Source organism: Celeribacter baekdonensis (assembly GCF_003047105.1).
Classification (GTDB): domain Bacteria; phylum Pseudomonadota; class Alphaproteobacteria; order Rhodobacterales; family Rhodobacteraceae; genus Celeribacter; species Celeribacter baekdonensis_B.
The window spans coordinates 1,014,769-1,070,257 of sequence record NZ_CP028475.1; the positions used below are offsets into that span (position 1 = coordinate 1,014,769).

Here is a 55,489-nt window from a genome sequence, read left to right on the forward strand (position 1 = left end):
TCAAATTGCACCAACTTGACACCCGCGTCGGCACCAAAATCGCCAAAGGCTGCCCCAAACTCTGGCCCTACATCCGCAGCCAATGCGAACCTTGGTTCGTGGCGCGAGGCGCGCTTTGAGGGGCATAACTGAGGGATTTCGCGTTGCGGGATTGGCTGCTGTGCGGGACGAAGCCGACACATGCTCAATTACACAAACGGCGCCCAGAGAGAATTTCGGTGATTTCCCTCGCACGTTCCCACTCAAGCCCCGCGAGTGCTAACCCTCCGCCGTAAATCGGGGAGAGAACTGTCGAACGACTAATAACTTCTCCACAGACACTTATGGCAATCTGGTTTCCAACGTTTTCTGAAGTCAGTTTTGAAAATGCCGTTGCCATTGGCTCGCCAACTTGAAAAGAAATCTGATTGAATTCAGCATTATCAGCTAGGGTGTGGACTCAATTCAGCCAACATCTGATTGCAAAGATATGGACCATCGACAGGAAGTTGCGTTTCAACTTTTCGTATCTCGTTGTTAGCCTTCGCATGTCTTTCATGCGGCAGAAGAACCGCTCTACAAGGTTTCGCTGGGCGTAGATGTCGGGGTCATGTGGGATGTGGATGCGGGCGTTTGACTTGGATGGGATCACTGCCAATGCGCCTTCGTCAGCGATGGTTTGGCGGATGGCTTTTGAGCCATAGGCTTTGTCTGCGACGATAGCTGTCGGCTGTTTTTGCCAGCCGACAAATGAACCAAATACCTTGCTATCATGCCTTTGTGCGCCTGTAATCGCGAACCGTAGAGGCAGGCCGCGATGGTCTACGGCGACGTGAACCTTGCTGCCGCGACCGCCGCGTGAGCGTCCAATACCTTGCGCCAACTCCCCCCTTTTGAGCCTGCTGCCGCCCGGTGTGCCTTGACGATTGAACTATCAATGAAGATCAGCGCGTCCTCACATTCCGTCGCCAGCACATCAAATATCCCTTGCCAAATCCCGCGCTCACCCCAGCGGACATAGCGGTTGTAAACAGTCGTGCGCGGGCCATACCGGTCCGGCAGATCGCGCCACGGCGCCCCCGTGCGCAGAACATAGAAAATGCCATTCAAGACTGTTCTGTCATCCTTGCGCTGCGGACCGCGCCCTTGTTTGGGTAAATGAGGCCGGATTGCAGCCCATTCTTCGTCGCTCAGATCAAATCTCGCCATCATGCACCTGTTTTCCGCAGATGAATCATGAAGAGCCCATTTCAGCAAGACAAGGAATTGGGTTCACACCCTAGTCGCACGTTCGAGATAACGTTGCTTCCGAAGACAAGATCTCTACCGTTTTTCGCCGTAATCTTAACAACTCGTGGATTCACATCTTCTGCTCGAACCACAGAAGCAGCTCCCAATAGAGTTAATACTAGAGCGAGTATTTTGATCATGCATGTCCCTCTGTTCTTCCCATTCTTCCACCAGACATTGGATGCATTACAGAAAACTTACAAGATGGGCTCAAACCGGACATTCTGCCCTCCAGAAACCAATCCCTCGCACCCAACTCCACCTCACGCCCTCTTCGGCGGGATCGCATAGGTCAGCGAGGCCTGTGCCAAGACCGCGTCCGAACCGGGGTTGCGGATTGCCACCTGTCCCACGGCCAAGGTCCTGCCGAGTTTCAACAGCCGTGCTTCGCCTAAAAGCGGCAGATCAGCCGCGGGTTTGCGCATGAAATCAATGTGGGCGTTTGTGGTCACGGCCAAGGCGACCGGGCCGATTTTGGCGAGGATCGCAAAGTAGAGCGCCACGTCGGCCAAGAGGAACATCGTCGGCCCGGAGAGCGTTCCGCCGGGCCGGACATGACGCGCGTCGGGGGTCAGCCGCAGGGTCACGGCGTCCTCTGTGACCACCTCCACGCTCAACACATCGCCGACCTCGGCAAACTCCCGCGCCAGAAAGTCTTCCAGCGCGGGCTTGTCCAACACGTTCGCCATCAAAAGCCGTAAATCCCGGCGAATTTCGCCTCAAGATAGTCCAAAAGCGGTGCCTCGGTCGGCTCAAAGCCACAGGCCTGCACGATGGTGTCGCGCGGTTCCCGCAGCCCCCCGAATTGTTGCAAATGTTCGGCCAACCATGCAGTCGCGGGCGCGGTGTCGCCTTTGACCAGAGCGCTGTCCAAATCCGGCACATCGGCGCGCAGGGCTTGGTGCAAACAGCCCGCGTAGACATTGCCCAAAGAATAGGTCGGGAAATAGCCAAACAGGCCCACCGGCCAATGCACATCCTGAAGACAGCCATTTGATATTTTGTCGACTTTGACGCCAAAATCCGCTTCAAACCGCGCATCCCATGCCGCGGGCAGGTCGGCAATCTCCAAATCGCCACCAATGATCTGACGCTCCAAATCAAAGCGCAACAGCACATGCAGGTTATATTGCACCTCATCGGATTCGGTGCGGATATAGCCCGGCAGGACGCGATTGACGGCGGCATAGAACCCTTCGGCGCTGTCGATGCCAATGTCGCCAAAGCTGTCGCGCATCTGACCATAGAGGTACTCGGTAAAGGCGCGCGAACGGCCGAGTTGGTTCTCGTAAATCCGCGACTGGCTTTCGTGCACGCCCATCGACACACCCTCGCCCAAAGGCGTCAAAAGATAGTCGGCGTTGATGTTTTGCTCATAGCAGGCGTGGCCGACCTCATGGATCGTCGAGTAGATCGAATTGAACGGATCTTCGGGGTTGGTGCGGGTGGTGATACGCACGTCTTGACCGGAGCCAGATGAGAACGGATGCACCGCCTTATCAATGCGCCCACGTGCGAAATCATAGCCAAAATTCGCCGCCAGCGCCGTGGTCAGCGCCATTTGTTTGGCCTCGTCAAAAGTGCCGGTCAGGCCCTTGGGCTGATCCGCGCCCATGATTTTGTCGCGCAGCGCCACCAACCGGGGCCGCAACGCGCCGAACATGGCGTCCAATTGCGCCCCCGTTGAGCCCGGTTCGTAATCTTGGTGCAGCGCGTCCCACAGGTCATGATCGGTGCCCTGTTGTAACGCCGCCGCCTCTTCGCGGCGCAGGGACACAACCTGTTCAAACATCGGGGCGAAATGGGCGAAATCATCGCGGGCACGGGCCTCGGCCCAGACCCCTTGAGCCATGGAGGTGACCTTGGCCAATTCCGCCGCCAAACGGGCCGGAATTTTGACGGTGCGCTCATAGGAGCGGCGGATGTGGTGCACCTGCGCCTGAGACACCGCGTCCAATGTGCTTGGGTCAATCGAGGACAGCCAATCCCCCAGACGGGGATCGGATTTGCGCATATGAAGCACGGTCTCTAACGCTTCGAACTCCTCACCACGTTGCGCGCTCGCCCCTTTGGGCATCATGGTTTCCTGGTCCCAATTCAATCGGCCCATAATGGCGCCAAGCGCACGGGTTTCACGGGTAAAACCCATCAGATCATCAAATGCGGACATGATTAAAGGCCCTCCCGGACCGATTGAGGTTTGGGATAAAAGCTTAGGAACCGGGCACGCGAAATGGCGACAAACAGCGCCACGGCACCGATTTGATGCGCGATGCCAAGATGCAAAGGCGCGCCGTTGAGAACCGTCACGATGCCCAAGACCAATTGTAAAAACAGCACCGCCGCCATCAGGTTAAACGCCCCTGCCGTGGTGCGATTGGCGGATTTGCGGCCCCTGGACCACAAGACGATGCCGTAGATCACCAAAAGATAGCCCATGACGCGATGCACAAATTGCACCAAGGCCGGGTTTTCAAAGAAATTGCGCCAGATCGGCGTGATGTCAAACGGGTCCGGCGGCAAGACCTGCCCGCCCATCAGCGGCCAATCAGTATAGCCCCGCCCGGCGTCAATCCCGGCGACCAAAGCCCCCAGAATGATCTGAAGAAAGGCGAAATGCAGCATGCCGGTGGACATGCCAAACAGCTTTTTGTCCGTGGCGCGCCGGGCCTGCATCAATTCGGGCTCAGTGCGCCCCAGCAAAAAGACATACCACGCGATAAAACCCAAGATGATGAACGCCAGCCCCAGATGGGTGGCGAGGCGGTAAGAGGCGACATCAAGCCGCGTGCCCTCAAGCCCAGATGAGACCATCCACCAGCCGATCGCACCCTGAAGCCCGCCCAAAGCGCCGATGAAAATCAAACGTTTGTGCCAGCCGGTTGGCACTTTGCGCGCCAAGGCAAAGCCTGCGTAGCCCAGGAACCAAACCATGCCGATCACCCGGCCAAGCTGACGGTGGCCCCATTCCCACCAATAGATGCTCTTAAATTCGGACAGGCTCATGCCCTCGTTTTGCAACTGATATTCGGGGATTTTTTGGTATTTTTCGAACTCGGCGGTCCAGGCGGCATCCCCCATTGGCGGCACAGCCCCGGTCACGGGTTTCCATTCGGTGATCGAGAGACCGGAATCGGTCAGCCGGGTCAGCCCGCCGACTGCGATCATCATCATCACCAGCGCGAAAATCACCATCAACCACGCCCGGATGCCCTTGCGTGCGCCCCGGCCCCGTTTTTCGATCAGACCGGTTTTCGGGGCGGCTTTTGGTGTATCACCTGCGGCCACCTCTTCGAAAATGCTGCGTTTTTGCGCCATGGTTTTCCCTTATCTTTGCGTGCAGGAAACCTAGGAGCGTGGAACACGAAGGGCAAGCGGTCTTGGCGATGAAAATCGCATCGGATTGGGGTTTTTCACCGGATGCCACGACGGAAAAACCGGGGGGTATCGTATCATGATCAGATGCCCAAACGGCGAGACACTCCGGCGGGCATGATAGGAGGATCCGATGAAACACGGTCGCCATATTTTTTCAACATCCCTTTTGATCGCCGCCTTGGCCGCAGCCCCCATGGTCGCGCCCTTTGCCGCAATGGCCCAAAGCGCGCCGCGTCCGATGCAGCAACAGCAGCAGTTGAAGGTTCACGTGCAAGATCAGATTTATGTCCGCAAGGGCGTGACCCTGAACGGGCGCGCAGGACCGGGCACGCAGTATCACAAACTCTTTGCCCTGCAATCTGGCACACAGCTCAAATTGCTCAATCAACAAGGCGGCTGGGCTGAGGTCCAAACCCCTCAAGGTCAAAAGGCTTGGGTGTCGAGCCGGTATTTGATGTGTGACGGCACATGCGGGCTGCACCTTGGGATGCAAACAGGCCCACAAACCGGCATGGGTCTGGGGGCCAACCGCTAAACCTGCCTCACAGCCCGTAAAACACCAAAGGCCCCCAATTTGGGGGCCTTTTTGTCGTACCGTCTTTGGTGCTCAGCCGCGCTCTTTCCACCGCTTCATCTGCCGCATCACCCCGTGCAACATCTGTACATCGGCGCGCGTCATCGGCATCCGTGACCACAGATTGCGCAGGTTGAGCTTCATGCTATGCGCCTTGTCTTCGGGGAAAAAGAACCCCGAGGTCTCAAGAATTTCCTCATAATGGTCGCCGAGCTTTTCGACCTCAAGATGACCTGCCCAGACGGTTTTGGCCAAATCAACCACTTCGGGGGCGACCTCTGTGGTCTGGCGGCCCCATTCATAGGCATTGAGCAACACCGCCTGTGCGAGGTTGATCGAGGGGAACTCCGGGTTCACTGGCACGGTGATGATGGCATTGGCCTCCACCACGTCCTCATTTTCCAATCCCGCGCGCTCTGGCCCAAACATCACCCCGACCTTGCCGCCAGATGCGGTGATGGCGCGGGCGTGTTCCATCGCACGTTCGGGCGTCATGACGGGTTTGGTGATGCCGCGCATCCGGGCTGTGGTGGCAAAGACATAGTCGCAATCGGCCAGCGCTTCGCGCACCGTACCAAACAGGTCCGCCTCATCCAAAAGCCGCCCCGCACCCGAGGCCATGGCGACGGCATTCGGGTTGGGCCAGCCATCACGCGGAGCAACGATGCGCATCCGGTCGAGCCCGAAATTCCACATCGCACGGGCCGCCGCACCAATGTTTTCCCCCATCTGTGGACGCACTAGGACGAAGGCGGGGGTCGGCCCGCTTTGGGTGACGTTCGGCGCGTCTGACATGAAGGACCTCTAAATCTTGGATTTGGCGCGTGATAAGCGCATTTGCCCCCGCTCGCAAGACTTCCGCCCGCGCAAAGCTTGCGCTATAGGAGGCGAAACCCATTTTCGGAGACCAATATGTCCGACCCCATTCAAGAGCGCCCGCAAATCTACCTGTTGACCCCGCCCGCCTTTGATCTTGACAGTTTCCCGGCGCGTTTGGCCGAGGTGTTGGATGCCCATGCGGTGGCCTGTGTGCGTTTGGCGTTGGCGTCCAAGGACGAGGATGTGTTGGGCCGGGCCGCAGATGCCTGCCGCGAGGTTTGCCATGCCCGCGATGTGGCGATTGTGATTGAGGCGCATGTCGCCTTGGCCGAACGTCACGGTCTGGACGGCGTGCATTTGACCGACGGGTCGCGTTCCGTGCGCAAGGTGCGCAAACTGTTGGGCGACGATGCTATTGTCGGCGCCTTCTGTGGCGCCTCGCGTCATGACGGTTTGAATGCAGGCGAAAGTGGCGCCGATTACATCGCCTTTGGCCCGGTTGGCGACACCGATCTTGGCGACGGCACCCAAGCCGAAAAAGACACGTTCCAGTGGTGGTCCGAAGTCGTCGAAGTGCCGGTGGTGGCCGAGGGCGCATTGACGGTTGAGATCGTCAAAGAGTTTGCCAAAATCACTGATTTCTTTGCCATTGGCGACGAGATTTGGAACACCGAAGACCCGGCCAAAAGCTTGGGCGCCTTCATCGCTGCGATGGACGCTGGGCTGAGCGCCTAAACGTCCAAATAGGCCGCAGGAACAGGCGGGAGCGCCGAACGCACCGCCTCTTCACACATACGCGCCATCTCTTTGCGGTCTTTCACGTCTTTGACCGCAATCGGCGCGTGGAAAATGACCTCGACCCGCCCCTGCGGCGCGGCTTTGAGCACCTGCACCAGCGAGGGGCCAAATTCCATATCGCCCCACCAGCCATAAAACCGCACATCCTGGCCCTCGGGCGCAATATAGCGCGCGGTGACGGGCTGAATCCAAACCTCATCACGCAGTTCGGGCGTAAAAAACGCCGCAAACAACGTCGGTTTGAATGGCAGGACCCGTAGGCTGTCGCTCGATGTGCCTTCGGGGAAAAACAACAGCTTATGCCCCATATGCAGCCGCTCTTCGAAAACCTGTTTTTGCAGTGCCGCCTCTGCGCGGTCGCGGTTGATAAACACCGTCCCTGTGGCCTTGGCCATCGTGCCGATGCCGGGCCAATGGGCGACCTCGGCTTTTGAGACAAAGAAAATCCGCTGCACCGCGTTGAGCACAAAAATATCAAGCCATGTCGAATGATTGGCCACCACAGCGCCGTGGTGGCGCATCGGTGTGCCGCGCACTGTCAATGCGATGCCCATCAGGCGCAGCGCCATGCGTGACACGAACCGGGGGAATTGCGACGACCACGGGCGGCGTTTGCCCTTGATCAGGCGCTCGACGCCGCGTGTGGCCAACATCAGGACCATGCAGATCGCAATCAGGCCAATCACCGGCACGCCGCGCCGCACCATCCGCCATGTGCCGCCCAAAGCCCCGCCTTTAACAGGGGCCGGTTCCGCAGGCGGAATGCGGCTTTCCCATAGCGGCGCACTCACCCGTTGAGACCCTTGGTGTACATCTCGCGTTGGCGCGGAGAAATTTCGGCAACATCCAGGATCAACAACACATCCACCGTGTCAAAGGCCTGATCGACATAGGCCCCTTCGCCAACTTTGCCGCCCATGCGCAGATAGGCTTTGATCAGCGGCGGGATCGCCAACATGGCGCGTTTGCGGTCGATTTGATCTTCGGGCACCAAATCCATCGTCTGGAAATGGGCATCCACCGTGCGCGCGCGCAACTCAGGCGGAGCCAGATGTCGATGGTGCAAAAGTGACAGAGATTCGGCATGGCGCGCGACATCCGCATCAAAGAAAGAGGCGGTGCCAAACAACACATCAAACCCTTCTTCGATCACATATTTCGCCAAACCAGCCCACATGTGGAACAAAGCCGTGCCGCCACGATATTCCTTGGCCACACAAGAGCGCCCCAGCTCCAAAAGTCGCTTTCCCGTGGCTTTCAATGGTGTCAGATCATATTCATCTTCGGAGTAAAACCGGCCCAAAAGCGCCGCCTTTTCCCCGGATAACAGTCGGTACACCGCCACACATTGCTCCAACGGGTCGTCAGAGCGGGTCACGTCGATCAACATCAAGTGGTCATAATCAGGATCAAACCGGTCGGCCTCAAGCATGGCCACATGGTCCACCATCGGCCCGTTTGAGCCAAGTTCCTCAACAAATACCCGATAGCGCAGGCGTTGCGCCGCGCGTAGATCCGCCTCATCTTGGGCAAATCTCAATTTAAATCGCGGCTCTTGGGCGCTCATACGGGGGGGTGATCCTGCTCTCATCGGTGGACGGGTTTTAGGGTTTTGTTGGTTTCAATGCAACAGACGAGCGAAACAGGTGAAAAATCACTATCGCTAAGGTTGATTAAACATGAAGTCTCAGCGACCATAGCGCGAACAAACCGCCAAATAAAGGCGGGCAAATCGCACTTATTCACCCATACACAGGGGAAAGCACCACATGTCGGCTGTCGATCACAATCTTACCTGCATGTTGAAACATCACGGTCACCTTGCCACCGATGTTCGATTGGACTTGACCGATGCCCCAATCCTCTTGCGACGGATGTCGCACCATTTGACCCGGTTCCAACATCGCATTGAGATCTTCCATCGCTGATGCGCTCCTCACACAGACTGTCCCTAAAGGATAAAACATGACCCAAGACCTCGCCCGCGACATTGCCGCCATGATCGGTTCCCGCATTTGTCACGATATGATCAGCCCGGTGGGCGCGATCTCAAATGGGGTGGAACTTTTGAACATGTCGGGCGTCAGCGCAGGGCCTGAACTCAGCCTTATCTCCGAAAGCGTGGAAAATGCAAATGCTCGGGTGAAATTCTTTCGCGTGGCCTTTGGCATGGCCTCTCCCGGTCAAATGTCTTCGCGCGCCGAAATGGTCACCATCCTCAAAGGCATTTCCACCGCCCGCCTCACCTATCATTGGGACGCCACAGAGGACATGCCGCGCGAGGAGGTCAAACTCGCCTGCTTGATGATGATGTGTCTGGAAACCGCCCTGCCCCGTGGCGGCGAAATCCGCCTGTCCTGTTCCGGCGGGCAATGGAGCGTGCGGGCGCGTGCCGATCGTCTTGAGCCCTCGCCCGACCTGTGGGCCCGCCTTGGCGCGCTGTCCAAAGCCGAGGGGCTCAAACCCTCCGATGTTCAATTCCTTTTGGCACCGATGCAGGCCGCCGCTCTTGGACGCCGCATCACCCATTCTTCCGGCGACGGGGTGATCACCCTGAACGCCTAACTCACTCCCAGCCGCCCCATGTGATCCTGAGGGCGGCACCTTGAAGGCGCGGGGCCCCTCTGACCCGCGCCTTCCTTTTGTCTTCTCAGCCTCTCAATGCAAGACGCGCGAAAGGCCCCCCTTCCGCGCGTCTTTACCGTGATAAAATAGTCAAATATCCGCGCGGTTACGCCCGCACTGACCCCTCAGAGCTCACCAGATATTTGAACGAGGTCAATTGCTCTGCCCCCACGGGCCCACGCGCGTGCATTTTGCCCGTGGCGATGCCAATCTCGGCACCCATGCCAAATTCACCGCCATCGGCAAATTGGGTCGAGCTGTTGTGCATCAAGATCGCGCTGTCAATCTCGGCAAAGAACCGCGCCACATGTTCGGGTGTCTCGGACAGGATGCAATCGGTGTGGTTCGACGAATACTGATGAATGTGATCAATCGCGCCGTCGATCCCGTCCACCACTTTGGCGGCGACGATGCTATCGAGGTATTCGTGGCCCCAATCGTCTTCGGCGGCCGGGATCACCGCGCTGTTCATCGCCTGAACGGCCGCATCTCCACGCACTTCAACGCCTTTGCCGATCAGTGCCGCAATCACATCTGCGCCCAAGCTGTCGGCCACCTGACGGTCAATCAACAGGCATTCCACCGAACCACAAATCCCGGTGCGCCGGGTTTTGGCGTTGATCACCACATTCATCGCTTTGACCGGATCGGCAGAGGCGTCGATGAAGATATGCACGATGCCTTCGAGATGGGCAAAGACCGGCACCCGCGCTTCGCGTTGCACCAGCCCAACCAAGCCCTTGCCACCACGCGGCACGATTACGTCGATGTAATCGGTCATGGTCAACATCTCAGAGACCGCCGCCCGGTCCCGCGTCGGCACACGCTGGATCGCATCTTCGGGCAAGCCAGCGGCCTTGAGCCCATCGACCAAACAGGCGTGGATCGCGCCGGAGCTGTGAAAACTCTCCGAGCCACCGCGCAGGATCACCGCATTGCCCGCCTTAAGGCACAACGCACCGGCATCCGCAGTTACATTCGGGCGGCTTTCATAGATCACGCCAATGACGCCCAAAGGCGTGCGCACCCGTTTGATATGCAGGCCGGTGGGCTGGTCCCATTCGGCCATCACATCGCCAACCGGGTCTTTTTGCCCAGCGACCGCGCGCAAGCCGTCAACCATGCCCTGAATGCGCGCCTCATCCAACATCAGCCGGTCCATCATCGCATCCGTGAGGCCCTTATCACGGCCAAAAGCCATGTCTTGCACGTTTGCCGCAATGATCTCCGCGCGCCGGGCCCAAATGGCATCGGCGGCGGCGTTCAATGCGGCCTGCTTTTGCGCGGATGTGGCCACGGCCAGCTTGGCACTCGCGGCTTTCGCGCGGGCGCCCAAATCCTGCATCATCGTTTTTACGTCTAACTCTGTCATAGCACCAAATCATCTCTGTGGATCAAAGCGGCCCGACCGGAATAGCCGAGGATCGCCTGTATATCTTCGGAATGCGCGCCTTTGATTGCCTCGGATTCTTGCGAGGTATAGCGGGTCAGGCCCAACCCAATGCGCGCGCCATTGGGTCCAAGGACCACCACTGGTTCGCCGCGGCCAAAATGGCCAACAACCTCCGAGACGCCGACGGGCAACAGGGAATTTCCATGCGCGAGCGCACGCGCAGCGCCCGCATCAATGATAATCTCGCCTTTCGGCTTCATCGCGCCGATCCAGCGTTTGCGGGCGCGTTCCGGGTCTTCGTGGGCGATGAACCATGTGGCGCGTGCGCCCTCTTCCAACGCCTGAATCGGCCGGTCTTTAAAGCCTTCGGTGATGGCCATGGTGCAGCCGCCCGCAATGGCGGTTTTGGCCGCCATGATTTTGGTTTTCATCCCGCCCTTGGACAGGCCCGACACCGGATCACCAGCCATGGCTTCGATCTCCGGTGTGATATGTTCGACCGTGGCGATATGGCGGGCGGAGGCGTCAATATTGGGGTTTGCGGTGTAAAGCCCGTCAATATCGGAGAGCAACACCAACCGATCCGCGCCGACGGTGACCGCGATTTGCGCCGCCAGACGGTCGTTGTCGCCATAGCGGATTTCATCGGTGGCCACCGTGTCGTTTTCATTGACGATGGGCACCGCGCCAAGGCTCAACAGCGCATCCAATGTGGCGCGCGAATTGAGATACCGGCGGCGATCGGCGCTGTCTTCCAGCGTCAATAAGATTTGCGATGTGGTGATGCCAAGTGGCTCCAACACCTCTTGATAGGCCCGCGCCAAACGGATTTGCCCGACCGAGGCCGCCGCTTGCGAATGCTCAAGTGGCAGTTCGCCTGAGGGCAGGTGCAAAATTCCCCGCCCCAGTGCGATAGAGCCCGACGAGACCAAAATCACCGCCGCACCACGCGCTTTGAGCATCGCGACATCTTCGGCCAGGCCCTTGAGCCAAGCCGCGCGCAAGTCCCCGCGCTCGACCAAAAGCGCCGAGCCGATTTTGATCACAACACGTTTTGCGCCGCTTAGGGTTGCCAATTCTGGTCTTCCTCTTCGTCCGACGCTTCGGCCTGTTTGGTCCGCAAACGGTCCATCGAAATCTCGGCCTTGAGCGCGCGCAGCACGGTCTCAACCCCGGCTTTGGTCGCGCCAGACATGGTGTACACCCGTCCGCCGGAGGCCTCCTGCAGCGCCGCCAGTTTCTCATCAATCTCCTCGTCCATCAGGCTGTCGACCTTGTTGAGGACCGTGATCCGGGGCTTATCGCCCAATACATCGGAATAGTTTTCGATCTCGGTGATGATGGTCTGATAATCCGTCACCACATCCTCGGCAGTGCCATCGACCAGATGCAACAACACCGCACAGCGTTCGACGTGCCCCAAGAACAAATCGCCCAAGCCCCGGCCCTCAGACGCGCCTTCGATCAGGCCCGGAATATCGGCGACAACAAATTCGGCACCATCAATGCCCACCACCCCAAGGTTCGGGTGCAACGTGGTAAACGGATAGTCCGCGATTTTAGGCCGCGCATTCGAGGTCACGCTCAAAAACGTTGATTTCCCGGCATTGGGCAGGCCCAAAAGCCCGGCATCGGCGATCAATTTCAACCGCAGCCAAATCGTGCGATCAATCCCCGGCTGACCCGGATTGGCCGACCGCGGTGCTTGGTTGGTCGAACTTTTAAACCGCAGGTTGCCCCAGCCGCCATTGCCGCCCTTGGCCAACACAAACCGCTGTCCGACCTCGGTCAGATCGGCGATCACCGTTTCTTCGTCTTCGTCCAGAATTTCAGTGCCCGCAGGCACGCGCAGCACAATATCCTCGCCATCCTTGCCGGTGCGATTGTTGCCCATGCCGCCTTGGCCGTTTTGGGCGAAAAAGTGCTGTTGATAGCGAAAATCAATCAGCGTGTTGAGCCCATCCACCGTCTCGATGATCACAGAGCCGCCGCGCCCACCGTCGCCGCCGTTGGGGCCGCCGTATTCGATAAACTTTTCGCGCCGAAACGACACACAGCCGTTCCCGCCGGAGCCCGATCGAATGTAAACTTTGGTCAGATCGAGAAATTTCATGTCTTTGTCCTTCTGTGCCCCATGATCCTAGGGCTTTGGGCAGATGTATCGCGGCTCGCCGCCAAACTCAATGTGCGTTGTCATATGCAGTGTTGTGAGGCACCGTGTCAGGGGATTGGCGCGAAGACCACGTCTCACGCGTCAAGATCATGCATTGTGCCTCACGCGGTTCACCGCGCGCCACACAGTTCTGTCGCATTCTCTGCGTGTCCTCAAACCCCAGCCTTTTGAGAATGGCCCGAGATTTGGCATTCTCAACAAAGTGGTAGGAGGCAAGGCTCAGGCCATCATGGGCGAACCAATGATCGACCACCGCCTGCGCCGCCTCCAACATATAGCCATGCCGCCAATGGGGTTGGCCAAGCCAATAGCCAAGATGTTCGGCAATGCCGATCACCCCCATGATGCGGCCCGTGCCTTTATGAACAATCCCAAAGCGATAGGGGCTGTTGAGCCGGGCAATGAACCATTGCATCTCGATGACGCCATAGGGGTATGGAATCCGGCTGAGCCATTTCGACACCTCAAAATCATTCAACAACCGCGTCAAAGGGGCCGCGTCCGTTTGGGTCAGCGGGCGCAGGATCAAACGGTCTGTTTCAAGGGAGAAGCTGTGGGGGTCTGGGGTCATCGGGGTCTGTCCTAGAATGGGCGACCCCGATGTCCGGGGTCAGTCGAGTTTGCGCAGATAGGTCCAGGTTGGGACCAAGGTGTTGCGCGCGACAGAAAAGGTTTCCGCATCGCCGATATATGCAAAGCCAGCGGCGGTCACGACCCGAGCCGAGGCTGGGTTGTCCTGAAAAATCTCGGCAAACATGGTTTTGGAGCCGAGCGGGTTGGCCGCCACCAGTGCGCCCAAGGCCATGCGCGCCAATCCAGTGCCCCAAAAGGACGGTGCGACCCAAAAGGCCACTTCGGATTGATCGCGTCCGAGCGGCTTGAGGGAAATCACCCCCAAAACTTCGGACAACTCATGGTCGGAGCCATCAAGCACCCACACTTTTTCCTCAGTGCCCGGTTTGAGCGCACGGGCCACGAAGGCCTCTGTGGCGCCGGGCGGCAAAGGATGTGGCAACGAGCGGGAATTGCGCGCCACGCGCACGTCCCCTGCATACATCGACAAAAGCCCCGCATCCGAGCGGCGCGGCGGGCGCAAGACAAACCGCTCCGTTTCAATCACTGCCTGTGTATCAGCCTCAACCGCGTTTTTCACGATCTCCATATTCATCTCTCTTCCTCCTGAAAGAGCTGGATTCTTATTAATCCGATATAAGCACCTTTTCCTCCCCGAAAAGGCCCCTTTGAAAACCCCCATCCCGGGGAAGCGGCAAGGTACACAGCACATACGACAGCAATATTAACGCTGACTTAGCCAAACTGGCCCTACACCGCTTTTTGCGCTGATCCCGCCAAATCACGCGGCATCATGCAAAAGGGGACCGGCTGCGCCGATCCCCTTGATTTTTTCAAATCCGTATCGGACGGCTTATTCAGCGGCCTCCGCCACTGGAAGAACCGATACAAAAGTGCGTTTTTTCAGGCCTTTGTGAAAGGTCACTTTGCCATCAGTCGTCGCAAAGATGGTGTGATCTTTGCCAAGACCCACGCCTTCGCCCGGCCAAAATTTGGTGCCGCGCTGACGCACGATGATGTTGCCCGAAATGGCCTCTTGGCCACCGTAAAGTTTGACGCCGAGACGGCGGCCAGCTGAGTCGCGACCGTTACGGGACGAACCGCCTGCTTTTTTATGTGCCATGGTGTTCTCTCCTTAACTACGCTTACTTCGCCAGTTCTTTGGCTTGTTCAACCCACTCGGGTTTGACTTTGACGGCGTCGAAGGTTTCGACGTCTACAGAAGCCAACTGAGCGAAAGTGGTGATGCCTGCTTCGACCAATTTCTTGGCTGCAGCGGGGCCGACACCGGTGATGGTGGTCAGATCGTCAGCGCCTGCAGCGGGAGCAGCAGCTTTCGCGGCTTTCTTCGGAGCAGCCGCTTCGACAGCGGTTTTCGGAGCAGAACCTGCGCCGATCGCCGCTTTGACGCCCGTTGCATCCGCACCAGCTTCCAAAATGTCGGTGATGCGCAGCAGGGTCAGTTGCTGACGGTGGCCTTTTTTACGCTGCGACGAGTGCTTACGACGACGCTTGACGTAGTGGATGAGTTTCTCACCCTTGATTTGGTCGATGACTTCGGCTTGCACGCCGGCGCCTGCCACGAGGGGCGCGCCGATGGTGGAGCCAACCATCAAAATCTCGTTGAACTGGATTTTTTCACCAGCTGCGGCCGCAAGTTTCTCAACGCGCAAAACGTCACCGCTTTGCACTTTGTATTGCTTGCCACCAGTCTTCAGAACCGCAAACATGCAGTTATCCTTTCGATATACCCGCGTTTTGTGGCCCCGAGGCAAATCCCCGACGTTCATGCCGTCAAACAGCGCGCCCCTTGTTGGGGTCGAGATTGTCATTTTGCCAATTTGAACCTGATTTCACATCGTTTTAAAAAGACGTGAGGCCCAAAAGACATCACCCGGTCGCACCTTGTGGTCCGCCGGGTGGCGCGTGTATCGGGAATCGTGGCTCAAAAGTCAAGGCCGGATTAGCGGCATCGTCGCCCACACCGGCCTTGCGCGCGCTTAACCTTAAAGTTGCTCACCATCATACATTTGCATCAGCATCGAGGTCCCTGCCCCAAGCCCACGCGACAGGTCCGCATAAACCGCATCAAAGGCCGCGAACAGGGCAAAGTTCAACTGCCGCCCTGCCTCACTGCGCGAAAACTCGACATAGCGCGCAAACTCTTCGTCACTCAAGGAATCATAGGCCAGCGTCGAAAACCCATAGACCCATTCGGACACGTCGGCCCGCACTTCGGGCTCCGTCGACCAAATCTCACGCATCAGGTCGCTTTCGCTCATCACATCTGAACCTGTCATGGTCCAAAGCCCGCGGTAATAGGCGATATCGCTGTTCATCGCGCCCACCACGTTCATTTCTACCAAATCATTGGTCTGCACATAGTCTTCAATCAGCTTGGCGCGTTTGGTGCCGGGATCAAGCGCCGCCCAAGCCTCACCTGCGGCGGCCTGCGCCGCATCCCCGGTCATCGCTTTACGCGTGTCGAGTTCAAGCTGCGCAATAGTTTGGCCCAAATCGGTGGTGTAAAACGCCACCATAGGGGTCAAATCTGCGCCCTCAAGCGCCTTGCTCATTTCCGACCGAAACGCCGTTGCCATGGTTTCAGGGTCATACAACCGATCAAGCATGTTTTGCCACGCGGGTTTGGGCACACCATAGCCCGCCTCAACGAAATCATCGACCATGCCGCGACCTTCGTCACATAACACCTTTGAGACGTCGGGAAACAACAGGACCTGCAACAGCGCCTCGATATCCGCGTCCTGCGCCCCGCTTTCCGCCTGGGCCGCATAGGGAACAGACAGTGCCATCGTGACCGCCATCATCGCGGTCGCAACAAAAGTCATCGCTCGTGTGAGCCAGGCCCCGCGAAAGCTGCGCGCATGTTCGATCATTACATCCCTTTCCAAAGCGGTCTATGGCCACACATCAGGACACCATATCTCCGTCTTGCCCCATTGTTTTAAAGCCAATTCAGTTACCGAATGGTAAGCAGACACAAAGGTTTTTGCCAAGTCATCAAAGTGTTTTTGACCACAAAGGCGGAATTTAGCGCAGCTTTGGCAAAAAGAATGTCACGAAAGGGCTTGCGCCGCCCTCACAGCCCCGCTAAATCACCCGCCACCAGACCCCCGCGGAGAGGTGCCGGAGTGGTCGAACGGGGCGGTCTCGAAAACCGTTGTCCCTTTACGGGGACCCAGGGTTCGAATCCCTGTCTCTCCGCCACAATCCCCTTTAAGTTATTGTTTTTTGCCACATATATCTGGGGTCGATTGTCACTTTGCATGTTCTACTACATGTCGCGGGATTGGCTGGATCAGGCCGATTGGTAGCCCGACGACAGCGAACAACCTCACGCATTCGTGAACTCGACAGTTACCCTTCGGCCTCGCCGCGTAGCATAGTGCGGGCAAGACATGTCAGGATTTGAGGGATAAGCGCTGCATGGGGAAGCTCGAAAAGGAACTTGAAGATTTGGTCGGGTTTGTCGGCAGCGGTGGCGGCTTTGGATCACCGGACGCCGCAGAACAACACCAACGCGAAATTGATCTTCTCAAATTCAAGATCACAAGACGCGACAATTTTAAGCTCGCAATCATCAGCGCAATCATCGGCGCATTGGTGGGCGCTGGCGTTACAGCGGTTAGCCAATTTTTTTGACGAAAAAAAGCCCCAGCGCTTCGCAGCAACCGGACAGCAGTTCTCAATTGGTCCTTGAGATTTCAGAACCAGTTTTCAGGGATACCCACACTCAAGCGCTCGGCGTCGGGATCAAGGCCCGCACCAGATTGCTTGAGTGCCTTGCGCGTGATCCGCATGTGAGCGCCCAAAGTTTGGTCAGCAGACAAGGTTTGGTCAGGAGACAAGGCGGCCTCTGCCGTGGTGAACGCCGTGCTGTCACCGATAGAACCGCCCTCAGTCACAGCCCAGCCCGCGACCGCGCCAGCCGTTGCCACCGGCCATGCGTCAGAACCTGGAGTGATGTTCACACTGGAAATGCCAAGTTTCGCAGCAACAGACGCCGGAAAGAGACGGCCAATAATCGGGCGGGTAAACTCCCCCTTGAACATGAACCAATTTGCACAGATTTGGGCGAGGTATGCCCCCGCCCAAATCTAATTTCAACGCCGCCCCTTTTTGCGCGTCAACCAAAACGGCGGTACATCTCCGGCCATGACGCAGCCATAGGGGTCGATGTAATCCTCAATCTCGGCCAGACCATACTCCTTGATTTGATCCACAACCGAGGCCGCATCTTTATAGCCCGACGGCAATTCTGACGCGTCGATCCCGCCCGCATGAAAGCGAATATCAAGGCCAGCCGTCTCAACGCCCAACCGCGCCTCGGGGGTCATTTCTCCCATCCGGCGGCGATGCTCGGAGCGTGAAAAGTTACGCCCTGCGCCATGCGGGCTAAAGCCAAGCGCATGATCTGCGTCCAACCCACGCACGACCAACACAGGCTCGGCCATGTTGAGCGGGATGAGCGTCAACCCGGTGGCATCCGGCGCATAGTGATCCCAGGCCGGGGTTGCCCCCTTACCATGATAGTAAAGATCACCGCGTTTGAAGACGAAGTTATGTTCGTTCCAAATGCGCGCCCCCGCCCCGCTCACATGCGCGACCTCAATGGTCGCTTGATGCAGCGCGTTGTGGTTGGCCTTGGTCCATTTACGGATCAGTTGCAGCGCCTGCCAATAGGCTTGTCCCTCGGCGCTGTCCGCTGGAATCCAAGCGTTTTGCTTGAGGGTCTCGGGCGAAAGTGTCTTGCGAAACTTTTGTGCCACCTCCATCCCAAGCTTATACAACACCGCCCCCGGACCTCGCGATCCGTGATGGGTGACCATCGCCACACGCCCGGTTTTGCGCGACCGCCCGACGAACAAAAAGTGGTTCCCATCCCCCTGCGTGCCCATATGTTCCTGTGCCATGCGCAGGATTTTCGGATGGTTCAGAAACGGGTTTTCGCGAAACGCGTCGAGCAATTTGAGCGACGTGGTAAACCGCGCACCGTTGTGCCGACCGCCCGGGCCAAAATGGGTCACCGATTGCGCGGCATCAAGCACCGCCTTCGGGTCCACCTCGCCCAGATCGCTCATCATCACCGAACAACAAATATCCGCCGAATGCATCCCCGGATGGATGGCGTTTTTCGCCGCCACCACGCCGCCGACAGGAATGGTGCCAACCGAGCCCGCCGGACAGGCATCCGGCATGACCGATCCACTCACCACGGTCGGGGTTTGCATCAAGACCTCCATCGTTTCGCGCACTTTTGCCACGTTGTCTTCTTCGTCCGGGGTCTGGGCGCGAATGTTTTCATAAAACGCCACAGCGCCTTTCGGACGCAACGGCAGGGCTGGCACAATTTTTGGCTTCTCCGCCTCAAGCTCCTGACGGATCTCTTCGGGCAACGCTCCAGCCGCCTGCATCTCGTTGGCCCGCGCCAAAAGGGCGGGAAACTGCGCGCCCGGCACATGGCCCCAATCAATCAACTCTGCGCCTGAAATTGCGGTCAGGGTTATCTCTTTGGTCATTGTCTTATCCTGTTCTTAAAGTCTTTGGGTCGGCCCATTTGCGGGCCATAAATTCCATCCGGCGACGCACCGAAGGCGTGCGATCAGCTTTGAGCGCCTCAACCAATTCGGGGACCACATTCGGCCCGAGCCGGATCAACGCATCGGCGGCAAGTCTGCGCAAAAGGGCCCATCGGCTTTGCCCCGCCACCCAAAGAATGGCGTCTCGTTGCTCAGAGGCCACCATGAGCCGCCAGGTTTCAAACACCGGCACGCACCGTGACAGCCCCTGCGGCTTACAAATCCACTCCCTGCGGCGCCCGATTTGCCAACGCGCCTCTGCGCTCAAAAGCACCTCTGTGGCGACGGCGCGCACCTGCAAGGACCGCGCCTGTGTCGCCAGCCGAAACAGCAACGGGTCCAGCGCGTCCGAGCACAATTCCGCCCGCATGATCCGCGCCAAAGGACCACGATCCGCCTCGATCAAAACCGAAACAACCGCCTCCGCCCAGTCCGGGTGTTGCCGCATCGCAATCAGTGCCGCGCCGGAACTGCGTCCCCACTGGCCGGAGCGAAGCAAAACAAAGGGGACAAGCTGACGCAGATCCTTCTCGGACAGGCCGGGCAGTGCAGCGTCGAGTTTGCGCTGGGCGGTCGCACGCACCTGCGGCACCCAGTCGTTGGTGCGCATCATCACAAACATCACCATCGCCAAATCACCACTCTGCGGCGTCATACACCGCACCGCCTGTTCGCGCAGATGCCCGTCAGAGGCCGTCGAAACCAAAAGCGGGGCAATCTGTGCGGCGGACTGGGGCAGCTTTCTTGCAGGCTCCCGCCACGCCACATCGCGCAATGCGTTTCCCAGCGTGCGCTCCGCAATCATCAACGCCTCCGGCGTCAATCGAGACAGGCGTCTCTCAAGCTGCGCGATTGCGATGTGATGAACACCGCCAATGCCGCACCGCCCATTATAGAGCGCCTCGGCCGCCATCACGGCCAGTTCATACAATGTTACGTCATCGGTCATCGCCTGTGCCTTTCGTGCCTGGCAGGTTGGGAAAAAGGGGCCGGGAGCACAGGGAATGGGCCCTTGCTCCCGGCGATTTACGGACACGGATTTGCCCGTTCTTCTCTCTTCACTCTTTCGGTGAGGCTTTTGTCGCATCACTATGCCTCTGTGCGTATAAAAAAGTGAAATACACATAATATACTGTTTTTAAATGATTAAATCCTATTTTGACAAGACACACATAAACCTATACGATATTTTTGTATCGTATTTTATATTTTAAGATCGTCATGAGAAACGTCGTCATCGGTTTCCTAGGCACAACACTTGATGCTGGGCGCAAACGGCATTGGAAACCATCGCCTTCACTGGTGAGTCATCCCGATTTCCCGGTGGACCGGTTCGAAATGCTCTACGATCATCATTTCAACCGGCTCGCTTTGGCGGTGAAACATGAGATCGAAGCGATCAGCCCGCAAACCGAGGTGGTGCTGCATCGCCTCGACCTTGTCGACCCTTGGGATTTCGAAGAAGTCTATGCCAAACTGTTCGATTTTGCCCGCGGCTACGGCTTTGACGAGGACCGTGAACAGTATCACATCCACCTGACCACCGGGACGCATGTGGCGCAAATTTGCTGGTTCCTCTTGGCCGAAAGCCGTCACGTTCCAGCGCAATTGGTGCAAACCGGACCACCACGCGGCAACGATGCCACGCCCAAACTCGACGTTATCGACCTCGACCTGCGGCGCTACAATGCGCTGCAACATCGCTTTGACTTGATATCGCAGGAATATAGCGACCTGCTCAAAGGCGGTATCGCCACCAAAAATGCCGCCTATAACGGCTTGATTTCACAGATCGAACATGTGGCGGGCGCAACCCGTGCGCCGATTCTGTTGCTGGGCGAGACTGGCACCGGCAAAACCCAATTGGCCGAACGCATCCACAGTTTGAAACTGGATCGACGGATGATCAAAGGTCGGATGGTGCATGTGAACTGTGCCACATTGGCCGGACCTGACGGGATCGCGATGCTGTTTGGCCAAAGACGTGGCTACACCGGGCAAGCCGGGTCCGAGCGCAACGGATTGCTGCGCGAGGCCGACGGTGGCGTGTTGTTTTTAGATGAGATCGACGAGCTTGGCCTGCGCGAACAGGCGGTGATCCTGCATGCGATCGAAACCGGGCGCTACTATCCTCTGGGCTCCGATTACGAAGTGACGAGCCGGTTTCATGTCATCGCCGGGTCAAACCACGACCTACGAAAACGCGCCGCTGAGGGTCTGTTCCGCCAAGATTTGCTCAGCCGCCTCACCGCATGGACCTTTGAATTGCCGCCCCTGCGACACAGGCGCGAGGACATCGAACCGAACCTGATGTTTGAACTGGCCCGCGCCGAGAAAGAGCTTGGCATGCGCTACGGGTTTAATTTGGATGCCCGCGAACGCTATTTGAAATTTGCCCGCGATCCGGCGACACCATGGTCCGGCAATTTCCGCGATTTTGGTGCTTCGGTGCGGCGGATGTGCATTTTCGCCGCCCGTGGCCGCATCACCCGCGCCATGGTTGAGGAAGAAATCCTGCGCCTGCGCGCGCTGTGGTCCGAAGCCACTGCCGATGCGGATCAGACCCTTCTGCACCCTCTGCTGGGCCGTCAGGCCGAGGCGATTGATCTGTTTGATCGCGCCCAACTGGCACAGGTGATCCGCAGTTGCCGTCAAAGCGCAAGCCTCAGCGAGGCCGGGCGCACCCTGTTCTCGCAGTCCCGCAACCGACGCACCTCAACCAATGACGCTGACCGACTGCGCAAATACCTTGCAAAATATGGCCTCGATTGGGACGCCGCGCATGGCCTGTGAGGGGATTTGCCGCTCTCCATCAGCCTCAAAGGGGTATCCTGAGGTTGAGCCGTCACGTTGCGCCAGTCTTGCCCCAAAGCCCCCACTGGGCCATTGGCCCCGCCGAAAGGGCGTTCTTCAAAGCTCCGGCGGAGATCAAAATGTAAGGGTCCGGTCGGCTCAGATGAAACCACCCCACCTCAACAGGGCCTTCCACGACCAGATCGCCAATCCATCGCCAATCCCAAGAGCCTCGACAACGCGTTACACCTGTGAGGCCGCAAAGCCTTTGCCGATGATTGGCCCGGTTGGCCGCCCGGTCGGGGAACCGCCCAAAGGTTCAAGCGTCACCTCATATAGTTGCTGCGCATTGGGCGGCGGCAGGTCTTGGAACCTCAAACGCGTCGCCGCCGTTTGATCCAATGTGCCAAGCGAGGTCGCGCCCATTTGCTCGGACGGCAGCGTCCACACCTGCAACGTCCGGTCCGCTGGCACGGTGACCGGCGCGACGAACCGCACGAAAGCCGTGTCATTGCCGTAGTCATCAATCACCGCTTGCGGCACGCCCGCCGCATCGACCAAAACGGCCACGACCGTGGGATTTGGCACAGGTTTCAGCCCCGACGACCCGATCCCGACCGCAAGACCAACAAGGGCGGCGGCCACAAGGCCCAGACGCCATTTTCTTGGCGCAGAAGGTTGGTTTGCGGCGTGCGGTGGCGCGGACACAAACAGGGGCCGATCCTGCGCGGCAAGTTCTGCACGCACCTGCGTGATAAATTCAGGCGGCAAATCTTGCGGTGTGGCGGAGCGATCGAGCGGCAAAAACCGGTCACGCAACGCGCCCACACGACGCGCCAATTCGGGGTCTCGCGCCATCACCTCCTCGATCAACGCCCCTTCGGTTTGCGTCAACACGCCCAAAACATACTCGTCGGACAGCGCGATGATCTGGTCTGAAAGATGGGTCATGTCAGACACTCCTTTAATGCGTGCAAACCCCGGCGGATCAGCGATTTTATCGTGCCCAGCGGCACGTCTTGGCGGGCGGATATCTCGGCATGGCTGAAGCCTGCGACATGAGCGAGCAAGATGATGTGACGGCTTTGACCATCCAGTGTTTTGAGGCAATCGCGAATGCGGCTTGGCCCGGCCAGAATTTCCCAGCCTTCGGTCGGCACCACCGCTTGGCGACGCTCTTGCACCTCGGCCAGATCGCTGGGCGACAGGATGCTCAACCGTTTGCCGTCGCGCAGGGTGTTCAGGCAGCGGTTGCGCAGGATCGCATAAATCCATCCCCGCGCCGATCCATGTGCCGCGTCAAACTGTGTCGCCTTGCGCCAGACCTGCACCATCGCGTCCTGAAGCGCCTCTTCGGCCAAATCATGCCGCCCAAGGATGCGGTAGGCCAGCCCCAAAAGCTTTGGGCCTTCATGCTCCAAAATCGCCGCCACTCCGGCATGCCGCCCCGCCGCACAGTCCGCAAGCGCCTCGCGCAACCGCGTGTTGCTTTTGTCTTCGCTCACTTTGCGATCCTTTTGTCTGAGTATTGGCCGCAATGACGCGCGCTCTCTCATGTCAGCCCAGACCGTTTCGGACCGGACAGTTTGTAACGTCGTTTTTTGCACAGCCACGCCCCTTTCAAAAGAGAAGACACGCGTCGCTGCCAAGCGGATGCAAATTTTTTTCCAAAACGCTGCATCCGTTTTCTGCCCCCCGGTGTCTTCGAAGTATGGACGGCGACACACGCCGTGCTTTTGCAACCTGACAAAGGAAAATCGCCATGCTTCGTCTTGCCGCTTTCTCGACCACCGCCCTGACCCTGTCCCTGTCTGCCGTCTCCGCCGCCCCTGCTGTGGGCCTTGTTGGTGACAAAACCCTTGTGATGTTTGACACCGACACCCTGACCGTTTCTGGCACAATGGACGTGAGCGGTGTTGACGGCCTTTTGGGTCTGGACCTGCGCCCCTCCAACAATACGCTCGTCGGCGTCACCCCGGATATGGTCATCGTTCGCATCGACCTGGCCACTGGGGCCGCGACCGAAATGGCCACCATGGACACGCCCCTGCCCCTCGGCGACATGCCGGTGATCGTCGATTTCAACCCGATGGCCGACAAGCTGCGCTTTATGACCGGCACAACCAACCACCGCGTCGATGTCGACACCGGGGCTGTGACCGTGGACGGCAGCTTGGACTGGAAAGAGGGCGACATGCATGTCGGTGAGAGGCCCGCCATCGCCGCCGCAGCCTATATCAACAGCTATGGCAAACCCGAAAAGACCGCGATGTTTGACATTGATGCGACCATCGTCGCGGTGATCCAACAGGTTTCTCCGAATGACGGCACGCTGAGCGCCATCGGCAAGCTGGGGATCGACACCCCGCAAGACAGCTACGCGTTCGACATTCAGACCACCGAGGCGATGGACAACATGGCATGGCTGGTCAATGGCATGACGCTCTATTCCGTTGATTTGACCACGGGCAAAGCGATTGAGACGGGGATGATTGAGGGGCTTGATGCGCCGATCCGCGACATTGCGATCTTGCCTGTGATGTAATTCGGGCCTTTGACAAGGACAAGAAACGGCGCGGTCCAAACGGGCTGCGCCGTTTTGACCCCAAGAGCACCTGTGGCATCTGTCGCACCTGTCCCTCAGAGGTCGAGCATGTGCATCTTTGTGGCAATCGCCACCGCCTCTAACGTGGTCAAAGCCGACAGTTTTTGCCGCAGATTGCGACAGTGCATATCGACGGTCGGCAAGGAAATATTCAACTCAAACGCGATCCGATCCCGCCGTTGCCCAGAGGCGGCCAAGCGCAACACCGATTTTTCCCGCGATGTGAGCTTTGGCACAGCCTCGGGCATGGCCTCGCCCACCGACTGAGGCAAAAACAAAACGATACGGATGAGCTTGGGTTGAAACGGCAGAATGTTGATTTGCAGCGGCGCGGTCGCTTTCGCCGTCTCAGCGCGCAAGATCGACGCCCTCGGTTGAAGATCGTCACAAGCCGCACGCAGGGCATTTGAAAATCTATTGGCCGGTTGCGCGGTGAAATATTCCTGCCTCTGCCCCCTCACAAAGTCCCGGTTTGCTTTGAGAAACCGTGCCGCGGCGTGATCTCGGCTCACGATCCGCGCGCTGGGAGTGACATCAAGACAGGCAATCGCGGTTGTCTCGGCACCGGGGGGCATCCGGGTGTTGTATGAGCTGTGCCTGTCTTGTGACATCTGCGCCGCCGGTCCCTGTAAGTGCATGATCTGACGGAGATGTCAGACCTTTAAGCCAAACCTACGTGGCAGGGATTGGCACAATCGCCCCCCTTTGGGGGGCATGATCAAAAAAGGCGCGCCATATACAAAAAATCGGTTTTTACGGGTTCCCAAGCGTGGTGTGTTTGAAATTTAGGATCAGAAATGCTAGGCAACCTCATAGGTTTGGCTGGTTTTAGGGGCAGTGTGTTTGCGCCCAACACCCTCGCCCTCAAAGACACAAGGCGGCACCCACACCCCGAGCTTGGAGAGATAGAACAGCCGATGAGCCACGTATCGCAATTCATTGAAACCTTAGAGGCGGCGCTGCACACAGAGCGCAAAGTCGCTTTGCCCCCAGAAGATGCGATCCTGCTTCAGACCCAAGACAAACCTGGCAGCGAACGGTTCTTTTTCCGCAACTTTGCCCGATGCAGCTTTCCCGCCAACCTCTATGATCAGCGCGGGATGTGCCAAATCGACAGGTTTGGCGCCGATCCCAAAGACGCCTTTCCAGCCCAAATGCGGATGCCACAAGAGGCGGCCACCGGATGCGCGTTTGTGGTGGCCGATGACCACCTCTATTTCCTCTATGATCGTATGGATCGGTGGAGCGATGCCCCGGGTCATCTGGCCTTTGTCGCGGTGCGCATTGAGGCGGAGCGGATTGTGGCCCTGTCCGATCACAGGCCGGATATTCGGCTGACCAAATCCGAATATCTGTTGCTGGCGCATTTGATGACCGGGTTGGATTTGAAAAAGGCAGCGATGCTTTTGGGCGCGTCTTATGACACCAAACGCAAACAGGTGCAGGTTATTCAAGACAAGCTCGGCCTCAAAACCCAAACCGCCCTGCTCCGCGCCCTGTCCGTCGATATCACCGCGCGTATTCTGGACGAGGTTCTGCCCACCCAACAGCGCAATTTTGAGACCGCTTTGGTCAAACGCCAGTTCGGCAAAGACGTGATCGTCAATATGGTCACAATCGGCGAAGGGCTTGAGGTGCCAGTGTGGGAATTTGGCGCGCGCCGGGGCCGTCCCGTGTTGTATTTTCACTCGATGTTGGCGCCCATCGCCTTTCACCCGGAGATGAGTTCCTGCCTGAACAAACTTGGGCTGCGTCTGTTGATTGTGCCGCGGCATTTTATGGGATTTGACGGGGTGTTAGATGCCGAAACCCGCCTGACCAAATTGACCAGAGCGCTGGCCGATACGATGGACTATCTGACCGATGAGCCGCTGATTTGTCTGGGCGAAAGTGCCGGGGTGCCATGGTTGGCGCATTTTGTCCGGCACAATCCCGATCTGGTGTCGCATGTCATTTTGGCGGCCACACCGCAACCCGCGCACCCACATCCGGCCCCCTCGCAAGACCACGGTGACGCGCCCACGCTGTTCGTTGAAATCTCAAACCGTCTGCGCCGCGATGCGCGGGTCATTGCAGGCCTGACGCGGGTCTACAATGCGATCAGCCGCGTGCCGATGTTTGCCCAAAAGGCATTGGCGCATATGTATCGCAAATCCCCCGCTGATCTGGCCTGTCTTGAGAATTTATTTCGCCACCCTCACCTGTGCGAATGGCTGCGCCTGATTGCCAATCACGCCACCCTGGCTTCTGTTGATGAGTTGACCAATCTACAACGCAACTGGCCAAAGGATTTGCGCGCATTGCAATGTGGCGTGACATTTGTGCATGGCCTTGAGGACCCAATCAGTCCGATTGACGACATCCGGTCTATTGCGCAAACCCTGCCTGACGCCGCATTTCATGCGGTTGAGAATGCTGGACATCTCATTTTCACCCAGCACTTTAAAGACTTCGTGGACCATATCGCCACATTGACCACCCCCGCCCCGTCTGCGCCCAACAGGGCGTGAGGCCCGTCTTCGCCCAACAGGGCGTGAGGGATAGCCGCGTCAGAACCGATAGGACCATCCAAGACGGCAATCCGTCGAAGACGTCGTGTAAAGCGCGATGTTTGAAGACTGGAGCTTATACCCGCACGATAGGGTCGGCGTGCTGCCCAGCAGTTTGATCCGACTGTCCGAAAGTGAGACGCCAAAGCGGTAAATCTCATCACGGCGGGCATAATCCACCGCCGCAAAATCGGCATCATAGAGTTTCAGCGTAGCACTCATCGTCACCCCGCCGCGCAGCGTGTCAGTGAGGTTTTGCGCATAGCCCACACGCGCTGTCGCCCCCCAAAAGCGGTGATAGTCAAGGCTGGGCCTTGAACGCTCCACTGATCCGCCCCATGACAGGGTGGCCCCCTGCGGCGCGCCATGCCCAAACGCTTTCGATCCCCCAGCCCCAAGGGAGGCATAGGGGCCAGACAGGCTGTCCTTGTCCAAATAGTCGCGATACTCGGCCAAGGCCGACAGGGTGAGACGCGTGGTGTCATTCACCGTGTGTGACCAGCTTCCATGTGCCCCCAAAGCAATCCGGTCCGAAGTTTGACCTGTGATCGCGTCGTAATAAATCCGATCGGCATGAAGACCGCCGCGCCACTCTTTCGACGGATCGACCCCTACGACATCCGCCGTGACCCGCCCGCGCCAATAGCGCAGCTCTGGGGCGTCATACCAAATTCGGTTCAATGCCGCCCCGATCTCCAAAGACAGCCCCTCCCCCAAAGGGGTGCGATAGGTGCACCGCGCGCCAAATTCGACCCCGACACCAGAGGTTTCCTCACCACCCCCGTCGATCTCAAACCGCCCCAAAAGCGTATCAAACACCGTCTCAGACGAGGCGTTTGCAATGTTGGTGCTCGGCAAAAGCGCGACACTGGCCGACGCGACGAACGGATACCGCTGTTGCAGTTTGGCGAGGGCATTGAGATAGGAATCGACATGATCACTTTGCGCCGGATCGCGCAGCAAATGCTTGAGAAACGCCTCCGATCTGGCCACCTGCCCTTGTTGCGCAAAGGCTTCGGCAAGTGCCAGCTGTGCCCGCAGGTCCGTGGGGGCAATTCTGCGCGCCTTGGCAAAAGCGAGCGCGGCTTTTTTCGGCGCATCCTTGGCCAAAGCCACCTGCCCCAAATGCATGAGCTTGGCATAGGCCGCGGTCGCGTCAGACCTCGTGCGCGCTCCGTCCGCCCGTGCGCCTGCGAGCGGCCCCATCAGGATCACGATCAACACACCGAACCGGATCAGCCACGAAAAGGTAAAAGAACGCCCCATGTTCACACCGATATCATTGAAATTCAGGACGTGCTGCGAGGGGTCCCGCAGCACGTCTAAAACGATCACTCGTTACGCGAAAAATCAGTCCGCAATGGCGGCATAGCCACCTTCTTCGTAGTCGCCATCAATCGTCCCGCTCACATCGCCATAAACCGCAAGGTCGCCCTCGTAGTCATAAAAGATGCCGTCCATGACGAGATCGACCAAATGGTCTTCTCCATCATTCAACGTCCCATCGGCATCTGCCGTCATGCCAGTGCCCGTGATCGTACCATTGATGGACAGTGATCCGCTCAGCTCTGCCTCTACGGCCTGTGTGTCTTGGTCATAGAGTGCGAAATTATTTGCCGTTCCGGTGACTGTCCCGCCGGTGAAATCGGCGGTCAGGGCCAGATCACCAAGCGCTTCAAGATTGCCATCATCCCCAAGGTCGCCAACACCCAATGCTCCAGACATCGTCGCCGTGCCCGCCATCATCGCCTCGGATGCCGTCTCAAGTTCGCCCGCTTCTGCACCGGCAACAAGACCTTCAAGGCTGTCATATTTTGCCGGCAAATCGGTATCCGACATATCGCCATCAACGGAAGAGCCGCCACATGCGGCCAAGGAAAGAGAGGCCGCCGAAAGGGCCGCCAGTGTGAAGAGTTTCATGTGATGTATCCTAGTGGTTGTACAGTGTTCTGAGTTCAGTGGTCTGAAGATGATCCCTCGAGATCTTGAACAAAGGTTCCACCGATAAAGGGTCCAAACAACCTATAGGAAGTCATAGGTTTACAGCCCTGCGAACGGTCCCGACCGCTCCACCGATGCCCGGTGTCAGCCCTCTCGCACCCGCTCTTTTGCTCACACACCGGCCTGCTTGTCGCCACGCAATATAGGTTCAAGCGCAGGGTTGAACGCATGAACAAAGGATGCGCCGAATGCGGCAGAATTACCGCATAACATACTGACTAAATTATATATTTATGTGAAAAATATTTTAGAATACGATTTCTAAAAATGGGTTTTAACTTTAGGCCAACGCTCTGTGACCAAAGCCCCTGTCACCGCCCGAATGGCCTCGCACCGCAGGTCACAAAAAACCCGCGAGAGGGGCGCCACTCACGGGTTTTAGACGTATATCTTACATTTCGATCAAATCCGACCGCAACGGCTGGATCGAACCGGAAACCACCGGAAATCTTTGCGTCAAATCCGACGGGCCGCATCGGCGGCGATGTCTCGGATTGAGTGGCGGGAAATTCCGAGGTCAGCCAATTCATAATCCGACATCAGGGACAATTCGCGAAACACGCGATCCGCCTCAGCGCGTTGGGCACGACGATGGGAAAACTCAGCACGCAACGCGGAAAAACGATCCATAAGCGGCTGCGTGACGGCGAGGTTTTGGGTCATATAGGCCATGGTAATCGCTCCTTTGGTCTGTCACTTTGTTTTGGGATCATCGCCTTTTCAAAGCGCTTCGATCCCGTTCCTTGATCCCTATATGATCCTGTTAGCGCCCCCACACCAGAGACAAGACGCGAAGGCCGTCATGCAAAAAACGCATAACAAATGCCGATAGCTATGCGTCAGTAGACACGCGCTCCTGTGCACCCGCCCTTGCAACACGCGCCCCCTTTATGATCTATGAGCGTAGGCTTATCTTATGATCAGACAGGCCCAAATCACCGATATGCTCATAGACATAAGGACCGCCCATGCCCCTCGCCCCAACGCCTGCCAAATCCGTTTCTGTCGGCCCACAGGGGCTGAGCCGTCCAGTCACCTTGTCGAATGCCCTGCCCTTTGGCTTGATCGCGGGTCCGTGCCAATTGGAAAGCCTCGCTCACGCCCGCATGTTGGCCGAACGGATCGCTCAGGCCTGTGACGCGACGGGCACGCCGTTTATTTTCAAAGGCTCCTATGACAAGGCCAACCGCAGCTCGCTGTCGGGCAAACGCGGCATTGGCGCTGAGGCTGGCCTCACCATCCTGTCCAAAATCCGCGACGAATTTGGCTGTCCGGTGCTGACCGATGTGCATGAAACCCACCAGTGCGCTATGGCCGCCGAGGCCGTGGATGTGTTGCAAATCCCGGCCTTTCTGTGCCGTCAAACCGATCTGTTGCTGGCGGCGGGCGAGACCGGCAAAACCATCAACATCAAAAAGGGGCAATTTTTGGCCCCGTGGGATATGGACAATGTGGCGGCCAAAATCGCCTCGACCGGCAATGACAATATCATGCTCTGTGATCGCGGCACCTCCTTTGGCTACAACACGCTGGTGAGCGATTTCCGTGGCCTGCCGCGCATGGCCGAAACCGGCTATCCCGTCTGTTTTGACGCCACCCATTCGGTGCAACAACCGGGTGGCAATGGCACGTCAACGGGCGGCGACCGCACCATGGTGCCGCCTTTGGCGCGCGCTGCCGTGGCTGTCGGCGTGGCCTGTTTGTTCATCGAGACCCACGAAGACCCGGACAATGCGCCTTCGGACGGGCCAAATATGGTGCGGATTGAAGATCTGGGCGGGCTGTTGCGCACCCTACGCGCCTTGGATCAGGTTGTGAAACCCGGCGCATAAACCAGAGTTGGTTCAGCCGCACTGAAAGCTCAAATTTTCAGATAAGAGCCGCACCCGCGCCACAATTTGGTGCCGGGCGTGGCCGCATTTGGCGACAAATCTGATGAGACCAACAGTCAGGATATTTCAAAGGGGTTTTCCAAATGCAAACAATGCCGCAAAAACCGCAAGCCAATCCACAGCCGCAACAACTGCCGCAACCGCAAAGCCGTGCGCCGCTGCCGTTTATCGCCAAACACACCGTCAGCTATACCGATTGGGCCGCGATCTAACGCGAGGTCCGAAAAGACGTCAGCTCTCTTGACGTCCGTGCCGTCGCCTTGGCACAGTCACAGGACTGTTCCCTCCGTTCTGTGCCAAGGCCCGTCATGTCCGCTCCCGTCTCCTCAACCCGCGACCTCGGACGCCTCCTATGCCCGCGCCGGGATCACCTCCGCCCAAGCTCTGCGCGATATCGGCCCGGATGCCGCCTATGCCCGGCTTTTGGCCCACGGCAGTCGGCCGCATTTCATCGGCTATTACGCTATGGTGATGGGGCTTCAGGGACGGCCTTGGAATGATTGCAAAGGCGCAGAAGAAACCGCCCTGCGCGCCCGCTTTGATGCGATTGTCAATGCCGCCCTGGCCGATGACAGTGAATCGCTCCGGTTTCACCGGAGACCATCAACTTAAGTAAGGATGATGGTTATGACAAAAAGCAAAATGGCAAATCGCTACTCGCCCGAGGCCCGCGCACGAGCGGTCAGGATGGTGTTTGAACATCAAGGCTCTTATGAGACGCAGGCGGGCGCGATTGCGGCCATTGCACCCAAAATCGGCTGTATTCCCCAGACCTTGAGCGGATGGGTTAAGCAGGCTGAGAAAGACAGCGGCATGCGCGACGGCGTGACAACCGAAGAGCGTGATCGGATCAAAGCGCTCGAACGTGAGGTCCGCGAGCTGCGCCAAGCGAATGAGATACTGCGCAAGGCGTCAGCGTTGGCCTTGTCACTCGGACCAATGGCGTTCCAATGGTCAACTTTGCACAGACGGAGCTCGACCGCCCACTGAAGCGATGATCGCCTTCATTGAAGACCAGCGTGTTGTCTACGGCGTCGAGTCGATCTGCAGGGTTCTGCCGATTGAAGTGGTCCTGCATTTTAGGACAGTTTTGCGGCTTGGCTAAGATGCATCTGGTGTGTGTTCATGCCGCTTTTCGTGTTTCACTTTGGCCGAAGTATGCCGCGTCTGGCGAGCGTTTGTCGAGAGCGGTGTGAGGCCGTTCGCTGCTGTAGAACCCTATCCAGTTATCAATGATCCGTTTTGCTTGGAAACTGGTGTGTAATAGATCGACGAACGGCTGATCTTGAGCAGTTTACACTGACGCGTCAGGCTCAATTTTATATTCTCTTTGCGGATCATCCCGCGGCGTTTTGATGGGCTCACCGCTTGAGCCCTTGTGACAAAAAATCGTTCTCCACCGCGAGCTGGCCGATCTTGGCGTGAAGTTCTTTGATCTCGCCGTCCTTATTCTCAGCCTTTTTGACTTTATCTGAGAACACCCCGGCCATGCCTTCAATCGCCTGCCGCTTCCACGTGCTCACTTGCGTTGGGTGGATCTGCCGCTTAGCTGCGATCTCTTGCACGGTCTTGTCACCACGCAGCGCTTCAAGCGCCACAGCAGCCTTAAACTTGTCTGAAAAGTTCCGTCGCTTCGTCATTCTCGTATCCATTCAATCGTGGTGGATACATCTTAGCACGCTGTCCAGTTTTGCCGGACATCTTCACTGGTTTTCACTGGGGCTGCCCGACCGCGCGGTTTCAAATCAATAAAATTGTTAGGAATGCGCTGCGTAAAACAAAGCGACTTAAACGAATCTTCATTTCTTAGAGGCATCCATCAATGTGTGTAGGGCAGATGGGCCCGTTTCATGACCGCACTCTGTTTAAGAATTTCGCCATTGATTTGGGGCGTGATCGCGGGACCAGGAGAAATGAGATGAAGTATATTATGCGGATCAAGCTGGCGAAAAAACTTCCGATGATCATGATTGGGCTAACCATCATCACAATCGCTATTGCAAATGTGGTCGCCTACCGAAACGCATCAAGCTCTTTACTTGTCGAAGCCGAAGCCGCACTCATGACGGTTGCAGAGGCGCGTAAACTGGAGCTCGAAAGCTGGTTGAACAGCGTCGATATCGACTTGAGCAGTCAGACCGAAAATCCAACGGTGCTTTCTGCAATTCGTGGATTTGGGGAGGCTTGGGACGCGTTAGAGCGAGACCAGACCGCATATTTGAAAAAGTGGTATATTGACGATAACCCAAATGAACTTGGTCAAAAGCAAGCCCTTGATTACGCGGATGATGGGTCCGCATACAGTCAGGTTCATAAGCTCTATCACAACTATTTCCGAAAACTTGTGGATGAAAAGGGCTATTACGATGTCTTCGTCTTCTCAATGACCGGAGACCTGATTTATTCTGTTTTCAAGGAACAAGATTTCGCAACCAATTTCGTCGGCGGAGACTATTCTGAGACAGGACTTGGCGGTGTTGTACAAGCCGCGTTGAACGCCACAGAACCGCAAGTCTTTTTCTCTGATTTTTCTGAATACGCCCCATCAGGTGGTGCCGCCGCTGCCTTTATTGCGGCGCCTGTTGTGGATCGACGTGGTGTGATGCGCGGGGTCATCGCCTTTCAGATGCCGTCGGACAGCATTGATAACATCACGCAGCGTCTGACAGGTCTCGGGCGGACTGGTGACTCGTATCTGGTCGGATCTGATTACCTTTTGCGCTCGGATACCATTCGGGGTGCTGGGGATGAAATCCTGAAGGTGAAAGTTGCGACGCAATCCGTTAAAAATGCTGTGTCCGGTCAGCAAGGGTTTCTGCGCGAAGCGGATACGTTTTCCCCCAATGGCCCCGTTCACGAACAACTCTCGGCTTACTTTCCCGTTGAATATCACGGTGTAAAATGGGGGCTTGTTGCGGAACAAACAATCGAAGAAATCCTCGAACCAGCCAATGCCTTGGCAAAAACGATGGCATGGCAAGGCACTGCTATGACAGCAATTGTCGCCCTGATTGCCTATTTCATAGCGCGCACAATCGCCCGACCGCTTACCCTTGTCGAAACGGCAATGCGTACGGTGTCAGAGGGGAATTACAGTGTGAAGGTTCCAGGAGTCGATCGTGGCGATGAAATTGGCATGATCGCGACGGCCCTTGATGAGTTCCGCCACGCTTTGGGACGCGCAGAGCAAGCCACGCGTGATGGTCTTTTCAAAGGAGCCGCTTTTGAGGGGTCCTCTGCCGCACTGATGATGATTGATACGGATTTTAACATCACCTACATGAATGCGGCGACGACAAAGTTGATGAAGGAAAACGAGGAGAACTTCCGGGCGATGTTTGGGTCATTCGACGCAGACAAGATCGTCGGATCCAACATCGACATTTTCCATCGTGATCCTGAGCGCATTCGCGCGATCCTATCCGATACCTCAAAAATGCCCTTTTCGACAGACATGAAGGTGGGCGATGTTCACTTTTCGTTGGTTGTGAACTCGGTCGTGAGCCTCGATGGAGAACAAATTGGTTGCGTCATGGAGTGGCAAGACGCCACCGACATTCGCACCAACCAAGCGGTGATTTCAGCTTTGGATAGTATTCAAGTGAAGGCAGAATTTGGCGTTGATGGTCTCTTTTCCAAGGTGAACGACAATTTCGCGCGCATGGTCGGTATCGCACCACAGGATTTGGTTGGTGTCGGCCATGCTTCAATCTTTAACTTCGATCCAGTTCTTGCGGAGCAAAATGGTGCGGTTTGGGATCGTCTGATCAATGGTGAAAGCATCCAAGGACGTTTCAAACTTTTGGATCAGGATGGCCACACCTCTATCCTTGATGGCACCTTCAGTCCTGTTACCGACACGGCAGGCCGTCCATTCCGCATCATCCTTCTCGGTACAGACATCACTGACAGCCAAGCGACGATCATTGCCGCAGAAGCCGAACGTGAACGTATGAGGGCTGAGCAAGACCGGGTCGTTGACGGCTTGCGTTTGGGCCTCAAAAAATTGGCCGAAGGTGATTTGACCTCGCGTATTGATGAAAGTTTTGCCCCTGAATATGAAACGCTTCGCTCAGACTTTAATGAAGCCATCCAAAATCTTCTCACAGCCATGCGCAGTGTCGTTGAAAACGCTGATATGATCCGCGGAGAGGCTTCCGAAATTTCCAATGCAGCGGATGATTTGTCGCGCAGAACAGAAAAGCAAGCGGCGACCTTAGAGGAGACTGCGACGGCATTGGACGAGCTTACCTCATCGGTGCGCTCGGCAGCTGATGGTGCAAACCAAGCCAGCGAGATGGTTGAGACTGCAAAGGCGAATGCCGAAGCGTCTGGTGTGGTTGTGCAAGAAGCTGTCGAAGCCATGAGTCAAATCGAAAGTTCGTCCAATCAGATCTCTAAAATCACCTCTGTGATTGATGATATCGCGTTCCAAACAAACCTTTTGGCTCTGAACGCAGGCGTTGAGGCCGCAAGAGCTGGAGAAGCGGGGCGAGGGTTTGCTGTGGTTGCTTCGGAAGTGCGCGCACTGGCTCAGAGGTCTTCTGAAGCAGCGCGTGAGATCAATGACTTAATTTCTAAATCAGGCACTTTGGTAAAGCGTGGTGTCGGTCTCGTCGGTGAAACTGGGCAAGCCTTGCGCGGAATTGTGAGTTCAGTGTCTGAAATTTCACACAATGTTTCAGAAATTGCAGTTTCCTCGCGAGAGCAGTCGTCGGGTCTCGCAGAGATTAACACGGCTGTGAACCAATTGGACCAAGTGACCCAACAAAACGCTGCAATGTTTGAGCAAACAACGGCGGCAAGTCACTCTCTGACGCGAGAAGCCGAAAACCTGATTGTAACGACGTCGCGTTTTTCAATTGGGGCAAGCCAACGTGAAAACAAAGCAAGAAAACTTGTAAATCCATCGGTTCAGGCACCTGAGACCCTCAAAAGAGCGGATGTTCCAAAGCCAACGGCCAAACCCAAGGTTCAAGTGGAACCTATGAAACAGGTGGTGAACGCCCCACCGCAGCCCTCGCAGCCGGTGATAGAAGAAGGTTGGGAAGATTTTTAAGTAAAAACAGATGAGCCCGGCACTGTAAAACGCGCCTGCGCATTCAACAATTGGTTAAACGGGAGTTATGTGTGAAACCGCTACGTGTCTTGATTGTCGATGACTCAGTGACCATGCGTCGCCTTATTCGGTCTATACTAGAAGCCGATTCACGTCTTGAGGTGATCGCGGAAGCTGGCACTGCGCGTGAAGCCCGCGATGCCGTAAATACCTACCGACCAGATGTCATGACGCTTGATATCGAAATGCCGAATATGAGCGGCCTTGAATTCCTTGATCGGCTGATGCGTCACCGGCCTATGCCGGTCATCATGGTGTCTACCTTGACTCGAAAAGGAAGCGATGTCGCTGTTGAAGCCATGTCTTTGGGGGCCATTGATTGTGTGGAAAAGCCGAAGGTTGGCGCGAGCGAAGATACGTTTTCCAAATTGGCCGATACGGTCGTTCTCGCTGCTAGGGCGCGGGTGTCCGGGCCACGCCCCAAAAAACAGAATGTCTCTCCACGTCAAAACCGATCGTTTCAAAGGATCTGTTTGATCGGAGGGTCTACTGGAGCGGTAGATGCCATTGAACGTACCTTGCAGAGCTTTCCATCGGATTGCCCTCCGACCCTCATTACACAACACATGCCGGAGCCGTTTCTTGTGAGTTTTGCTGCTCGCTTAAACCCATTGGTTGCCCCGGACGTTCGACTGGCGGTTGATGGAATGCCACTGATGCCTGGTCAAGTCCTTATAGCGCCCGGAGGCGCCTATCATCTCAACGTTGAGGGAACCTCTTCGCTGCGCGTTAAGCTCTATGAGGGGCCCTTAGTGTCAGGGCACAGGCCATCGGTGGATTCAATGTTTTTGTCGGCGCGCCATGTTGCCCATAAAGCTGTCGCAGGGATTTTAACTGGGATGGGGCGCGATGGAGCCGAAGGCATGAGGGCGCTACGAGACGCGGGGGCCAAAACACTTGGTCAAAGTAAAGAAACCTGTGTTGTTTTTGGAATGCCCGAGTTGCGGGCGAACTGGGGGCAGTGGAAAGATGGGCGGACCTTGATAAATTTGGACAAGAGCTTTTGCAGCTTGCTGAAATTCCCGTCGGTGCGAGGGCAGTATGACCACAATTTCACAGAAAAATGCTTCAGGAAAATCGACTTATATTGCCCAGGGAGAATACGCGATTGGGGATACAGAAGAGGTTGTTATTTCAACAATATTAGGGTCATGCGTTGCCACTTGTCTTTGGGATCCGGTTGCCGGTGTTGGAGGGATGAACCATTTTCTACTTCCTGATGGTCCCTCATCGCGTAACGATGTCAGTTCATTTGGTGCAAATGCCATGGAGCTTTTGATTAATGGTTTAGCAAGATCAGGGGCCGTGCGTGGTCGACTTCGCGCCAAAGTTTTTGGTGGTGCAGAGATGTATAAAGGTTTGACCAATGCCGGCACTGAAAATGGAGTGTTTGTTCTGTCTTACTTGAAAAGAGAAGGCATTCCTTGCGACAACCAAAGTCTGGGTGGCACTCAAGCGCGACGGATCGAATTTATTCCAGCATTAGGAAAAGTGAGACAAAAGCTGGTCGCTGATGCCCGAGTGGTTGAAACGGTTCCACAACCAGAAAAAACAAATGATATTGAATTGTTTTAGAGGTTTTTGGAAACGGCATGTGTCAATTATGTGTCCCGTCTTCCTGTCTAACGGTAATCCCCCCATTTTTAATGGGGCCCAGCCGTAGACTTCAGGCGGCTGTTTTCAGTTTCATAGCGGGTGTGATACCGCCGATGCCCGTGTTGGGGCGGTCTTTGTTGTAAGTCCAGAGCCATTGCGTGGCCTGATCTTGGGCCTCCTCGAGGGTTTCAAAGATGTATTGGCTGAGCCATTCGGCCTGAACTGTGTGAATCGCTCCGGTTTCACCGGAGACCATCAACTTAAGTAAGGATGATGGTTATGACAAAAAGCAAAATGGCAAATCGCTACTCGCCCGAGGCCCGCGCACGAGCGGTCAGGATGGTGTTTGAACATCAAGGCTCTTATGAGACGCAGGCGGGCGCGATTGCGGCCATTGCACCCAAAATCGGCTGTATTCCCCAGACCTTGAGCGGATGGGTCAAGCAGGCTGAGAAAGACAGCGGCATGCGCGACGGCGTGACAACCGAAGAGCGTGATCGGATCAAAGCGCTCGAACGTGAGGTCCGCGAGCTGCGCCAAGCGAATGAGATACTGCGCAAGGCGTCAGCGTTGACCTTGTCACTCGGACCAATGGCGTTCCAATGGTCAACTTTGCACAGACGGAGCTCGACCGCCCACTGAAGCGATGATCGCCTTCATTGAAGACCAGCGTGTTGTCTACGGCGTCGAGTCGATCTGCAGGGTTCTGCCGATTGCGCCGTCAACTTTCTATCATAAGCGGGATACAGAGCTCCGCCCGGAAATCAAACGTGTCTGGGATGAGAACTACCAGGTCTACGGGGTCCGCAAGGCGTGGTATCAGCTGAAACGCGAGGGCTTTACGCTTGCACGTTGCACGGTGGAGCGCCTGATGAAACAGATTGGCATCCGTGGTGCTGTGCGTGGGAAGGTTATCAAAACAACGGTCCCGGGCACATCCGTGCCCTGTCCACGAGACAAGGTGAACCGCGTGTTCCGGGCACCTGCGCCGACCCTGCTCTGGGTCAGCGACTTCACCTACGTGTCGACCTGGCAGGGCGTCCGGCATGGTCCTCGGACCGATGGCGGCCTCATGCCGAACTCTATGTGGCTTTTGTCATCGATACCTTTGCTGATCGCATCGTCGGATGGCGGGTCTCACGATCTGCCAAAACAGATTTTGTCCTCGATGCTCTCGAACAAGCCCTTCATGACCGGCGTCCTGTTCAGGAAGGAGGGCTGATACATCATAGCGATCGCGGTGGGCAATATTTGTCCATTCGGTATACCGAGCGTTTGGCAGAGGCTGGAATTGAACCGTCAGTCGGTAGCGTTGGGGACTTGTATGACAACGCCCTCGCTGAGACGATAAATGGGCTCTACAAAACCGAACTGGTTCACCGGCAAGGCCCGTGGCGTAACATGCAGGATCTGGAAATGGCGACACTCGGCTGGGTCGATTGGTTCAACAACAGACGTCTGCTCGGACCTATCGGAAACATCCCACCAACAGAGGCTGAACAGAACTTCTATGCACAGCGCGACGTGCTCGATATGGCCGCGTGAAATGAAGCTATAGGTCTCCGGTAAAACCGGGGCGATTCACAGTGCCCCACCGATGGGGATTGAGGTGATCTTGGATGCGATTGGCACCGGGCTAAAACGCTGATCTGCCCTGCATCTTCATTGCAGCCCAAAATACTCAGCAGCCCAAAATACTCAATCGCCCCCGAACAAACAAAAAGACCGCCCCAAATGGAGCGGCCTTTTGTCGTCTCATAGTCTGTCAAAAGCCTGTGGCCTTAGCCAACCAGTTCGAGACCCGCAAAGAAATACGCGATTTCTGCCGCAGCGGTTTCCGGCGCGTCGGACCCGTGCACGGAGTTTTCACCAACAGAGAGCGCGAACTCGGCGCGGATCGTGCCGGGAGCGGCGTCTGCCGGGTTGGTGGCGCCCATGATTTCGCGGTTTTTCGCAATGGCGTTTTCACCTTCAAGAACCTGAACCACAACCGGCTCGGAGATCATGAAGTCACACAGTTCGCCAAAGAAAGGACGGTCTTTGTGGACACCGTAAAATTCTTGCGCCTGAGCGAGGGTCATTTGAATACGCTTGGATGCGATCACGCGCAGGCCAGCTTCTTCGAATTTCGCGACGATGGCGCCGGTCAGGTTGCGTTTGGTGGCGTCGGGTTTGATGATGGAGAAGGTGCGCTGGATAGCCATGGGAGAGACCTCTTGGATCGGTTTTTAAGGAAACCGGGCACAAGCGAACCCGCACCCGAAGATTGCGCGCCGGATAGCACGGGGAGCCGCCTTTGAAAAGCGGTGATTGACCTTCGCCGCAGTCTCAGGCATGGCTCGCCACATGTTGAAAATTCGCGATATCACCTACTCCGTTGACGGCCGCACTCTGATCGAGAATGCCTCCGCCACCATTCCCACCGGCCACAAGGTCGGGATTGTCGGACGCAATGGCGCCGGCAAGACCACCCTGTTTCGCATCATTCGGGGCGAATTGGTCCTGGAAGGTGGCGTGATCGAGATGCCCGCCCGCGCCCGCATTGGCGGCGTGGCCCAAGAGGTGCCGGGCAATGAGGTCTCGCTGGTGAACACGGTGTTGGCCGCGGATGTCGAACGCGAAAGCCTGATGGCCGAATCTGAAACCGCGACCGACCCGCATCGGATTGCTGAAATTCAGACCCGTTTGGCCGATATCGACGCCTGGTCCGCCGAAGGCCGCGCCTCTTCGATTCTCAAAGGTCTGGGCTTCACCGAAGAAGAAATTCACATGCCCTGCTCCGCCTTTTCCGGCGGCTGGCGGATGCGCGTGGCGCTGGCAGGCGTGTTGTTCTCACAGCCCGACCTTCTGCTCCTCGATGAGCCGACCAACTACCTCGATCTTGAAGGCGCTTTGTGGCTGGAAAGCTACCTTGGTCGCTACCCACATACCGTGTTGTTGATCTCCCACGACCGTGCCCTTTTGAACCGCGCCGTGGGCGGTATTTTGCACCTCGAGAGCAAAAAGCTGACGCTCTACACCGGCGGCTATGATGATTTCGCCAAAACCCGGGCCGCGCAGCGCGCGGTTCAGGCGGCCGCCGCGAAAAAGCAAGACGCGGCGCGCGAGCATCTTCAGAGTTTTGTGGATCGCTTCAAAGCCAAGGCTTCGAAAGCGAAACAGGCGCAATCTCGCGTTAAGATGCTGGAAAAAATGGAAAAAATCACAGCGCCCGAAGATGCGGCGCGGGTGGTATTCTCCTTCCCAGAGCCCGAAGAACTGTCGCCGCCGATCATCAACATGGAAAATGCATCCGTGGGCTATGATGGCAAACAGATCCTCGGCAAGCTCGATCTGCGCATCGACCAAGACGACCGGATCGCGCTTTTGGGCCGCAACGGCGAGGGCAAATCGACGCTCTCGAAACTCTTGTCCAACCGCCTCGCGCCGATGGGTGGCAAGATGGTGCAACATAACAAATTGCGCATCGGGTTTTTCGCCCAACACCAAGTGGATGAGCTCTATCTCGATGAGACGCCGCTGCAACACTTGCAAAGCGCCATCCCCGGCATGTTGGGGCCAAAACTGCGCGCCAAATTGGCCGGTTTCGGCCTTGGCGCGGATCAGGCGGACACCGAGGTCGGGCGCTTGTCCGGCGGCCAAAAAGCGCGTCTGTCGTTGCTTCTGGCCACGCTTGACGCGCCGCATTTGTTGATCCTCGATGAGCCGACCAACCACCTCGACATCGAGAGCCGCGAGGCGCTGGTTGAGGCGCTTACGGCCTATACCGGCGCGGTTGTTTTGGTCAGCCACGACATGCATTTGCTGTCGCTTGTGGCGGATCGACTGTGGTTGGTGAAAGACGGTCGGGTTGCCCCCTATGAGGACGATCTGGACGCCTATCGCCGCCTGTTGTTGACCGGCGATGACAAGCCGAAAGAGGCCAAAGCCAAGGCTGCCAAACAAGCGGCCAAACAGGCCGCCCCGGCGAAAAAAGCCAGCCGCGAAGACATCCAAGCCTTTAAGGCCGAGATTCGCAAATGCGAGGAGCGCGTTGGCAAGCTCAACGAGATGAGCAAGAAATTGCAGATCAAACTGGCCAACCCGGCGCTTTACGAAGACAAAGAGGCGGCGGTGATTTGGCAAAAGAAATATGCCGAAGTGGTCGACGCGTTGGAACGCGCGGAATCTCTTTGGATGGATGCGCTTGAAAAACTAGAAAAAGCAAACGGTTAAGACAGGTTTTTGATGGAGATTCAAACCCTCATCACCGCGTTTTTGACCCTGTTCGTGATCATTGATCCGATCGGGCTTGCGCCGCTGTTTGTGGCACTCACCCCCGGTGCATCGGCGGCGCATCGGCGGGCTGTGGGCCTACGCGCGGTGACGATTGCCTTTGTGATCCTGACGGTGTTTGGCCTGTTTGGCGATCACGTCCTGACCTTTGTCGGCATCTCCATGCCCGCCTTTCGCATCGCGGGCGGGCTTTTGCTGTTTTTAACCGCGCTTGAGATGCTGTTTGAAAAGCGTTCGAAACGGCGCGAAGAACATGCGCAGCACCCTGAACATCAGCCGGTCGAAGACCCGTCGGTCTTTCCGTTGGCCACGCCGCTTTTGGCGGGTCCGGGGGCGATTACGTCGATGATCTTGTTGATTGATCAGTCCAATGGCGTCAGCGGCGTATTTTTCGTTTTGGGCGTGTTGCTGGCCGTGCTTTTGGTGGTGCTGTTTTTCTTTGTGATGAGCACCGCGATGGAGCGGATTTTGGGCGCGACGGGCATCAATGTGGTGACACGGCTGATGGGGATGCTCTTGGCCGCACTCTCGGTCCAGTTCGTGATCGACGGGCTCAAAGCGGTGTTCTTGTAAAAATCGCCTGACATTTACCTGATAGTTGCGTGACTGGTGCCTGTGTAGCGCTGACAAATCCGAAAACACACCCTATCTATAGAGCATGGACAGCTTTGACACCGCCCGCATTCTCTATCTTTCGCTCCTTTTGGGGGTGGTTGGATTTTATTATATCGTCGCCAACCGCCGCAATATGGGGCAGCTTTTGCGCCATGCGGCCCTTTGGGCGCTGATTTTTATCGGCGCGTTGGCGGCGGTGGGACTTTGGCAAGACGTGCGACCACGCCTTGCCCCCGCGCAAATTATCCGCGGTGATGGCGTGATTGAGGTCGATCGCGATCAAAGCGGGCATTTTTCGCTGACCGCGCTGGTCAACGGCGCGCCGGTCGCGTTTTTGATCGACACCGGTGCCTCCAACGTGGTGCTTTCGCTCAAAGACGCCGAACGCGCCGGGATCAATGTCGACGATCTGACCTTCACCGGCCGCGCTCAAACCGCCAATGGCACCGTGCGCACCGCCCCGGTCAAGATCGACACATTGAGTTTGGGCGGCATCCAAGACGACCGGGTCCGCGCCTATGTCACCGATGGCGATTTGTTTGGCTCACTCTTGGGGATGGATTACCTGCGCCGCTATGATCACATTGAAATCAAACAGGATAAGTTGATTTTAACCCGCTAATTTGACCCGCTAAGTCAGGCACCGAAAAGCGTCATGCGCTTTCGGCCTTCTTTTCCCATCTGCCACTTTCCTCGGACCAATATTGCGCCTGCGCGCCTGCGCCTGTCAGCGATTTCCATTGCACCCGTGCCTGTTGCACCGCTTCCGGGTCGTGGCCGTCAAACAGGATACAGACCCGGTCCGCACGCGCGACCTCGTCGGCGCTGACCTCGGCACCGCCGACACTCATGATGCAGGAGGCCCGGTTGGTCCCAGAAGCCAGCGTCAAAAGCACGGGCTGATCGGCATCATGCGGCCCATTCGCCAAACCATGCGGCAAAAACCCGTCGCGCGCCCAAAGCGCGGTATCAAGTACCGCAAGCATCTGTTCCGAGCGCCCCCGGACCTCAACCCGCCAGCCTGCCGCGAGAGATTTCTCCGACAGGCTGGCCAGGGTGACGACCAGAGGCGCTTGGGTGAGGTGATAGAAAAAGGCAGCGCCCATAAGGGATTAAGCCTCTTTATTCATGTCATCTACGAGGCGATTGAGCGCCAAAACACCCCAACCAGTCGCGCCTTTGGGGGCCAGAGTGGTCGGAGATTTCACCAAAGCCACGCCCGCGATGTCGAGGTGAATCCAAGGGGTTTCGTCTTTGACAAAGCGTTTGAGGAATTGCGCCGCCGTGATCGAGCCCGCCGCCCGGTCGCCGACGTTTTTCATATCGGCAACATCGGATTTGAGCATTTTGTCGTAGTTCGCGCCCATCGGCATCCGCCATGCGCCCTCGCCCTCGGCGCTGGCCGCTTTGAGAAACGCGTTGCAGAACGGATCGTCGTTGGAGAAAACGCCCGCGTTCTCATGGCCAAGACCGATGATGATGGCACCGGTGAGGGTGGCCAAATTGACCATGGCGCGAGGCGCAAAGCGGTCTTGAGCGTACCACAGCACATCGGCCAAAACCAAACGGCCCTCGGCGTCGGTGTTGATGATCTCAACTGTGTCGCCTTTCATCGAACGCACCACATCGCCCGGACGGGTCGCGTTGCCATCGGGCATGTTTTCGACGATGCCGACGATGCCCACCACATTTGCGGCAGCTTTGCGCAGGGCCAGTGATTTCATCACGCCCGCGACAACACCCGCGCCGCCCATGTCCATGGTCATGTCTTCCATGCCCCCGCCGGTTTGATCGAAATCCCGCCGGTGTCAAACACCACGCCCTTGCCAACAAGCGCCAAGGGGGCCTCATCTTTGCCCCCCTTCCATTGCATCACAACCACTTTCGACGGGCTGGTCGACCCTTGGCCCACGGCCAAAAGCGTGCGCATTCCGAGGGCTTCGAGATCGGCCTCTTCCAGCACTTCAACCTCAAGACCCAAGGTTTCCAAGGCTTTGAGGCGATTGGCGAATTCTGTGGTGTTGAGGATGTTGGACGGCTCCATCACCAGATCGCGGGTGAAGAACACGCCGTCGCTCAACGCCTCAACCGTGGACAAATCGACACTCTCCGGTTTGGTCACGGCAATCGTCACTTCGGGAATGTCCTTGGCCGGGCCATCGCCCATATGATCGGAGAATTTATAATGCTTAAGCGCCACGCCCAAAGCCAGCTCTTCGACGCGTTTCACACTGCCGGGCAGCACCAAAACGCCCGCTTTGGTGACCGCACCGCCAATTGTGGCACCTGCCTTGCGCGCCAATTCAACAGAGGCCTGATTGGACAGTTTCACCACCTGAACCGCCTCCGCCTCCATCCCCGCCGGATAGGCCAAATCCTTGGCCTCGCCTTCGGCCATCTCCTCAAAAGCATCGCTTTCCACGAACCGCGCCAGCGCGCCTTTGCTCAAACGGTTGATGCGGCGGGCGGCTTGGCCGAGCGTGCCCTCCGGGCTCACCACAACGGCAACACGCCCGGTTGCGGCGGCGATGGCATCAAGATCAAGGGCAACAACGGTCAGCTTAGCGGGTTGGGTCATCGGGAATCCTTTGTCGAATATGTCGCGTCTGTGCCGATGGGACAGCTCACCGTCCCTTTGGCGCTCGCACTATAGGTAGACCTCAAAGGCGGCGGTGACCAGAGCGAGATTACGGGTTTCTCCCGCCCTCACGGCGCGATAAAGTCCGCGCAATCTGGTTGTGGCTTTGGGGAACGCGTTTGGGAAGATTCGACAAATACATGCTTCAGCAATTGCTGATGCTGTTCGGGTTTTTCTCGCTCGTCCTGGCTTTGGTGTTCTGGGTCAACAAGGCGGTGAGCCTGTTGGACTGGCTCATGGGCGACGGCCAATCGGCTTCGGTGTTTTTGCAACTCACGCTGTTGTCGCTGCCAACGATCTTGGTCAATCTATTGCCGATCGCGGCCTTTGCCGCCACCGTCTATGTGACCAATCGTTTGTCGGCAGAATCGGAATTGGTGGTGGTTCAGGCCGCTGGCTATTCGCCCTATCGCCTGGCCCGTCCGGTGGTGTTTTTTAGCCTCATCGTCGCGGCAATGGTGGCGATTTTGTCCCATGTTCTGGTGCCGCTCTCTGTGCAAGAATTGGACATGCGCCGGGGTGAGATCGCTCGCGATGTCACCGCGCGCCTGCTCACCGAGGGCACATTTGTTCATCCCACCAAGGGCATCACCTTTTACGTACGCAACATTTCGGCGGCGGGCGAATTGGAAGACGTTTACCTGTCCAACAGTCGCGATGCGAGCCAGCGCCAAAGCTTCATGGCCTCCCGCGCCCTGATCGTCAAAGGTGATGGCACCGCGGGCAACGACGCGCCGATGTTGTTGATGTTTGATGGCATGGCGCAGACCTATGAACTTGACAGCAAACGCCTGTCTGTCACTCGATTTGACCGGTTTGCCTATGGGCTTGGGGCTTGATGACCACCCCAACAACTGGCGCGCGCTCAATTCGTGCGACCACCACATTTGATCTGTTGCGCGCCAGCCCGGCGCTACAAGCCGATACGGGGCTGACCCCAGAAGCCATGATCGCCGAGGCCAATATGCGCATGAACAAGGCGTTTCAAAGCATCGCTATCAGCCTGATCGGCTTTGGCGCGTTGATCGTCGGCGGATTTTCGCGCTTTGGTCTGTGGCGACAGATTTTGATCGCCATCGTGCTTTTGGTCGTGGTGAAATCCATCGACAACACGCTCGAAGGCATGATTGACGCCAATGCCCGGCTTTGGCCATTCCGATATGCCGCCACGCTTTTGGGGCTTGGGATTTCTTGGGCCTTACTGTGGAAAGCGGCCCATCCCCGGTTGCGACGCGCGCCCGCTCAGGGAGAAACGGCATGAGGCTTGATCTCTATTTCGCCCGCCGGTTTTTACGGGCCTTGTTGATCGTGATTGCCGCCTTTGCCGGGCTGATCGTGATGGTTGAAAGCCTTGATCAAATCCGCAATTTCTCCGGTGTTGATATTGGATCGGCGGCGATTTTCTCCATGGCTTTGCTGCGCCTGCCACGCACGATTTACGATATTTTACCGATCATTGTGGTGATTGCGACATTGGTGTTGTTTCTGGGCCTGGCGCGCTCCTCGGAACTGGTCGTTGCGCGGGCCTCTGGCCGTTCGGCAATGCGCTCTTTGTTGCCACCCGTGGTGGTGGTGTTTGTGTTCGGCCTCTTGTCCGTTGCGGTGTTGAACCCCGTGGCGTCAACCACGGGGCGCACTTATGAAACCCGCGAAGCGCTTTATCTCAAAGGAGAACGTCAGGTATTTTCCGTCTCGGACGAAGGGCTATGGTTGCGTGAAGGTTCACAAGACGGCCAAATGGTGATCCGTGCCACGCGCTCCAATCTGGATGGCTCCGAATTGTTCGACGTCAGCTTTATCGGCTTTGCCAAGGCGGGATTGCCACTTTATCGGATCGAGGCCGAAGAAGCGCGCATTGAAGACGGGCGCTGGCTGCTTGAAAACGCCAAACGCTGGCCTCTTGAGGGTGCGGCCAACCCGGAAGCGGCGGCGACCTATCACGACACTCTGACGCTGAACACCACGCTGACGCTTGAGGAAATCCAAGACCGGTTTGGCACACCTCAAGCCGTCTCAATTTGGGATATGTCAAGCTATATCAAAAAGTTGGAAACCGCAGGTTTTTCGGCGCGCAGCTACAAAATGTGGCTGCAAAGCGAATTGGCCCTGCCCTTTACCTTTGTCGCCATGCTGTTGATCGGGGCTGGGTTCACCATGCGCCACACCCGGCTGGGGCGGACCTCAACCTTGGTGGTCACCGCGATCATTTTGGCCTTTGGCTTTTTCTTTCTACGCTCTTTCGCGATCATTTTGGGGCAAAACGGGCTTTTGCCAATCTCTTTGGCGGCATGGGGCCCACCGATGGCGGTGATCTTTGCCTCTCTTGCGCTGCTGCTGCATTTGGAGGATGGATAGGCCATGACTGTCTCATCTCCTCTACCCAAGCGCCCGCTGCGCCCTGCCCGTCTGGTTCTGGCTTTGGCCATGAGCTTGGGCTTTGGCATGGCGTTATCAGAGGCGCAAATCGGTGCGGCCTTGGCCCAAGACAGTCCAGACACCCAAGCCCTGCCCACAGCCCTTTTGGCCGACAGTGTCAGCTTTGATGGCACGCTGTTGATCGCCACCGGAGCAATCGAAGTGATCCAAGGCACGGCGCGTCTGACGGCCAGCCGGATCACCTATAATCAACGCACCGGACAGCTGCAGATCGACGGCCCGATCCGTCTGACTGACGGTCGCGGAGACACTGTGATTTTGGCCTCAAGCGCCGATCTCGACACCGCGCTTCAAAATGGCATCATGACCTCGGCCCGCATGGTCATTGATCGCCAGTTACAACTCGCCGCCAATCGACTTGATGTTGTGGACGGGCGCTATCTGCGGTTGTCACAAACGGTGGCTTCGACCTGCGAAGTCTGCGCCGCCCATCCTGTGCCCTTGTGGGAAATCCGCGCCCGCGAAGTGATCCACGACAGCGAGGCGCATCAGCTTTATTTCACCAACGCGCAATTGCGCATCGCCGATGTCCCGGTGTTGTGGTTGCCCCATCTGCGCGTCCCCGATCCCACGCTCAAACGCGCGCGCGGCTTTTTGATCCCAGAGTTGCGCACGGATTCCACTTTGGGCACAGGGATTGAAACCCCTTATTTCATCCCTCTGGGTGACAGCCGCGATCTGACGATTTCGCCTTATATCGCAACCAAAACCACCACGCTGGGCCTGCGCTATCGCCAAGCCTTTGCCCGTGGCGATCTCGACGTGAACGGCGCGGTGAGTTCGGATGACACCCGCGATGGCCTGCGCGCGTATCTATATGCCCAAGGCACATGGCATCTGGGCAATGGTTTTGAATTTGGCGCCGATCTGCGCGCCGCCTCCGACATTGCCTATCTGGTGGATTACGGCATTTATGATGGTGATTTCCTCCCCTCGAAACTGACCCTGACGCGCTACACAAAAGGCGAAGCTTTTGATGCGCAACTGATCCACATGCGGACGCTGCGCGCCGCCGATTTGGGGATCGAGGACACGTTGCCGTTCTTTTTGGGCGAGGTCATATATGAGCGTCGGGTCGATCCGAGCGCGCTGCCCGGCGTTTTGAGCTTTGGCCTCTCCGCCTCCTCGTCCTATCGCGATTCAGAGGTCGATATCGACGGCTATGACGTCTTGCGTCTTGGGGCTGAGGCGGCTTGGATCACCAGCGCGGTGTTCGGGCCGGGGCTGAAATGGGACAGCACCGCCGCCGCCTATGTCGATGCCTACGCGATGCATCAAAACTCAGCCTATGAGGACACCGTCACCCGGTTCACCGGATCGTTTGAGACAAAAGTGAGCTGGCCCTTGACCCGCACCACGGCGACAGGGGCTTCTGAGGTGATCGAACCGATGATCCAACTGGGTTGGTCGGACAGCGTGGGCGGTGAAGTCCCCAACACCGACTCGACCCTTGTTGAATTTGACGAAGGCAATCTGATGACCCTCGCCCGCTTTCCCGGTGCCGATCGTCGCGCCACTGGGGTCACGGCGGCGGCCGGGCTCCATTTTGCCCATTACGCCGAGACCACTCAATATGCGATCACCCTTGGACGGGTGCTCTCTCTCGACGACAGCACCGAATATTCCGCCGCGTCCGGTCTTTCGACCGCGCAATCGGATTGGTTGCTTGGGGCCTCTGTCGCCTTTGACGCGGGCCTTGAGACCAGCCTTGCCTTGCAAAGCCGGAGCCTGTTTGACGATGACTTTGATCTGACCAAATGGGAAACCCGCCTTGATTACATGCGGCCCCGCTACACTCTTGGCGCCTCCTATGCCTATGTGGTGGCCGATGCGATGGAACATCGCGACACGGCGCTCAATGAGTTTGGCTTTGATGGCTCTTTCCGATTGGCCAAAAACTGGTCCGCCAACCTCGAATATCTTTATGATTTCACCGAAGATGAGGCGACGCGCACCGGGCTTGGCCTTCAGTTCGAAAATGAATGCGCCCGTGTCCGTTTCAAGGTCTCGCGGCGCTATTCCGACACCGAAGCCCTTGATCCCACCACCAGCTATTCCCTGTCCATCGGCTTTGGGGCCTATGGGGCAAACGGCAAAAAGGACACGAGCTGTGGCTTTGGGGCGCTCTAAATCCACGCATACGTTGGCGCATCGGCAGGCGCGCGACCCGGAGCAACATGGTGGGCCAAAAGGGTCGGACAATCTGGGCCACGCAATCCGCTTGGCCCGCACGACGAAACCTCTTAGAAAGAGGTCAGACGCCACACGCAGGCAAAACATAGCAGGCAAAACACGAGGCTGGGCATGAGACGTAAATTCGGGACACTCGACACATCAAAAACCGGATCCATCAAAGGCCACAGCGCAGGGTGGGGTGTGGCCACATGGCGGGCCGCAGCACACCGCGTGAGTCAACTGGCGGCCATCGCGGCGCTGACGCTTTCGGCCCTGTCTCTGACCATCACTCCGGCGTTGGCGCAAAACATGTTTGCCCCCGTCGCCTACGTCAATGACAAGGTGGTGACCCGCTATGAACTGACCCAACGCGTGGCTCTTTTGCGGGTTTTAGGTGGGGCGACCTCGGAAAAAGACGCGCTTGATGCGCTGATCGACGAACGCCTCAAAGCCGAAGCCGCAGCACGGGTGGGGTTGAGCGTCACCGACGAACAAATTGCCCAAGGTATCCAAGAATTCGCAGCGCGTGGCAAATTGCAGCCTGAACAATTCCTCAACCTGATGGCCAAAAACGGCGTTTCGGCCCAGACCGTGCGTGATTTCCTCTCGACCGGGTTGATCTGGCGCGACTATGCCCGCGGCCGCTTTGGCGCCAAGGCACAGGTCTCCGAATCCGAGATCGACCGCGCCTTGCAAAACAATGGCCCCTCCGGCGGCCTTCGCGTGTTGTTGTCTGAACTGTTCCTGCCCGCGCGCACCCCGGAAGAGACAGCAAAATCAGAGGCATTGGTCAAACAAATCGCCGCAAACCCGACGATTTCCAACTTTGCGGCCGCCGCCGCCAAATATTCGGTTGCACCGAGCCGTGAAAAATCCGGCCGCATGGATTGGGTCGCGGTAGGCGATTTGCCGCCTGCCCTGCGCTCTGCGGTGGTGGCGCTCAAACCCGGTGAAATGACCGCGCCTTTGTCGACGGGCAATGCCATTGGCGTGTTCCAACTGCGAAAAATCGCGGAGACCGATGTGGCCACGCCCAACGCCGACGCCATCGAATACGCGGCCTATTATATTGCCGGGGGCCGGTCTGAGGCCGCGCTCAAACGCGCGGCGCAGGTCAAGGCCTCGGTGGACACCTGTGACGATCTCTACGGCATCGCCAAAGGTGAACCCGAAACCGTGTTGCAGATCGACACATTGCCCGTCAAAGACATTCCCAATGACGTGGCGATTGAGCTTGCGAAACTTGATCCGGGCGAGGTCTCAACCGCGCTGACCCGTGCAGATGGGCAAACTTTGGTGTTTTTGATGATGTGTGGCCGCAGCTATGAAGCCAATGACAGTGCCGACCGCGACCAAATCCGCCAACAGCTTTTGTCGCAACGCATCGGCGCTTTGGCCGACGGTTTTGTCGCCGAATTGCGCGCAGATGCGACGATTGTGATCCCATGAGCCCGTCAGTCCCCACCGCGCCGATCGCCCTGTCTTGCGGCGAACCTGCGGGGGTTGGGCCTGAGATTGCGGTGAAAGCGGCGCAGGCTTTGGACGGCGCTGTGCCGTTTTTCTGGATCGGCGATCCGCGCCATTTGCCCCATGGTGCCCGCTTTAGCGAGATTTCCGATCCGTCAGAGGCGCATCATGTTGCCAGTGGCACTTTGGCGGTGTTGCGTCATGAGTTTCATGCCATGGCCACGCCGGGTGTGCCCGATTACGACAATGCCCAAGGTGTGATCGACGTGCTGCGCCATGCGGTGGCTTTGGTACAAACCGGCCAAGCCTCGGCGCTGTGCACCGCACCGATCCACAAAAAAGTGCTCAAAGATGGGGCCGGGTTTGCCTATCCGGGGCACACCGAATTTTTGGCCCATCTGGCGGGCGTCGAACGCGTGGTGATGATGCTGGCCTGCCCCGAGTTGCGGGTGGTTCCGGTGACAATCCACATCGCGCTGCGCGACGTGCCGGAGGCCTTTACCTCCGAACTTTTGGAAGAGACGATCCGCATCACCGCGACCGATCTAGAGAAATTCTGGGGCATTTGCGCGCCACGCATTGCCATTGCCGGGCTGAACCCGCACGCGGGCGAAGGTGGGGCAATGGGCGATGAAGAGCTTGAATGGATGATCCCATTGATCTCCCGCCTGAAGAGCGAAGGCTTTGATCTCAAAGGCCCGATGCCGCCCGACACGATGTTTCACGCCCGCGCACGCGCGGGCTATGATGTGGCGCTCTGTGCCTATCACGACCAAGCGCTGATCCCGATCAAGACCATTGATTTCGCCGGTGGCGTCAATGTCACGCTGGGTCTGCCGTTTATCCGCACCTCGCCCGATCATGGCACCGCCTTTGACATCGCGGGCCAAAACAAAGCCGACCCAACCAGCCTTATTGCGGCGCTGAACATGGCGCATGAGATGAGCCATGCCAAAAGGCAAAAGGACCACGGATGACAAGTTTTGATGGGTTGCCACCGCTGCGCGATGTGATCGAGCGGCACGGGTTGGTGGCCAAAAAATCTTTGGGCCAAAACTTTTTGCTCGATCTCAACCTGACCTCGAAAATCGCCCGGCTGGCGGGGGACCTGTCGAAATGCGATGTCTTGGAGGTCGGTCCCGGCCCCGGCGGTTTGACCCGTGGCCTATTGGCCGAAGGCGCGCGCAAAGTCTTGGCGGTGGAGAAAGACAGCCGCGCCATCGCGGCCCTCGACGAAATCTCCGCGATCTACCCCGGACGGTTGGAGGTTTTGAACGCCGATGCGCTTGAGATCGACCCATTGGAGCGCCTGAGCACCCCGGTGCGGATCGTCTCAAACCTGCCCTATAACATCGGCACCGAACTTTTGGTGCGTTGGCTGACCCCGCCAAGCTGGCCACCCTATTGGTCGTCGCTGACCTTGATGTTTCAACGCGAAGTGGCCGAACGCATTGTCGCGCAACCCGGCAGTAAAAAATACGGACGCCTCGCGATCCTAAGCCAATGGCGCACGCGAGCGAATATCGTGATGGAATTGCCGCCCGAGGCCTTCACCCCGCCGCCGAAAATCCATTCTGCCGTGGTGCATTTCGAGGCCCTGCCCAAAGCGCGGTTTGAGGCCGATCCGAAAGTCTTGGAACGCATCGTTGCCGCCGGGTTCAACCAGCGCCGCAAGATGCTGCGCGCTTCGTTGAAAGGTGCAGCCCCCGAGATCGAAGATCGCCTTGTTGCCGCCGGGATTAAACCCACCGACCGCGCCGAACAAATCTCGGTCGAGGGCTGGTGTGCCTTGGCGCGCGAAGTGGCCAAGACCTAAGCGGGAGAGCGCCATGTTTTCGCATGTGACCGTCGGAGCCGATGATTTGACCCAAGCGGCGGCGTTTTATGACGCGGTGTTGGGCGAGATTGGTATGAGACAGCGGGCGGTTGAGCCGGATGGTGGGCCTGATGCGCGCTGTTGGGTCCGCCCGGACGCGCCCTATCCCCGGTTCTACGTCTATCGGCCCTTTGATGGTGCGCCTGCACGCGGCGGAAATGGCGCGATGTTGGCCTTTGTCGCACCGTCACGCGCGGCAGTGGATGCCGCCCATGCCCAAGGGCTTTTGCACGGCGGAACGGATGATGGCGCGCCGGGTCTGCGCGCGCAGTATGCGCCGGATTATTACGGCGCCTATCTGCGCGATCCTTCGGGCAATAAGATCCACATCGTGCACCGCCCCGCGCTTTGGGACGATCTGATCGAGCGCTCACCCCGATAGGGCCCCGCACATCCGCCCCGCCAATCGCCCCCTAAACCCAAGGTATAATGGCCTCAACCATGGGCACATATCCCCCACCCCCCAACTGTGGGTCAATGGGGTTTTCTGTTTGCGCCGTCTTAGTGATCTCAGCGCCGGGCCATAGGGGTCCGGGCACAGCCACATTGATCTCTAAAGGACGACACATGTTGAAAAATATCGTTTCCGCCACCCTTCTCGCCGCCACTTTGACCACAGGCGCTTTCGCCATGGGCGCGGTCGAATTGACCGATGCAAACAAAGCCAAAATCACCGAACTGCTGACCGCTGAAGGCTATGATGTCGGCAAAATCAAACTCGAAGATGGCTACTACGAGGCCTATGCCAAAAAAGATGGCAAAAAGCTCGAAGTGCTCCTCGATGGCGATTTCACCATTGTGAAAATCCAAGACTGATCACGTCAGGGTGCGGGCGGAGCTTTCCATCCCGCACCCTTTTTTCGTTTATGAGAGGACACCGTCATGACAGAGGCCGCACCCCATCTCACCGCCGCGCCCAAGACCCGGCACAAAGTCTGGGACCCGCTCGTGCGGCTGTTTCACTGGGGCTTGGTCGGGTGTTTTGCCGCCAATGCCGTGTTTGTCGACACGGAAAGCGATGTCCACCTCTATGTCGGCTACACAATCATCACCTTGCTGACGATCCGGGTGTTTTGGGGCTTTGTCGGCACGCGCTACGCCCGGTTCAAAAGCTTTCCGCCCTCCGCCGCTGCGGCGGTGGAACAGGCCGCTGAAATGACCTCTGGTCGGGTGAGCCATCATGTTGGGCACACGCCACTTGGGGGCTTGATGATCTACAATCTCATCGGCACCTTGGCGATCATCGGCTTGTCCGGCTGGGGGATGACGACGGATTTACTTTGGGGCGTGGAATGGCCGGAGGAGGTGCATACCATCGCCGTCGATTGGGCTGAGTTCTCAGTTGTCGTTCACATTGCGGCCGTGGTGTTTGAAAGTTTCCGCACCCATGTGAACCTTCCCCGCGCGATGATCACAGGGTATAAAGACCTACCCTAAGCCCGCCCCCATGCTCCCATTGAAAGGACCCGCCATGGCGCGTTTCACTCCGGCCAAAGCCCCGGCGGCAATGATCACGCTGATTGTCATTCAGGCCTTTTGTGCGGTTTTCTTTGTCTCCGATGTTTTCACCGATCTGCAAGAGGCCGGAGGCAAACCGACCACGCATCTTTTGATCGAAGCGGTGGCGGCGACAACTTTGGTCTTGGCAATCATGTTGGAGCTTGGCTATCTGATCGACTTGGTGCAGCGCAAAGATCGGTTGGAACACAGCCTGCATGAGGCCTCACAAGCAGTGTTTGATGTGATCGAAAGCCATTTTGATCTGTGGAAGCTCTCGCCCTCTGAACGTGATGTGGCGCGGTTTTTGGTCAAGGGCTTTACCATCGGTGAAATCGCCGAATTCCGCGGCAACAAAGAGGGCACGATCAAGGCCCATCTCAATGCGATTTATCGCAAATCTGAGACCCGCAATCGCGCAGAGATGATGTCGGCGTTGATTGATACGCTGATCGACATGGCCCCGCCTTCGCACGCCCCCTCTGATCGGGCCTGAACGGCCTCAAACGCCCCCACCCTCAAAACAAAAACCCGCACAAACAAGTGCGGGTTTTATCTTTGATCACGAAACACCGCGCCCAAAGGCACGTTGTCCGATCTAAATTATTCTGCGGCTTCGGAACTGTCGCCTGTGGGCGCGCTGGCCACCTCAGCTTTGCCCTTGCCAGCCTCACCACCTGCATCGCCAGACCTGTCGTCCGTCGTTTTAGGTTTGCGCGGCGCGCGTGGTTTGCGCGGGGCACGCGGTTTTTT

At 57.4% G+C, this 55,489-nt stretch carries 57 protein-coding genes, 1 tRNA gene, 5 pseudogenes and 2 other annotated features (2 of these 65 running past the window's edge); of the genes and pseudogenes, 31 read left to right on the forward strand and 32 right to left on the reverse strand.

Annotated elements, in window-relative coordinates:
- A protein-coding gene (locus DA792_RS08475) for an HD domain-containing protein (protein WP_368074502.1) crosses the window boundary here: on the forward strand, positions 1-119 show its final stretch. The gene continues 1,351 nt to the left of window position 1, outside the view; the window shows 119 of its 1,470 coding nt (coding positions 1,352-1,470); its start codon lies beyond the left edge, outside the window; the stop codon is at positions 117-119.
- Positions 120-184: 65 nt separating this feature from the next.
- On the opposite strand, the gene DA792_RS23450 is transcribed toward DA792_RS08475, so the two are convergent.
- The 5 genes and pseudogenes from DA792_RS23450 to ctaA all read right to left on the reverse strand — a co-directional run bounded on the left by DA792_RS23450 (position 185) and on the right by ctaA (position 4,587).
- Entirely contained in the window at positions 185-403 is a 219-nt protein-coding gene (locus DA792_RS23450; protein WP_439099392.1) for a SecDF P1 head subdomain-containing protein, read from the reverse strand.
- 36 nt (positions 404-439) lie between these two features.
- Positions 440-1,161: pseudogene (locus DA792_RS23225) on the reverse strand (IS5 family transposase); the annotation flags it as partial.
- Between the two features lie 371 nt (positions 1,162-1,532).
- Entirely contained in the window at positions 1,533-1,958 is a 426-nt protein-coding gene (locus tag DA792_RS08490) for a PaaI family thioesterase (RefSeq protein WP_107719571.1), read from the reverse strand.
- Positions 1,958-3,439: a carboxypeptidase M32 gene (locus DA792_RS08495; RefSeq protein WP_199908143.1), complete on the reverse strand. Its 1,482-nt coding sequence runs from the start codon at positions 3,437-3,439 to the stop codon at positions 1,958-1,960. The genes DA792_RS08490 and DA792_RS08495 overlap by 1 nt, the downstream gene beginning before the upstream one ends.
- A gap of 2 nt (positions 3,440-3,441) precedes the next feature.
- Positions 3,442-4,587 carry a heme A synthase gene (ctaA, locus tag DA792_RS08500; protein WP_107719573.1) on the reverse strand — a complete coding sequence of 382 codons (1,146 nt, stop codon included), beginning with the start codon at positions 4,585-4,587 and terminating at the stop codon, positions 3,442-3,444.
- A gap of 190 nt (positions 4,588-4,777) precedes the next feature.
- Here ctaA and DA792_RS08505 point away from each other — a divergent pair, with 190 nt between their 5' ends.
- On the forward strand, positions 4,778-5,182 hold the full coding sequence (locus DA792_RS08505; RefSeq protein WP_107719574.1) for an SH3 domain-containing protein: 405 nt from the start codon (positions 4,778-4,780) through the stop codon (positions 5,180-5,182).
- A gap of 72 nt (positions 5,183-5,254) precedes the next feature.
- Here DA792_RS08505 and DA792_RS08510 read toward each other — a convergent pair whose 3' ends face one another.
- Entirely contained in the window at positions 5,255-6,016 is a 762-nt protein-coding gene (locus DA792_RS08510) for an RNA methyltransferase (protein WP_107719575.1), read from the reverse strand.
- A 117-nt stretch (positions 6,017-6,133) separates the two neighbouring features.
- On the opposite strand from DA792_RS08510, the gene DA792_RS08515 reads away from it, so the two are divergent.
- Positions 6,134-6,775: a thiamine phosphate synthase gene (locus DA792_RS08515; RefSeq protein ID WP_107719576.1), complete on the forward strand. Its 642-nt coding sequence runs from the start codon at positions 6,134-6,136 to the stop codon at positions 6,773-6,775.
- Here DA792_RS08515 and DA792_RS08520 read toward each other — a convergent pair.
- The 3 genes from DA792_RS08520 to DA792_RS08530 form a co-directional block, all read right to left on the reverse strand.
- Positions 6,772-7,545: a lysophospholipid acyltransferase family protein gene (locus tag DA792_RS08520; protein ID WP_107722623.1), complete on the reverse strand. Its 774-nt coding sequence runs from the start codon at positions 7,543-7,545 to the stop codon at positions 6,772-6,774. The two genes, DA792_RS08515 and DA792_RS08520, sit on opposite strands and share 4 nt — an antisense overlap.
- 80 nt (positions 7,546-7,625) lie before the next feature.
- The gene (locus DA792_RS08525) at positions 7,626-8,405 is read right to left on the reverse strand and encodes a GNAT family N-acetyltransferase (protein ID WP_107719577.1); all 780 of its coding nucleotides are present in this window, start codon (positions 8,403-8,405) and stop codon (positions 7,626-7,628) included.
- 175 nt (positions 8,406-8,580) lie between these two features.
- Positions 8,581-8,760, reverse strand: coding sequence for a DUF3553 domain-containing protein (locus DA792_RS08530; protein WP_107719578.1), 180 nt, complete (start codon positions 8,758-8,760; stop codon positions 8,581-8,583).
- A 43-nt stretch (positions 8,761-8,803) separates the two neighbouring features.
- On the opposite strand from DA792_RS08530, the gene DA792_RS08535 reads away from it, so the two are divergent.
- A complete protein-coding gene (locus DA792_RS08535; protein WP_107719579.1) occupies positions 8,804-9,403 on the forward strand; it encodes a histidine phosphotransferase family protein in 600 nt (199 codons plus the stop codon).
- 166 nt (positions 9,404-9,569) lie between these two features.
- Here the strand turns inward: DA792_RS08535 and DA792_RS08540 are convergent, their stop codons facing one another.
- From DA792_RS08540 to DA792_RS08575, 8 genes are all read right to left on the reverse strand, one after another.
- On the reverse strand, positions 9,570-10,835 hold the full coding sequence (locus DA792_RS08540; RefSeq protein ID WP_107719580.1) for a glutamate-5-semialdehyde dehydrogenase: 1,266 nt from the start codon (positions 10,833-10,835) through the stop codon (positions 9,570-9,572).
- Positions 10,832-11,932, reverse strand: coding sequence for a glutamate 5-kinase (proB, locus tag DA792_RS08545; RefSeq protein ID WP_107719581.1), 1,101 nt, complete (start codon positions 11,930-11,932; stop codon positions 10,832-10,834). Before proB ends, DA792_RS08540 begins: the two co-directional genes overlap by 4 nt.
- On the reverse strand, positions 11,920-12,969 hold the full coding sequence (gene obgE / locus DA792_RS08550) for a GTPase ObgE (RefSeq protein ID WP_107719582.1): 1,050 nt from the start codon (positions 12,967-12,969) through the stop codon (positions 11,920-11,922). The genes proB and obgE overlap by 13 nt, the downstream gene beginning before the upstream one ends.
- 67 nt (positions 12,970-13,036) lie before the next feature.
- Positions 13,037-13,600: a GNAT family N-acetyltransferase gene (locus tag DA792_RS08555; protein WP_107719583.1), complete on the reverse strand. Its 564-nt coding sequence runs from the start codon at positions 13,598-13,600 to the stop codon at positions 13,037-13,039.
- A 39-nt stretch (positions 13,601-13,639) separates the two neighbouring features.
- Positions 13,640-14,197 carry a GNAT family N-acetyltransferase gene (locus DA792_RS08560; protein WP_107719584.1) on the reverse strand — a complete coding sequence of 186 codons (558 nt, stop codon included), beginning with the start codon at positions 14,195-14,197 and terminating at the stop codon, positions 13,640-13,642.
- A 258-nt stretch (positions 14,198-14,455) separates the two neighbouring features.
- A complete protein-coding gene (gene rpmA, locus DA792_RS08565; RefSeq protein WP_009571819.1) occupies positions 14,456-14,725 on the reverse strand; it encodes a 50S ribosomal protein L27 in 270 nt (89 codons plus the stop codon).
- 22 nt (positions 14,726-14,747) lie between these two features.
- Complete coding sequence (locus tag DA792_RS08570) at positions 14,748-15,332, reverse strand: 50S ribosomal protein L21 (RefSeq protein ID WP_009571818.1); 585 nt, start codon at positions 15,330-15,332, stop codon at positions 14,748-14,750.
- A gap of 276 nt (positions 15,333-15,608) precedes the next feature.
- On the reverse strand, positions 15,609-16,499 hold the full coding sequence (locus tag DA792_RS08575) for a DUF2059 domain-containing protein (RefSeq protein ID WP_107719585.1): 891 nt from the start codon (positions 16,497-16,499) through the stop codon (positions 15,609-15,611).
- A 241-nt stretch (positions 16,500-16,740) separates the two neighbouring features.
- Here DA792_RS08575 and DA792_RS08580 point away from each other — a divergent pair.
- Both DA792_RS08580 and DA792_RS08585 read left to right on the forward strand, forming a co-directional pair.
- Positions 16,741-16,830, forward strand: a tRNA-Ser gene (locus DA792_RS08580).
- Positions 16,831-17,049: 219 nt separating this feature from the next.
- A complete protein-coding gene (locus DA792_RS08585) occupies positions 17,050-17,265 on the forward strand; it encodes a hypothetical protein (RefSeq protein WP_107719586.1) in 216 nt (71 codons plus the stop codon).
- A 62-nt stretch (positions 17,266-17,327) separates the two neighbouring features.
- Here the strand turns inward: DA792_RS08585 and DA792_RS08590 are convergent, their stop codons facing one another.
- Genes DA792_RS08590 through DA792_RS08600 form a run of 3 tightly spaced genes read right to left on the reverse strand, consistent with a single transcriptional unit; the run spans position 17,328 to position 20,151 of the window.
- Positions 17,328-17,675 (reverse strand): hypothetical protein, encoded by a 348-nt coding sequence (locus DA792_RS08590; RefSeq protein ID WP_107719587.1) that lies wholly within the window; start codon positions 17,673-17,675, stop codon positions 17,328-17,330.
- A 51-nt stretch (positions 17,676-17,726) separates the two neighbouring features.
- Positions 17,727-19,142, reverse strand: coding sequence for an RtcB family protein (locus tag DA792_RS08595; protein WP_107719588.1), 1,416 nt, complete (start codon positions 19,140-19,142; stop codon positions 17,727-17,729).
- Between the two features lie 4 nt (positions 19,143-19,146).
- Positions 19,147-20,151 (reverse strand): hypothetical protein, encoded by a 1,005-nt coding sequence (locus DA792_RS08600; protein WP_107719589.1) that lies wholly within the window; start codon positions 20,149-20,151, stop codon positions 19,147-19,149.
- A gap of 272 nt (positions 20,152-20,423) precedes the next feature.
- Here DA792_RS08600 and rtcR point away from each other — a divergent pair, with 272 nt between their 5' ends.
- Complete coding sequence (rtcR, locus tag DA792_RS08605) at positions 20,424-21,995, forward strand: RNA repair transcriptional activator RtcR (protein WP_107719590.1); 1,572 nt, start codon at positions 20,424-20,426, stop codon at positions 21,993-21,995.
- 243 nt (positions 21,996-22,238) lie between these two features.
- Here rtcR and DA792_RS08610 read toward each other — a convergent pair whose 3' ends face one another.
- On the reverse strand, positions 22,239-22,946 hold the full coding sequence (locus DA792_RS08610) for an anti-sigma factor (protein ID WP_107719591.1): 708 nt from the start codon (positions 22,944-22,946) through the stop codon (positions 22,239-22,241).
- Complete coding sequence (locus DA792_RS08615; protein ID WP_254679648.1) at positions 22,943-23,500, reverse strand: sigma-70 family RNA polymerase sigma factor; 558 nt, start codon at positions 23,498-23,500, stop codon at positions 22,943-22,945. Before DA792_RS08615 ends, DA792_RS08610 begins: the two co-directional genes overlap by 4 nt.
- 257 nt (positions 23,501-23,757) lie before the next feature.
- Here DA792_RS08615 and DA792_RS08620 point away from each other — a divergent pair, with 257 nt between their 5' ends.
- On the forward strand, positions 23,758-24,540 hold the full coding sequence (locus DA792_RS08620; protein WP_107719592.1) for a DUF4394 domain-containing protein: 783 nt from the start codon (positions 23,758-23,760) through the stop codon (positions 24,538-24,540).
- Between the two features lie 95 nt (positions 24,541-24,635).
- Here the strand turns inward: DA792_RS08620 and DA792_RS08625 are convergent, their stop codons facing one another.
- On the reverse strand, positions 24,636-25,211 hold the full coding sequence (locus DA792_RS08625; RefSeq protein ID WP_159075208.1) for a helix-turn-helix transcriptional regulator: 576 nt from the start codon (positions 25,209-25,211) through the stop codon (positions 24,636-24,638).
- A 306-nt stretch (positions 25,212-25,517) separates the two neighbouring features.
- On the opposite strand from DA792_RS08625, the gene DA792_RS08630 reads away from it, so the two are divergent.
- Positions 25,518-27,110 (forward strand): alpha/beta hydrolase, encoded by a 1,593-nt coding sequence (locus tag DA792_RS08630; RefSeq protein WP_159075209.1) that lies wholly within the window; start codon positions 25,518-25,520, stop codon positions 27,108-27,110.
- Positions 27,111-27,149: 39 nt separating this feature from the next.
- On the opposite strand, the gene DA792_RS08635 is transcribed toward DA792_RS08630, so the two are convergent.
- The 3 genes from DA792_RS08635 to DA792_RS08645 all read right to left on the reverse strand — a co-directional run bounded on the left by DA792_RS08635 (position 27,150) and on the right by DA792_RS08645 (position 29,822).
- Positions 27,150-28,415, reverse strand: coding sequence for a porin family protein (locus tag DA792_RS08635; RefSeq protein WP_107719595.1), 1,266 nt, complete (start codon positions 28,413-28,415; stop codon positions 27,150-27,152).
- Positions 28,416-28,499: 84 nt separating this feature from the next.
- The gene (locus tag DA792_RS08640; protein WP_107719596.1) at positions 28,500-29,069 is read right to left on the reverse strand and encodes a hypothetical protein; all 570 of its coding nucleotides are present in this window, start codon (positions 29,067-29,069) and stop codon (positions 28,500-28,502) included.
- 537 nt (positions 29,070-29,606) lie between these two features.
- The gene (locus DA792_RS08645; RefSeq protein ID WP_107719597.1) at positions 29,607-29,822 is read right to left on the reverse strand and encodes a DUF1127 domain-containing protein; all 216 of its coding nucleotides are present in this window, start codon (positions 29,820-29,822) and stop codon (positions 29,607-29,609) included.
- Between the two features lie 296 nt (positions 29,823-30,118).
- Between DA792_RS08645 and kdsA the strand changes: the two genes are divergently transcribed.
- From kdsA to DA792_RS08660, 4 genes and pseudogenes are all read left to right on the forward strand, one after another.
- On the forward strand, positions 30,119-30,982 hold the full coding sequence (kdsA, locus tag DA792_RS08650) for a 3-deoxy-8-phosphooctulonate synthase (protein WP_107719598.1): 864 nt from the start codon (positions 30,119-30,121) through the stop codon (positions 30,980-30,982).
- A 143-nt stretch (positions 30,983-31,125) separates the two neighbouring features.
- The gene (locus DA792_RS23075) at positions 31,126-31,254 is read left to right on the forward strand and encodes a hypothetical protein (RefSeq protein WP_302666926.1); all 129 of its coding nucleotides are present in this window, start codon (positions 31,126-31,128) and stop codon (positions 31,252-31,254) included.
- Between the two features lie 37 nt (positions 31,255-31,291).
- The gene (locus DA792_RS08655; RefSeq protein ID WP_254679697.1) at positions 31,292-31,654 is read left to right on the forward strand and encodes a TfoX/Sxy family DNA transformation protein; all 363 of its coding nucleotides are present in this window, start codon (positions 31,292-31,294) and stop codon (positions 31,652-31,654) included.
- A gap of 15 nt (positions 31,655-31,669) precedes the next feature.
- A pseudogene (locus DA792_RS08660) lies at positions 31,670-32,105 on the forward strand (transposase); the annotation flags it as partial.
- Positions 31,995-32,111 (forward strand) — a sequence feature (AL1L pseudoknot). Its footprint overlaps the pseudogene before it by 111 nt.
- 292 nt (positions 32,112-32,403) lie before the next feature.
- Here DA792_RS08660 and DA792_RS08670 read toward each other — a convergent pair.
- A complete protein-coding gene (locus tag DA792_RS08670) occupies positions 32,404-32,682 on the reverse strand; it encodes a transposase (protein WP_159075210.1) in 279 nt (92 codons plus the stop codon).
- 278 nt (positions 32,683-32,960) lie between these two features.
- On the opposite strand from DA792_RS08670, the gene DA792_RS08675 reads away from it, so the two are divergent.
- The 3 genes from DA792_RS08675 to DA792_RS08685 all read left to right on the forward strand — a co-directional run bounded on the left by DA792_RS08675 (position 32,961) and on the right by DA792_RS08685 (position 37,736).
- Entirely contained in the window at positions 32,961-36,101 is a 3,141-nt protein-coding gene (locus tag DA792_RS08675; RefSeq protein WP_159075211.1) for a methyl-accepting chemotaxis protein, read from the forward strand.
- Between the two features lie 113 nt (positions 36,102-36,214).
- Complete coding sequence (locus DA792_RS08680; protein WP_254679698.1) at positions 36,215-37,381, forward strand: protein-glutamate methylesterase/protein-glutamine glutaminase; 1,167 nt, start codon at positions 36,215-36,217, stop codon at positions 37,379-37,381.
- On the forward strand, positions 37,293-37,736 hold the full coding sequence (locus tag DA792_RS08685) for a chemotaxis protein CheD (RefSeq protein ID WP_254679699.1): 444 nt from the start codon (positions 37,293-37,295) through the stop codon (positions 37,734-37,736). Before DA792_RS08680 ends, DA792_RS08685 begins: the two co-directional genes overlap by 89 nt.
- Before the next feature lie 91 nt (positions 37,737-37,827).
- On the opposite strand, the pseudogene DA792_RS08690 reads toward DA792_RS08685, so the two are convergent.
- Positions 37,828-37,983: pseudogene (locus DA792_RS08690) on the reverse strand (integrase core domain-containing protein); the annotation flags it as partial.
- A gap of 53 nt (positions 37,984-38,036) precedes the next feature.
- Here DA792_RS08690 and DA792_RS08695 point away from each other — a divergent pair.
- Positions 38,037-39,302, forward strand: a pseudogene (locus tag DA792_RS08695) (IS3 family transposase).
- Positions 38,362-38,478 (forward strand) — a sequence feature (AL1L pseudoknot). (Overlaps the previous pseudogene by 117 nt.)
- Positions 39,303-39,538: 236 nt before the next feature.
- Here DA792_RS08695 and ndk read toward each other — a convergent pair.
- Positions 39,539-39,961, reverse strand: coding sequence for a nucleoside-diphosphate kinase (gene ndk, locus DA792_RS08700; protein WP_107719602.1), 423 nt, complete (start codon positions 39,959-39,961; stop codon positions 39,539-39,541).
- A gap of 142 nt (positions 39,962-40,103) precedes the next feature.
- Between ndk and DA792_RS08705 the strand changes: the two genes are divergently transcribed.
- From DA792_RS08705 to DA792_RS08715, 3 genes are all read left to right on the forward strand, one after another.
- Positions 40,104-41,972, forward strand: coding sequence for an ABC-F family ATP-binding cassette domain-containing protein (locus tag DA792_RS08705; RefSeq protein WP_107722627.1), 1,869 nt, complete (start codon positions 40,104-40,106; stop codon positions 41,970-41,972).
- 12 nt (positions 41,973-41,984) lie between these two features.
- Positions 41,985-42,605, forward strand: a complete 621-nt coding sequence (locus DA792_RS08710; RefSeq protein WP_107719603.1) for a MarC family protein — start codon at positions 41,985-41,987, stop codon at positions 42,603-42,605.
- Positions 42,606-42,690: 85 nt separating this feature from the next.
- Positions 42,691-43,269, forward strand: coding sequence for a retropepsin-like aspartic protease family protein (locus tag DA792_RS08715; protein WP_107719604.1), 579 nt, complete (start codon positions 42,691-42,693; stop codon positions 43,267-43,269).
- Between the two features lie 31 nt (positions 43,270-43,300).
- Here DA792_RS08715 and DA792_RS08720 read toward each other — a convergent pair whose 3' ends face one another.
- Positions 43,301-43,753, reverse strand: a complete 453-nt coding sequence (locus tag DA792_RS08720; protein ID WP_107719605.1) for a DNA polymerase III subunit chi — start codon at positions 43,751-43,753, stop codon at positions 43,301-43,303.
- Positions 43,754-43,759: 6 nt separating this feature from the next.
- A pseudogene (locus tag DA792_RS08725) lies at positions 43,760-45,225 on the reverse strand (leucyl aminopeptidase).
- A 200-nt stretch (positions 45,226-45,425) separates the two neighbouring features.
- Here DA792_RS08725 and DA792_RS22765 point away from each other — a divergent pair.
- The 11 genes from DA792_RS22765 to DA792_RS08775 all read left to right on the forward strand — a co-directional run bounded on the left by DA792_RS22765 (position 45,426) and on the right by DA792_RS08775 (position 55,232).
- Positions 45,426-46,124, forward strand: a complete 699-nt coding sequence (locus tag DA792_RS22765; protein WP_254679649.1) for an LptF/LptG family permease — start codon at positions 45,426-45,428, stop codon at positions 46,122-46,124.
- A complete protein-coding gene (locus DA792_RS22770; protein ID WP_254679650.1) occupies positions 46,124-46,546 on the forward strand; it encodes a hypothetical protein in 423 nt (140 codons plus the stop codon). The genes DA792_RS22765 and DA792_RS22770 overlap by 1 nt, the downstream gene beginning before the upstream one ends.
- Positions 46,543-47,640 carry an LPS export ABC transporter permease LptG gene (gene lptG / locus DA792_RS08735; protein ID WP_107719606.1) on the forward strand — a complete coding sequence of 366 codons (1,098 nt, stop codon included), beginning with the start codon at positions 46,543-46,545 and terminating at the stop codon, positions 47,638-47,640. The genes DA792_RS22770 and lptG overlap by 4 nt, the downstream gene beginning before the upstream one ends.
- Before the next feature lie 3 nt (positions 47,641-47,643).
- Positions 47,644-49,851: an LPS-assembly protein LptD gene (locus DA792_RS08740; RefSeq protein ID WP_107719607.1), complete on the forward strand. Its 2,208-nt coding sequence runs from the start codon at positions 47,644-47,646 to the stop codon at positions 49,849-49,851.
- A gap of 174 nt (positions 49,852-50,025) precedes the next feature.
- Positions 50,026-51,345, forward strand: a complete 1,320-nt coding sequence (locus DA792_RS08745; RefSeq protein ID WP_107719608.1) for a peptidylprolyl isomerase — start codon at positions 50,026-50,028, stop codon at positions 51,343-51,345.
- Positions 51,342-52,340 (forward strand): 4-hydroxythreonine-4-phosphate dehydrogenase PdxA, encoded by a 999-nt coding sequence (gene pdxA, locus DA792_RS08750; RefSeq protein ID WP_107719609.1) that lies wholly within the window; start codon positions 51,342-51,344, stop codon positions 52,338-52,340. Before DA792_RS08745 ends, pdxA begins: the two co-directional genes overlap by 4 nt.
- On the forward strand, positions 52,337-53,179 hold the full coding sequence (rsmA, locus tag DA792_RS08755; protein WP_107719610.1) for a 16S rRNA (adenine(1518)-N(6)/adenine(1519)-N(6))-dimethyltransferase RsmA: 843 nt from the start codon (positions 52,337-52,339) through the stop codon (positions 53,177-53,179). Before pdxA ends, rsmA begins: the two co-directional genes overlap by 4 nt.
- 13 nt (positions 53,180-53,192) lie before the next feature.
- Positions 53,193-53,621, forward strand: a complete 429-nt coding sequence (locus DA792_RS08760) for a VOC family protein (RefSeq protein WP_107719611.1) — start codon at positions 53,193-53,195, stop codon at positions 53,619-53,621.
- Between the two features lie 185 nt (positions 53,622-53,806).
- Positions 53,807-54,055: a PepSY domain-containing protein gene (locus DA792_RS08765; protein ID WP_107719612.1), complete on the forward strand. Its 249-nt coding sequence runs from the start codon at positions 53,807-53,809 to the stop codon at positions 54,053-54,055.
- 66 nt (positions 54,056-54,121) lie between these two features.
- Entirely contained in the window at positions 54,122-54,676 is a 555-nt protein-coding gene (locus tag DA792_RS08770) for a cytochrome b/b6 domain-containing protein (protein ID WP_107719613.1), read from the forward strand.
- 34 nt (positions 54,677-54,710) lie between these two features.
- Positions 54,711-55,232 carry a helix-turn-helix transcriptional regulator gene (locus DA792_RS08775; protein WP_107719614.1) on the forward strand — a complete coding sequence of 174 codons (522 nt, stop codon included), beginning with the start codon at positions 54,711-54,713 and terminating at the stop codon, positions 55,230-55,232.
- 107 nt (positions 55,233-55,339) lie between these two features.
- On the opposite strand, the gene DA792_RS08780 is transcribed toward DA792_RS08775, so the two are convergent.
- Positions 55,340-55,489, reverse strand: the end of a protein-coding gene (locus tag DA792_RS08780; RefSeq protein WP_107719615.1) for a DUF4167 domain-containing protein. The gene runs 525 nt beyond the window's last position; only the last 150 of its 675 coding nucleotides appear in the window; its start codon lies off the right edge, out of view; it ends in the stop codon at positions 55,340-55,342.

Coding starts and splice junctions, on each gene's coding strand:
- DA792_RS23075 (WP_302666926.1), top strand. CDS start 31,126: ATGCAAACAATGCCGCAAAAACCGCAAGCCAATCCACAGCCGCAACAA.
- DA792_RS08570 (WP_009571818.1), bottom strand. CDS start 15,332: ATGTTTGCGGTTCTGAAGACTGGTGGCAAGCAATACAAAGTGCAAAGC.
- ndk (WP_107719602.1), bottom strand. CDS start 39,961: ATGGCTATCCAGCGCACCTTCTCCATCATCAAACCCGACGCCACCAAA.
- DA792_RS08765 (WP_107719612.1), top strand. CDS start 53,807: ATGTTGAAAAATATCGTTTCCGCCACCCTTCTCGCCGCCACTTTGACC.
- DA792_RS08775 (WP_107719614.1), top strand. CDS start 54,711: ATGGCGCGTTTCACTCCGGCCAAAGCCCCGGCGGCAATGATCACGCTG.
- DA792_RS08585 (WP_107719586.1), top strand. CDS start 17,050: ATGGGGAAGCTCGAAAAGGAACTTGAAGATTTGGTCGGGTTTGTCGGC.
- pdxA (WP_107719609.1), top strand. CDS start 51,342: ATGAGCCCGTCAGTCCCCACCGCGCCGATCGCCCTGTCTTGCGGCGAA.
- DA792_RS08675 (WP_159075211.1), top strand. CDS start 32,961: ATGAAGTATATTATGCGGATCAAGCTGGCGAAAAAACTTCCGATGATC.
- DA792_RS08490 (WP_107719571.1), bottom strand. CDS start 1,958: ATGGCGAACGTGTTGGACAAGCCCGCGCTGGAAGACTTTCTGGCGCGG.
- DA792_RS08520 (WP_107722623.1), bottom strand. CDS start 7,545: ATGGTGCGGCGCGGCGTGCCGGTGATTGGCCTGATTGCGATCTGCATG.
- DA792_RS08705 (WP_107722627.1), top strand. CDS start 40,104: ATGTTGAAAATTCGCGATATCACCTACTCCGTTGACGGCCGCACTCTG.
- DA792_RS08745 (WP_107719608.1), top strand. CDS start 50,026: ATGAGACGTAAATTCGGGACACTCGACACATCAAAAACCGGATCCATC.
- DA792_RS08610 (WP_107719591.1), bottom strand. CDS start 22,946: ATGACCCATCTTTCAGACCAGATCATCGCGCTGTCCGACGAGTATGTT.
- DA792_RS08680 (WP_254679698.1), top strand. CDS start 36,215: ATGCGTCGCCTTATTCGGTCTATACTAGAAGCCGATTCACGTCTTGAG.
- DA792_RS08540 (WP_107719580.1), bottom strand. CDS start 10,835: ATGACAGAGTTAGACGTAAAAACGATGATGCAGGATTTGGGCGCCCGC.
- DA792_RS08515 (WP_107719576.1), top strand. CDS start 6,134: ATGTCCGACCCCATTCAAGAGCGCCCGCAAATCTACCTGTTGACCCCG.
- DA792_RS08510 (WP_107719575.1), bottom strand. CDS start 6,016: ATGTCAGACGCGCCGAACGTCACCCAAAGCGGGCCGACCCCCGCCTTC.
- obgE (WP_107719582.1), bottom strand. CDS start 12,969: ATGAAATTTCTCGATCTGACCAAAGTTTACATTCGATCGGGCTCCGGC.
- DA792_RS22765 (WP_254679649.1), top strand. CDS start 45,426: ATGCTTCAGCAATTGCTGATGCTGTTCGGGTTTTTCTCGCTCGTCCTG.
- DA792_RS08590 (WP_107719587.1), bottom strand. CDS start 17,675: ATGTTCAAGGGGGAGTTTACCCGCCCGATTATTGGCCGTCTCTTTCCG.
- DA792_RS08505 (WP_107719574.1), top strand. CDS start 4,778: ATGAAACACGGTCGCCATATTTTTTCAACATCCCTTTTGATCGCCGCC.
- DA792_RS08625 (WP_159075208.1), bottom strand. CDS start 25,211: ATGTCACAAGACAGGCACAGCTCATACAACACCCGGATGCCCCCCGGT.
- DA792_RS08555 (WP_107719583.1), bottom strand. CDS start 13,600: ATGACCCCAGACCCCCACAGCTTCTCCCTTGAAACAGACCGTTTGATC.
- DA792_RS08710 (WP_107719603.1), top strand. CDS start 41,985: ATGGAGATTCAAACCCTCATCACCGCGTTTTTGACCCTGTTCGTGATC.
- rpmA (WP_009571819.1), bottom strand. CDS start 14,725: ATGGCACATAAAAAAGCAGGCGGTTCGTCCCGTAACGGTCGCGACTCA.
- ctaA (WP_107719573.1), bottom strand. CDS start 4,587: ATGGCGCAAAAACGCAGCATTTTCGAAGAGGTGGCCGCAGGTGATACA.
- kdsA (WP_107719598.1), top strand. CDS start 30,119: ATGCCCCTCGCCCCAACGCCTGCCAAATCCGTTTCTGTCGGCCCACAG.
- DA792_RS08720 (WP_107719605.1), bottom strand. CDS start 43,753: ATGGGCGCTGCCTTTTTCTATCACCTCACCCAAGCGCCTCTGGTCGTC.
- lptG (WP_107719606.1), top strand. CDS start 46,543: ATGAGGCTTGATCTCTATTTCGCCCGCCGGTTTTTACGGGCCTTGTTG.
- rsmA (WP_107719610.1), top strand. CDS start 52,337: ATGACAAGTTTTGATGGGTTGCCACCGCTGCGCGATGTGATCGAGCGG.
- DA792_RS08770 (WP_107719613.1), top strand. CDS start 54,122: ATGACAGAGGCCGCACCCCATCTCACCGCCGCGCCCAAGACCCGGCAC.
- DA792_RS08740 (WP_107719607.1), top strand. CDS start 47,644: ATGACTGTCTCATCTCCTCTACCCAAGCGCCCGCTGCGCCCTGCCCGT.
- DA792_RS08640 (WP_107719596.1), bottom strand. CDS start 29,069: ATGAAACTCTTCACACTGGCGGCCCTTTCGGCGGCCTCTCTTTCCTTG.
- DA792_RS08535 (WP_107719579.1), top strand. CDS start 8,804: ATGACCCAAGACCTCGCCCGCGACATTGCCGCCATGATCGGTTCCCGC.
- DA792_RS08645 (WP_107719597.1), bottom strand. CDS start 29,822: ATGGCCTATATGACCCAAAACCTCGCCGTCACGCAGCCGCTTATGGAT.
- DA792_RS08495 (WP_199908143.1), bottom strand. CDS start 3,439: ATGTCCGCATTTGATGATCTGATGGGTTTTACCCGTGAAACCCGTGCG.
- DA792_RS08525 (WP_107719577.1), bottom strand. CDS start 8,405: ATGAGCGCCCAAGAGCCGCGATTTAAATTGAGATTTGCCCAAGATGAG.
- DA792_RS08595 (WP_107719588.1), bottom strand. CDS start 19,142: ATGACCAAAGAGATAACCCTGACCGCAATTTCAGGCGCAGAGTTGATT.
- DA792_RS08530 (WP_107719578.1), bottom strand. CDS start 8,760: ATGGAAGATCTCAATGCGATGTTGGAACCGGGTCAAATGGTGCGACAT.
- DA792_RS08715 (WP_107719604.1), top strand. CDS start 42,691: ATGGACAGCTTTGACACCGCCCGCATTCTCTATCTTTCGCTCCTTTTG.
- DA792_RS08600 (WP_107719589.1), bottom strand. CDS start 20,151: ATGACCGATGACGTAACATTGTATGAACTGGCCGTGATGGCGGCCGAG.
- DA792_RS08760 (WP_107719611.1), top strand. CDS start 53,193: ATGTTTTCGCATGTGACCGTCGGAGCCGATGATTTGACCCAAGCGGCG.
- DA792_RS08620 (WP_107719592.1), top strand. CDS start 23,758: ATGCTTCGTCTTGCCGCTTTCTCGACCACCGCCCTGACCCTGTCCCTG.
- DA792_RS08560 (WP_107719584.1), bottom strand. CDS start 14,197: ATGAATATGGAGATCGTGAAAAACGCGGTTGAGGCTGATACACAGGCA.
- DA792_RS08635 (WP_107719595.1), bottom strand. CDS start 28,415: ATGGGGCGTTCTTTTACCTTTTCGTGGCTGATCCGGTTCGGTGTGTTG.
- DA792_RS08575 (WP_107719585.1), bottom strand. CDS start 16,499: ATGATCGAACATGCGCGCAGCTTTCGCGGGGCCTGGCTCACACGAGCG.
- DA792_RS08670 (WP_159075210.1), bottom strand. CDS start 32,682: ATGACGAAGCGACGGAACTTTTCAGACAAGTTTAAGGCTGCTGTGGCG.
- DA792_RS08630 (WP_159075209.1), top strand. CDS start 25,518: ATGAGCCACGTATCGCAATTCATTGAAACCTTAGAGGCGGCGCTGCAC.
- DA792_RS22770 (WP_254679650.1), top strand. CDS start 46,124: ATGACCACCCCAACAACTGGCGCGCGCTCAATTCGTGCGACCACCACA.
- rtcR (WP_107719590.1), top strand. CDS start 20,424: ATGAGAAACGTCGTCATCGGTTTCCTAGGCACAACACTTGATGCTGGG.